This is a genomic window from Micromonospora sp. NPDC005686 (assembly GCF_042871665.1).
GTDB lineage: Bacteria > Actinomycetota > Actinomycetes > Mycobacteriales > Micromonosporaceae > Micromonospora.
This window is the reverse complement of sequence record NZ_JBIAIY010000004.1, coordinates 232070-288481: the sequence shown is the minus strand read 5'-3', so window position 1 is coordinate 288481 and position 56412 is coordinate 232070. Positions and strand designations below refer to the sequence as shown.

52 protein-coding genes and 1 riboswitch (1 of these 53 running past the window's edge) are annotated in these 56412 nt (G+C 73.7%); of the genes, 25 read left to right on the top strand and 27 right to left on the bottom strand.

What is annotated here, in order from left to right; genetic code table 11:
- Together ACFYON_RS11785 and ACFYON_RS11780 are read left to right on the top strand one after the other, a co-directional pair.
- Positions 1-213 carry the end of a DinB family protein gene (locus ACFYON_RS11785; RefSeq protein ID WP_354868594.1) on the top strand. Its footprint begins 375 nt before the window's first position, so the window shows 213 of its 588 coding nt (coding positions 376-588); the start codon falls outside the window, past its left edge; it ends in the stop codon at positions 211-213.
- A gap of 61 nt (positions 214-274) precedes the next feature.
- Positions 275-1243, top strand: a complete 969-nt coding sequence (locus ACFYON_RS11780) for a Gfo/Idh/MocA family oxidoreductase (protein ID WP_354868597.1) — start codon at positions 275-277, stop codon at positions 1241-1243.
- A gap of 42 nt (positions 1244-1285) precedes the next feature.
- Here ACFYON_RS11780 and ACFYON_RS11775 read toward each other — a convergent pair whose 3' ends face one another.
- From ACFYON_RS11775 to ACFYON_RS11765, 3 genes are all read right to left on the bottom strand, one after another.
- Positions 1286-2290: an inorganic phosphate transporter gene (locus ACFYON_RS11775; RefSeq protein WP_354868600.1), complete on the bottom strand. Its 1005-nt coding sequence runs from the start codon at positions 2288-2290 to the stop codon at positions 1286-1288.
- Positions 2291-2294: 4 nt separating this feature from the next.
- On the bottom strand, positions 2295-2921 hold the full coding sequence (locus tag ACFYON_RS11770) for a DUF47 domain-containing protein (RefSeq protein ID WP_030504473.1): 627 nt from the start codon (positions 2919-2921) through the stop codon (positions 2295-2297).
- Between the two features lie 150 nt (positions 2922-3071).
- Positions 3072-4022 carry a PPK2 family polyphosphate kinase gene (locus ACFYON_RS11765; RefSeq protein ID WP_354868603.1) on the bottom strand — a complete coding sequence of 317 codons (951 nt, stop codon included), beginning with the start codon at positions 4020-4022 and terminating at the stop codon, positions 3072-3074.
- Between the two features lie 167 nt (positions 4023-4189).
- Between ACFYON_RS11765 and sigJ the strand changes: the two genes are divergently transcribed.
- Positions 4190-5143, top strand: coding sequence for an RNA polymerase sigma factor SigJ (gene sigJ, locus ACFYON_RS11760; protein ID WP_354868605.1), 954 nt, complete (start codon positions 4190-4192; stop codon positions 5141-5143).
- Positions 5144-5149: 6 nt separating this feature from the next.
- Here the strand turns inward: sigJ and ACFYON_RS11755 are convergent, their stop codons facing one another.
- On the bottom strand, positions 5150-5656 hold the full coding sequence (locus ACFYON_RS11755) for a DUF402 domain-containing protein (protein ID WP_354868608.1): 507 nt from the start codon (positions 5654-5656) through the stop codon (positions 5150-5152).
- Between the two features lie 124 nt (positions 5657-5780).
- Here ACFYON_RS11755 and ACFYON_RS11750 point away from each other — a divergent pair, with 124 nt between their 5' ends.
- Positions 5781-7925 carry an ATP-dependent DNA helicase gene (locus ACFYON_RS11750; protein ID WP_354868610.1) on the top strand — a complete coding sequence of 715 codons (2145 nt, stop codon included), beginning with the start codon at positions 5781-5783 and terminating at the stop codon, positions 7923-7925.
- Between the two features lie 52 nt (positions 7926-7977).
- On the opposite strand, the gene ACFYON_RS11745 is transcribed toward ACFYON_RS11750, so the two are convergent.
- Entirely contained in the window at positions 7978-9264 is a 1287-nt protein-coding gene (locus ACFYON_RS11745) for an AI-2E family transporter (protein ID WP_354869160.1), read from the bottom strand.
- A 162-nt stretch (positions 9265-9426) separates the two neighbouring features.
- Here ACFYON_RS11745 and ACFYON_RS11740 point away from each other — a divergent pair, with 162 nt between their 5' ends.
- Positions 9427-9774, top strand: a complete 348-nt coding sequence (locus ACFYON_RS11740) for a co-chaperone GroES (protein WP_354868613.1) — start codon at positions 9427-9429, stop codon at positions 9772-9774.
- Between the two features lie 90 nt (positions 9775-9864).
- Entirely contained in the window at positions 9865-10032 is a 168-nt protein-coding gene (locus ACFYON_RS11735) for a hypothetical protein (RefSeq protein ID WP_167796936.1), read from the top strand.
- Between the two features lie 21 nt (positions 10033-10053).
- Here ACFYON_RS11735 and ACFYON_RS11730 read toward each other — a convergent pair whose 3' ends face one another.
- Positions 10054-11622 carry a PrsW family intramembrane metalloprotease gene (locus ACFYON_RS11730; RefSeq protein ID WP_387189762.1) on the bottom strand — a complete coding sequence of 523 codons (1569 nt, stop codon included), beginning with the start codon at positions 11620-11622 and terminating at the stop codon, positions 10054-10056.
- A 65-nt stretch (positions 11623-11687) separates the two neighbouring features.
- Positions 11688-12926, bottom strand: coding sequence for an FUSC family protein (locus ACFYON_RS11725; RefSeq protein ID WP_354868619.1), 1239 nt, complete (start codon positions 12924-12926; stop codon positions 11688-11690).
- A gap of 68 nt (positions 12927-12994) precedes the next feature.
- Between ACFYON_RS11725 and ACFYON_RS11720 the strand changes: the two genes are divergently transcribed.
- Entirely contained in the window at positions 12995-13630 is a 636-nt protein-coding gene (locus ACFYON_RS11720; RefSeq protein WP_354868622.1) for a metal-dependent phosphohydrolase, read from the top strand.
- Here the strand turns inward: ACFYON_RS11720 and ACFYON_RS11715 are convergent.
- Positions 13556-13888, bottom strand: a complete 333-nt coding sequence (locus ACFYON_RS11715; RefSeq protein ID WP_354868625.1) for a DUF4031 domain-containing protein — start codon at positions 13886-13888, stop codon at positions 13556-13558. The two genes, ACFYON_RS11720 and ACFYON_RS11715, sit on opposite strands and share 75 nt — an antisense overlap.
- Before the next feature lie 33 nt (positions 13889-13921).
- Here ACFYON_RS11715 and ACFYON_RS11710 point away from each other — a divergent pair, with 33 nt between their 5' ends.
- Entirely contained in the window at positions 13922-15322 is a 1401-nt protein-coding gene (locus ACFYON_RS11710) for an FAD-linked oxidase C-terminal domain-containing protein (RefSeq protein ID WP_355094163.1), read from the top strand.
- Between the two features lie 11 nt (positions 15323-15333).
- Here ACFYON_RS11710 and ACFYON_RS11705 read toward each other — a convergent pair whose 3' ends face one another.
- Positions 15334-17151, bottom strand: a complete 1818-nt coding sequence (locus ACFYON_RS11705) for a glycerol-3-phosphate dehydrogenase/oxidase (protein ID WP_355094177.1) — start codon at positions 17149-17151, stop codon at positions 15334-15336.
- Positions 17152-17219: 68 nt separating this feature from the next.
- Here ACFYON_RS11705 and ACFYON_RS11700 point away from each other — a divergent pair, with 68 nt between their 5' ends.
- From ACFYON_RS11700 to ACFYON_RS11685, 4 genes are all read left to right on the top strand, one after another.
- Positions 17220-19619 carry a S8 family serine peptidase gene (locus tag ACFYON_RS11700; RefSeq protein ID WP_357710611.1) on the top strand — a complete coding sequence of 800 codons (2400 nt, stop codon included), beginning with the start codon at positions 17220-17222 and terminating at the stop codon, positions 19617-19619.
- Positions 19620-20325: 706 nt separating this feature from the next.
- Positions 20326-21768 carry a hypothetical protein gene (locus ACFYON_RS11695; RefSeq protein ID WP_354868633.1) on the top strand — a complete coding sequence of 481 codons (1443 nt, stop codon included), beginning with the start codon at positions 20326-20328 and terminating at the stop codon, positions 21766-21768.
- A 133-nt stretch (positions 21769-21901) separates the two neighbouring features.
- Complete coding sequence (locus ACFYON_RS11690) at positions 21902-22828, top strand: GNAT family N-acetyltransferase (protein ID WP_354868636.1); 927 nt, start codon at positions 21902-21904, stop codon at positions 22826-22828.
- A gap of 70 nt (positions 22829-22898) precedes the next feature.
- Positions 22899-23123, top strand: a complete 225-nt coding sequence (locus ACFYON_RS11685; RefSeq protein WP_354868639.1) for a hypothetical protein — start codon at positions 22899-22901, stop codon at positions 23121-23123.
- A 69-nt stretch (positions 23124-23192) separates the two neighbouring features.
- On the opposite strand, the gene groL is transcribed toward ACFYON_RS11685, so the two are convergent.
- The 3 genes from groL to ACFYON_RS11670 form a co-directional block, all read right to left on the bottom strand.
- Positions 23193-24815: a chaperonin GroEL gene (groL, locus tag ACFYON_RS11680; RefSeq protein ID WP_354868642.1), complete on the bottom strand. Its 1623-nt coding sequence runs from the start codon at positions 24813-24815 to the stop codon at positions 23193-23195.
- A 277-nt stretch (positions 24816-25092) separates the two neighbouring features.
- Positions 25093-26328, bottom strand: a complete 1236-nt coding sequence (locus tag ACFYON_RS11675) for a hypothetical protein (protein ID WP_355015069.1) — start codon at positions 26326-26328, stop codon at positions 25093-25095.
- A gap of 113 nt (positions 26329-26441) precedes the next feature.
- Positions 26442-26645, bottom strand: a complete 204-nt coding sequence (locus ACFYON_RS11670; protein WP_039909088.1) for a cold-shock protein — start codon at positions 26643-26645, stop codon at positions 26442-26444.
- A gap of 218 nt (positions 26646-26863) precedes the next feature.
- On the opposite strand from ACFYON_RS11670, the gene ACFYON_RS11665 reads away from it, so the two are divergent.
- A complete protein-coding gene (locus ACFYON_RS11665) occupies positions 26864-27379 on the top strand; it encodes a GNAT family N-acetyltransferase (RefSeq protein ID WP_354868648.1) in 516 nt (171 codons plus the stop codon).
- A 63-nt stretch (positions 27380-27442) separates the two neighbouring features.
- Here the strand turns inward: ACFYON_RS11665 and paaN are convergent, their stop codons facing one another.
- The 3 genes from paaN to ACFYON_RS11650 form a co-directional block, all read right to left on the bottom strand.
- On the bottom strand, positions 27443-29116 hold the full coding sequence (gene paaN, locus ACFYON_RS11660; protein WP_354868650.1) for a phenylacetic acid degradation protein PaaN: 1674 nt from the start codon (positions 29114-29116) through the stop codon (positions 27443-27445).
- Positions 29117-29168: 52 nt separating this feature from the next.
- Positions 29169-30188 carry a GNAT family N-acetyltransferase gene (locus tag ACFYON_RS11655; RefSeq protein WP_354868653.1) on the bottom strand — a complete coding sequence of 340 codons (1020 nt, stop codon included), beginning with the start codon at positions 30186-30188 and terminating at the stop codon, positions 29169-29171.
- A gap of 221 nt (positions 30189-30409) precedes the next feature.
- Positions 30410-31660 carry an MFS transporter gene (locus ACFYON_RS11650; protein ID WP_387189752.1) on the bottom strand — a complete coding sequence of 417 codons (1251 nt, stop codon included), beginning with the start codon at positions 31658-31660 and terminating at the stop codon, positions 30410-30412.
- A gap of 15 nt (positions 31661-31675) precedes the next feature.
- On the opposite strand from ACFYON_RS11650, the gene ACFYON_RS11645 reads away from it, so the two are divergent.
- Positions 31676-32794, top strand: a complete 1119-nt coding sequence (locus ACFYON_RS11645; RefSeq protein WP_387188129.1) for a LacI family DNA-binding transcriptional regulator — start codon at positions 31676-31678, stop codon at positions 32792-32794.
- Here the strand turns inward: ACFYON_RS11645 and thrC are convergent.
- Positions 32748-34037 (bottom strand): threonine synthase, encoded by a 1290-nt coding sequence (gene thrC, locus ACFYON_RS11640; protein WP_387188127.1) that lies wholly within the window; start codon positions 34035-34037, stop codon positions 32748-32750. The two genes, ACFYON_RS11645 and thrC, sit on opposite strands and share 47 nt — an antisense overlap.
- Positions 34038-34049: 12 nt before the next feature.
- Positions 34050-34182, bottom strand: a riboswitch (SAM riboswitch).
- 130 nt (positions 34183-34312) lie between these two features.
- Complete coding sequence (locus tag ACFYON_RS11635) at positions 34313-34453, bottom strand: hypothetical protein (protein WP_387188125.1); 141 nt, start codon at positions 34451-34453, stop codon at positions 34313-34315.
- A 35-nt stretch (positions 34454-34488) separates the two neighbouring features.
- On the opposite strand from ACFYON_RS11635, the gene ACFYON_RS11630 reads away from it, so the two are divergent.
- Together ACFYON_RS11630 and ACFYON_RS11625 are read left to right on the top strand one after the other, a co-directional pair.
- Positions 34489-34875: a winged helix-turn-helix domain-containing protein gene (locus ACFYON_RS11630; protein WP_387189747.1), complete on the top strand. Its 387-nt coding sequence runs from the start codon at positions 34489-34491 to the stop codon at positions 34873-34875.
- 7 nt (positions 34876-34882) lie between these two features.
- Positions 34883-35563: a DUF4232 domain-containing protein gene (locus tag ACFYON_RS11625; protein ID WP_387189745.1), complete on the top strand. Its 681-nt coding sequence runs from the start codon at positions 34883-34885 to the stop codon at positions 35561-35563.
- A gap of 56 nt (positions 35564-35619) precedes the next feature.
- Here ACFYON_RS11625 and ACFYON_RS11620 read toward each other — a convergent pair whose 3' ends face one another.
- The 3 genes from ACFYON_RS11620 to ACFYON_RS11610 all read right to left on the bottom strand — a co-directional run bounded on the left by ACFYON_RS11620 (position 35620) and on the right by ACFYON_RS11610 (position 40000).
- Positions 35620-36069, bottom strand: coding sequence for a DoxX family protein (locus ACFYON_RS11620; protein WP_354868672.1), 450 nt, complete (start codon positions 36067-36069; stop codon positions 35620-35622).
- 149 nt (positions 36070-36218) lie between these two features.
- Positions 36219-37136: an ABC transporter permease subunit gene (locus tag ACFYON_RS11615; RefSeq protein ID WP_387189742.1), complete on the bottom strand. Its 918-nt coding sequence runs from the start codon at positions 37134-37136 to the stop codon at positions 36219-36221.
- Complete coding sequence (locus ACFYON_RS11610) at positions 37136-40000, bottom strand: alpha/beta fold hydrolase (RefSeq protein ID WP_355015071.1); 2865 nt, start codon at positions 39998-40000, stop codon at positions 37136-37138. The genes ACFYON_RS11615 and ACFYON_RS11610 overlap by 1 nt, the downstream gene beginning before the upstream one ends.
- A gap of 374 nt (positions 40001-40374) precedes the next feature.
- Between ACFYON_RS11610 and ACFYON_RS11605 the strand changes: the two genes are divergently transcribed.
- The 7 genes from ACFYON_RS11605 to ACFYON_RS11575 are packed head-to-tail and all read left to right on the top strand — an operon-like array spanning position 40375 to position 48886.
- Positions 40375-41535 (top strand): hypothetical protein, encoded by a 1161-nt coding sequence (locus tag ACFYON_RS11605; protein ID WP_354868681.1) that lies wholly within the window; start codon positions 40375-40377, stop codon positions 41533-41535.
- Positions 41522-44422: a nitrate- and nitrite sensing domain-containing protein gene (locus ACFYON_RS11600; protein WP_355015072.1), complete on the top strand. Its 2901-nt coding sequence runs from the start codon at positions 41522-41524 to the stop codon at positions 44420-44422. The genes ACFYON_RS11605 and ACFYON_RS11600 overlap by 14 nt, the downstream gene beginning before the upstream one ends.
- The gene (locus ACFYON_RS11595) at positions 44419-44883 is read left to right on the top strand and encodes a roadblock/LC7 domain-containing protein (protein WP_354868687.1); all 465 of its coding nucleotides are present in this window, start codon (positions 44419-44421) and stop codon (positions 44881-44883) included. Before ACFYON_RS11600 ends, ACFYON_RS11595 begins: the two co-directional genes overlap by 4 nt.
- Complete coding sequence (locus ACFYON_RS11590) at positions 44880-45329, top strand: DUF742 domain-containing protein (protein ID WP_354868689.1); 450 nt, start codon at positions 44880-44882, stop codon at positions 45327-45329. Before ACFYON_RS11595 ends, ACFYON_RS11590 begins: the two co-directional genes overlap by 4 nt.
- Positions 45307-46068: an ATP/GTP-binding protein gene (locus ACFYON_RS11585; RefSeq protein WP_354868690.1), complete on the top strand. Its 762-nt coding sequence runs from the start codon at positions 45307-45309 to the stop codon at positions 46066-46068. The genes ACFYON_RS11590 and ACFYON_RS11585 overlap by 23 nt, the downstream gene beginning before the upstream one ends.
- Before the next feature lie 45 nt (positions 46069-46113).
- Entirely contained in the window at positions 46114-46620 is a 507-nt protein-coding gene (locus tag ACFYON_RS11580) for a hypothetical protein (RefSeq protein ID WP_355015073.1), read from the top strand.
- Positions 46621-46645: 25 nt separating this feature from the next.
- The gene (locus ACFYON_RS11575) at positions 46646-48886 is read left to right on the top strand and encodes an AAA family ATPase (protein WP_355015074.1); all 2241 of its coding nucleotides are present in this window, start codon (positions 46646-46648) and stop codon (positions 48884-48886) included.
- 27 nt (positions 48887-48913) lie between these two features.
- Here ACFYON_RS11575 and ACFYON_RS11570 read toward each other — a convergent pair whose 3' ends face one another.
- The 3 genes from ACFYON_RS11570 to ACFYON_RS11560 form a co-directional block, all read right to left on the bottom strand.
- Positions 48914-49948, bottom strand: coding sequence for an SRPBCC family protein (locus ACFYON_RS11570; protein ID WP_355015075.1), 1035 nt, complete (start codon positions 49946-49948; stop codon positions 48914-48916).
- 3 nt (positions 49949-49951) lie between these two features.
- A complete protein-coding gene (locus ACFYON_RS11565) occupies positions 49952-50398 on the bottom strand; it encodes a hypothetical protein (protein WP_355015076.1) in 447 nt (148 codons plus the stop codon).
- A 139-nt stretch (positions 50399-50537) separates the two neighbouring features.
- The gene (locus tag ACFYON_RS11560) at positions 50538-51047 is read right to left on the bottom strand and encodes a GNAT family N-acetyltransferase (protein ID WP_354868700.1); all 510 of its coding nucleotides are present in this window, start codon (positions 51045-51047) and stop codon (positions 50538-50540) included.
- Between the two features lie 308 nt (positions 51048-51355).
- Between ACFYON_RS11560 and ACFYON_RS11555 the strand changes: the two genes are divergently transcribed.
- Positions 51356-51568, top strand: coding sequence for a hypothetical protein (locus ACFYON_RS11555; RefSeq protein WP_013288875.1), 213 nt, complete (start codon positions 51356-51358; stop codon positions 51566-51568).
- Between the two features lie 6 nt (positions 51569-51574).
- Here the strand turns inward: ACFYON_RS11555 and ACFYON_RS11550 are convergent, their stop codons facing one another.
- The 4 genes from ACFYON_RS11550 to ACFYON_RS11535 form a co-directional block, all read right to left on the bottom strand.
- Positions 51575-52108, bottom strand: coding sequence for a DUF3263 domain-containing protein (locus ACFYON_RS11550; RefSeq protein ID WP_355015077.1), 534 nt, complete (start codon positions 52106-52108; stop codon positions 51575-51577).
- A gap of 139 nt (positions 52109-52247) precedes the next feature.
- Positions 52248-53261, bottom strand: a complete 1014-nt coding sequence (locus ACFYON_RS11545) for an ABC transporter permease subunit (protein WP_355015078.1) — start codon at positions 53259-53261, stop codon at positions 52248-52250.
- The gene (locus ACFYON_RS11540; RefSeq protein WP_354868707.1) at positions 53258-54256 is read right to left on the bottom strand and encodes an ATP-binding cassette domain-containing protein; all 999 of its coding nucleotides are present in this window, start codon (positions 54254-54256) and stop codon (positions 53258-53260) included. The genes ACFYON_RS11545 and ACFYON_RS11540 overlap by 4 nt, the downstream gene beginning before the upstream one ends.
- Before the next feature lie 96 nt (positions 54257-54352).
- The gene (locus ACFYON_RS11535) at positions 54353-55138 is read right to left on the bottom strand and encodes a DeoR/GlpR family DNA-binding transcription regulator (RefSeq protein ID WP_354868709.1); all 786 of its coding nucleotides are present in this window, start codon (positions 55136-55138) and stop codon (positions 54353-54355) included.
- Positions 55139-55335: 197 nt separating this feature from the next.
- Here ACFYON_RS11535 and ACFYON_RS11530 point away from each other — a divergent pair, with 197 nt between their 5' ends.
- Positions 55336-56265: a sugar isomerase gene (locus tag ACFYON_RS11530; RefSeq protein ID WP_354868711.1), complete on the top strand. Its 930-nt coding sequence runs from the start codon at positions 55336-55338 to the stop codon at positions 56263-56265.
- Positions 56266-56412: the final 147 nt, after the last annotated feature.

The following is a 56412-nucleotide window of genomic DNA, read 5'->3' as shown; positions in this document are numbered from 1 at the left end:
CGCCCCGACGTCAAGTTGTTGAACGTCATGGTCCACGTACTGGCCGAGACCGGCCGGCACGCGGGGCACGCCGACATCCTGCGCGAGCAGCTCGACGGCTCGACCGGGGCATGGGCGAAGTACGCGCATCTGGAACCCGACCAGCCGACCCTGACCGCGCGGCGGGCGATGATCGAACTGGCTGCCCGGGCCGCCGCCGACGCCCGCGGCTGAGCCGTCCCGACGGGTGGATCACCCTGCCGGCGGCGGAGCTGCAGGGGATAGCGTGCCGGGCATGACGCGTTGGGGAATCCTGGCCACCGGAAACATCGCCACCCGTTTCGCCGAGGATCTGCGGCTGGTGCCGGACGCCGACCTGGTGGCGGTCGGCTCGCGTACCCGGGAGAGCGCCGAGCTGTTCGCGCAGCGGTACGACGTGCCGCGGGCGTACGCCTCATGGGCGGAACTGGCCGCGGACCCGGACCTGGACGTGATCTACGTGGCCACCCCGCACGCCGCGCACCACGAGGCGGCGCTGGCGTGCCTGGCCGGCGGCAAGGCCGTGCTGGTGGAGAAGCCGTGCACGCTGGACCTGCCGACCACCACCGAGCTGGTGGAGACGGCCCGCGCCCGGGGTCTGTTCCTCATGGAGGCCATGTGGATGCGGACGAACCCGCTGATCCTGCGCGTGCTGGAGCTGATCCGGGACGGCGCGATCGGCGAGGTGACGCACGTACGGGCGGACTTCGGCGTGGCCGGCCCGTTCCCGCCGGAGCACCGGATGCGGGCCCGTACGCTCGGCGGCGGCGCGCTGCTCGACCTCGGCGTCTACCCGCTGAGCCTGGCCCACCTGGTGCTCGGCGTGCCGCAGCACGTGCAGGCGTGGGCCAAGCTGACCCCGGAGGCGGTGGACGAGAACACCGGCATGGTGCTCGGCTGGGACTCCGGCGCGGTGGCGACGCTCAGCTGCGGCATGGTCGGCGCGACAGCGATCACCGCGTCGATCACCGGTACGACCGGCCGGATCGACCTGCCCGAGCTGTTCTTCCGGCCCGCCCACGCGGTGCTGCACCGGGCCGGCGCCGACCCGGAGACCATCCCGGCGGACCTGACCGGCGGCGGCTACCAGTACGAGGCGATCGAGGTGCAGCGCTGCCTGGCGGCCGGGCTGACCGAGAGCCCGCTGGTGCCACACGCCGTCACCCTTGAGGTGATGGGCCTGATCGACGACATCAAGGCCCGGATCGGCGTCTCCTACGCGTGAGGGGTCCCCGCCACTGCGGGGAACCCCTCGGCGTCAGGTCGCTCAGAACAAGGGCCGGACCAGCAGGTACGTGAAACAGGCGATGGCGGCGGCGGCCGGGAACGTGATGATCCAGCCGATCACGATGTTGCCGGCCACGTTCCACCGCACCGCGGAGAGCCGTTTCGTCGAGCCCACACCCATGATCGCCGAGGTGATCGTGTGCGTGGTGGAGATCGGCGCCTTCAGCACCAGCGCGTTGAAGTAGAGCACCGCGCTGGCCACGGTCTCGGCCGCGAAGCCCTCCGCCGGGCCGAGGTCGATGATCTTCCGCCCGAGCGTCCGGATGATCCGCCAGCCGCCCGCGTACGTGCCGGCCGCCAGCATCGCGGCGGAGGTCCAGAAGACCCAGCCCGGGATGTGCGTCTTGCTCTCCTGGAAACCGCCGGTGTAGAGCGCGAGCACGATGATGCCCATGGTCTTCGCGGCGTCCTGCATGCCGTGACCGACCGACATGGCGGCGGCGGACGCGGTCTGCGCCCACCGGAAGCCACGGCTGAGCTTGCCCGGCTGGCCCTTCCGGAACAGCCACATGATCGCCAGCATCACCAGGAAGCCGAGGATCAGGCCGACCACCGGCGAGAGCACCATCGGGACGAGGACCTTCTCGATGATGGTGCCCCACTGGACGATGCCGTCGGCGGCGAACAGGGTCGCGCCGACCAGGCCGCCGAAGAGGGCGTGCGAGGACGAGGACGGCAGGCCGAAGTACCAGGTGATCAGGTTCCAGATGATCGCGCCGAGCACGCCGGCGAAGACCACGCCGAGGCTCTCCACCCCGGTCGGCAACGTCACCAGCCCGTCGCCGACCGTCTTGGCCACCCCGGCGCCGAAGTGCGCGCCGACGAAGTTGCCGACGGCGGCCAGCGCGAGCGCGATCCGGGGGGTCAGCGCCCGGGTCGAGATGCTGGTGGCGATCGCGTTGGCCGCGTCATGGAAGCCGTTCGTGTAGTCGAACGCCATGGCGACCGCGATCACCGCCAGCACGGCGATGAGTTCGGGTGTCACTGGATCAGGACTCCTTGACCGCGATGGTCTCGACGGTGTTGGCCACGTGCTCGAAGGCGTCGCAGGCGGCCTCCAGCTCGTCGGCCACCTCCTTCATCTTCAGCACCGTGAGCGCGTCGTACTCACCGGAGAAGAGGCGGACCAGCAGCATCCGGTACGCCTGGTCGCCGTCGTTCTCGAGCCGGTTGCACTCGATCCAGTAGTCCTCGAGATCCTTCATCGACTTCAGCCGGGGCATCGCCTCGGCGGTGAGCTTGGCCTGCAGGTCGAGCACGTTCACCAGCTCGTGCAGCTCGCGCGGAAGCGACGGGAGCTTGGTCAGGCCGTACAGGTAGAGCAGGTTGCCGACCGCCTCCAGGTGGTCCATCACGTCGTCGAGCAGCGAGCCGAGCCGGTAGATGTCCTCCCGGTCGAACGGCGTGATGAAGGTGGAGTTGATCTTCTTGTACAGCTCGTGGGTGATCTGGTCGCTGTCGTGCTCGATGTCGGTCAGCCGCTCGCTGATCGACTGCACGTCGGCGCCGGGCAGGCCCAGCTCGTTGAGCAGGTCGGTCCCCTTCACCAGGTTCTGTGCGGCCCTGGTGAAGAGCTCGTAGAAAGCGCCCTCGGTGGGACGGAAGGAAAACTTCACAGCACGGACCTCGTCGTGTCGGTGGAAGGGTGGCCGTCGCCCTCCGGGGCGTCTGCATTGCGCATGCTAGGGACCGCGTCGAACCGAGTCTCGATCGGCCCACCCCCGGTCAGACCCGATTCACCGGTCGTTCACCTTCCGTTCACCTGATCACCCGCCGAGCTGGTTCCGTAGCCGGTCACGCTCCCGTTCGACGTCGAAATCGGCAGGCGGATACCCCAGATCCAACCCTTCGAACGTCTCCCGCAACAGGTGGGCGACCGCCCAGTCGCGGTACCACTTGCGGTCCGCCGGCACCACGAACCACGGCGCGGCCTCCGTGCCGCAACGCTCCATGGCCTCGGCGTACGCGGCCTGGTATTCGCCCCAGAGGGCCCGGGTGTCCAGGTCGCTCGCGTTGTACTTCCAGAACTTCGTCGGGTCGGTCAGCCGCTCCATCAGCCGCTCGCCCTGCTCGGCGTACGAGATGTGCAGCATGACCTTCACCACTGTGACCGCCTGCTCGGTCAGTTCCCGCTCGAAATCGTTGATGATCTCGTACCGGGATCGCCAGGTCGCCTCGTCGACCAGACCCTCGACCCGCGCGATGAGCACGTCCTCGTAGTGCGAGCGGTTGAACACCCCCACGTATCCGGGCGGCGGCAGCGCCCGGCGGACCCGCCACAGGAAGTCGTGCCGCAACTCCTCCTCGGTCGGCGGCCCGAACGAGCGGATGTGCAGCCCCAGCGGGTTCATCGCGCCCGCCACCCGCTTGACGGTGCCGTCCTTGCCGCCGCAGTCCATGGCCTGGAGCACCAGCAGCACCCGGCGCGGCCGGTTCCCCTCCAGTCCCGCGTCCGCCTGAGCCGGCGCGCTGGTGGCGCTCCCCGGCCCGGCGGCGCCCTGCGCCGAGGCGTAGAGCATCTCCTGCTGCCGCCCCAGTTCCGCGCCGACCAGTTCGACCTGAGCCCTCGCCCACTCCTTGCGCGCGGCCCCGCGACCGGCCGCCGCCGGCAACCCCGGCGTCGACCGGGGGTCGATCGCCGCCAGGTTCACCGGCCCCGGTGCCACCCGCAGCAACTCCCGCATGCGCCCGCCCTCGGGCCCCACCACCTCACTCATCCCCCGATCCTCGCCCCCTCGGCCCGTTCCCGCCCGCCCGCGCCCGTCGATCTTGCGGTTGCGGACCCTGTCGCGCCCGGAAAGTAACTTTTGTCGGGGCAGCAAATGCAAGATCGACGAGCGTGGGCGGGGCACCGTCGCGGGCGGAAGGGCGGGAGAATGGGCGGGTGGACGCACGTACGGGGGAGTTCGAGGCGGAACGAGGGCGTCTCCTGGCAATCGCGCAGCGGATGCTCGGCAGCCGCAGCGAGGCCGAGGACGCGGTGCAGGAGACCTGGCTGCGCTTCTCCGGGGCGTTGAGCGACCCGGAGCAACGCGCCCGCGTACGCGATCTGCGGGGCTGGCTCGTCACCACCTGCTCCCGGATCTGCCTGGACGTGCTGCGCTCCGCCCGGGTGCGCCGGGAGGCGTACCCCGGTCAGTGGCTCCCCGAGCCGGTGGTGACCGCGGCCCCCGCGGCGGACGGGTTCGCGCCCGACCCCGCCGAGCGGGCGGTGCGGGCCGACCAGCTCGGCACCGCCCTGCTGGTGGTGCTGGAACGGCTGACGCCGGAGCAGCGGGTGGCGTTCGTGCTGCACGACGTGTTCACGGTGCCGTTCGCCGACGTGGCGGACGTGCTCGCGGTGACCCCGGAGGCGGCGCGCCAGCTCGCGTCCCGGGCCCGCCGGGCGGTGCAGGGGCCGGACGCGCCCCGGCACACCGCCGACCTGGCCGAACAGCGGCGGGTGCTCAACGCGTTCGTCGCGGCGGTGGAGTCGGGCGAGCTGGAGCAGTTGGTGCGGGTGCTCGCCCCGGACGCGGTGGCGATCGGCGACTCCGGCGGCCACTTCCCGGCGGCCCGCCGGCCGGTGGTCGGCGCGGAGGCGGCCGGACGCCTGATCCTCGGCCTGGTCACCCAGGCCCGAACGCGGGGCGCGTTGCGGATCCGGCCAGTGGTGGTCGACGGCACGCTGGGCTGGCAGTCGGAGGTCCCCTACCGGGACGGACGGACCATCCGGACGGTCACTTCGTTCGCCGTCCACGAGGGGCGGATCACCGGTGTTTTCAACCAGCTCAACCCGGACAAGGTCGGCGAGCTGCCGCCGCTGGGGCCGGACGCCGTCTGGCCGCCGCGCTGGTGAGCCGGCTCAGACCACCAGAGCCAGCCACTTCCGGTACGACGCGGCGAACGGCTCGGTCCCGTCGCCGAGCGCGCCGAGCAGCCAGCGGGCCGCGGCTTCGGCCTCGGTCACCACGTCGTCCGGGTAGCCCCAGCGGGCCCGGTGCTCGGCGAACTCGTCCTCGTCGCGCAACTCGACCCGGCCGGTCTCGCGGCGGCGCACGACGTCCAGGTCGAGGTCGATCAGGTGGACCGTGTCCTCGCCCTCCCAGCGGGCCGGGGTGGCGATGTCGCAGTAGACCTCGCTGGTGCGCGGCGGCGGGTTGAACATGCCCGTCCACCAGCCGTGATGTGGCACCAGCAGGACGAACGGGATCTGCTCGACCGAGGGGCGGCCGTGGTAGACGGACTCGGTGCCGGCGGGCACGCCGAGCCAGACGCCGAGGTCGTCCTCGGCGAGCCGGCGGGCCGGGTAGTCGCGGTGCGCGCTGCCGTCGTACTTGCGGTAGATCACGCGGACCACGTCGCTCGGCATGCCTGGCACCCTAACCGATTCCGGCCACGCCACGCGATCGGGAAGTAACCGGACGCCACCCACCGTCCCGCCACGCCGCCGGAGCGGCCGGACCCCGGTCGGTGCCGGCGGGTACGGTCGCACGGTGACCCCGTCCCGCACCGCCACCGGCCCGGCCGTCCCGAGGAAGCGCCGGAGCAACCGACCCGGTGCCGGGGAGCTGCTGACCGCCGCGGTGGGCGCGGTTCCGGGCGGCGCGGCCCGGCCGGGCCAGGAGCAGATGGCCGAGGCGATCGAGCGCAGCATCACCTCCGGTGAGCACCTGCTGGTGCAGGCCGGCACCGGCACCGGCAAGTCCCTGGCCTACCTCGCTCCGGCGCTGACCGTGGACGGGCCGGTGGTGGTCTCCACCGCCACGCTGGCGTTGCAGTCCCAGCTCGTCGAGCACGACCTCCCGAGGCTGGCCGACGCGGTCGAGCCGGTGCTGGGCCGCCGTCCCACCTTCGCCGTGCTGAAGGGCCGCCACCACTACCTGTGCCTGGCCCGGCTGGACAGCTCGGTCGAGGACGAGCCGGACGACGCGCTGTTCGACGCGCCACGTCCCGGCAACGGCGGCACCAAGTGGCTCGGCGAGGCGGGCCGGCTGGGCAAGCAGGTGCAGCGGCTGCGCGACTGGGCCGAGGAGACGGCCACCGGTGACCGGGACGAGCTGGACCCGGGCGTGGACGACCAGGTGTGGCGCAGCGTCTCCATGCCGGCCCGGGAGTGCGTCGGGGCGAGCCGCTGCCCGTTCGGGCAGGAGTGCTTCGCCGAGGCGTCCCGCGCCCGGGCCCGGGAGGCCGACATCGTGGTCACCAACCACAGCCTCCTCGCCGTCGACATGCTCGCCGGGCGGCACATCGTGCCGCCGCACAAGCTGCTGGTGGTGGACGAGGCGCACGAGCTGGCCGACCGGGTCTCGTCGGCCGCACAGGCCGAGCTGGTGCCGGAGCTGATCGACAGGTCCACCCGGCGGGCCCGGCCGCTGCTGCGCCCCGACGTGGCCGAGCGGCTCACCGAGGCCGGTGACGCGCTCGCCGTGGGGCTGGCCGAGGCGCCGGCCGGGCGCCTCACCGCCGGTCTGCCGCCCGCGCTGCGCGAGGCGTGCACGCTGCTTGACTCGGCGACCCGGGCCGCGCTGGAAGCGATCGGCGACGTGAAGGCCGACGACCCCGATCCGGTACGCAAGCAGCAGGCCAAAGCGGTGCTGGACGAGCTGTCCACCACCGCCCAGCGGCTGCTGGAGGAGGCCGACCACGACGTCGCCTGGGTCGAGAAGCCGGACAACGGCAGCCGCCGGGCGCTCGTGGTGGCGCCGCTGTCGGTGGCGGGCACGCTCGCCACCCACCTGTACGACGAGCGCACTGTGGTCGCCACCTCGGCGACGCTGGCGCTGGGCGGGCGCTTCGACACGGTGGCCCGGGCGCTGGGGCTGGACGCGCCACCGCCCGCACCGCCGTCCCCGGCCGCCGCCGCGATCGCCACCGCTGCCGCCGCCGGCCGCGCCTCAGGCACGCCGCCGGTGGCCGCCACCGAGGGCAGCCGGGCATCGATCGGCACCGTACCGGCGACCGAGGGGCCGGGCTGGAGCTCGCTGGACGTCGGCTCGCCGTTCGACTACGCCCGGCAGGGCATCCTGTACGTGGCAGCGCACCTGCCCCGGCCCAGCGTCTCCGGGCTGCCCGGACCGGCAGGTGAGGAGCTGCTGGCGCTGGTCGAGGCGCTCGGTGGTCGTACCCTCGGGCTCTTCTCGTCGCGACGGGCCGCGCAGCAGGCGGCGGAGCTGGTCCGCGCGCGGACCGACCTGCCGGTGCTGCTCCAGGGCGAGGAGGCACTGCCGCTGCTGGTGCGCCGGTTCCGCGAGGTGCGGGAGAGCTGCCTGTTCGGGGTGATGTCGCTCTGGCAGGGGGTGGACGTGCCGGGCGACGCGTGTCAGCTCGTGGTGATCGACAGGTTGCCGTTCCCCCGCCCGGACGAGCCGCTGGCGGCGGCGCGGGCGGCGGCGGTGGACGCCGGTGGCGGCTCCGGTTTCGCGGCGGTGAGCGTGCCGATCGCGGCGGTCCGGCTGGCCCAGGGTGTCGGCCGGCTGATCCGGGCCACCGGCGACCGGGGCGTGGTGGCGGTGCTCGACTCGCGGCTGGAGACGGCCCGCGGGTATGGCCCGTTCCTGCGCCGCTCCCTGCCGCCGTTCTGGTACACCACCCGGCCGGAGGTGGCCCGGGGCGCGCTGGAACGGCTCGCCAAGAGCTGACGCCCGCGCCTCCCCGGGCGGGGTGACGCGGGCGTCGGCGAGTAGTGCCTGGTCAGGGCGCCTGGGAGGCGACCACCACCGCGTCCGGCGGGGTGTCCGGCACGGTACGCGCGGCGAGCCGCCGCACCGCGGTGTTCATCACGGCGATCAGCGGCACCGCGACCAGCGCGCCGGCGATGCCGGCGAGCACCACGCCGGCGGCGATACCGATGATCACGGCGAGCGGGTGGATGGCCACCGCCCGGCCCATGATCAACGGCTGGAGCACGTGGCCCTCGACCTGCTGCACGCCGACCACCGCGCCGAGGATGATCAGCGCGGTCACCGGGCCGCTGTCGACGAGCGCCACCAGCACCGCCACCACGCCGGACAGGAACGCTCCGACGATCGGGATGAACGCGCCCAGGAAGACCAGCGCGGCCAGCGGGAACGCGAACGGGATGTCGAACAGCACCAGGAAGATGCCGATGCCGACGGCGTCGATGAAGGCGACGAGAACGGTGGCTCGCACGTACGCGCCGAGTGTCGCCCAGGACGCGCGACCGGCGTCGTCGACCTTCCAGCGGGCGGCCACCGGCAGCAGCCGGACCAGGAACCGCCAGATGTTGTTGCCGTCGCGCAGGAAGAAGAACGTGGCGAACAGGACCAGGACGGCGCCGGTGAGCACCTCGGCGAGCGTGGCGGCGGTGCTGAGCGCACCGCTGGTGAACCGCTCGGTGTTGCCGTTGATCCAGTTCTGCGCCTCGTTGATGTAGCGGTCGAGCTGGCTGTCGGACAGGTGCAGCGGCCCGGTCTTGAACCAGTCCTGGATCTGCCGGACGCCCTCGGAGGACTTCTGGCTCAGCTCCGGCACGCCCTTGATGAACTCGTTGACCACGAGCGTGAGCGTGCCGACCACCCCGGCCAGGCCGCCGACCAGCACCACGGCGGTCGCCAGCGAGCGGGGCAGCCGGGCCCTGAGCAGCCAGCCGACCGCCGGTGCGAGCAGGGCGGAGAGCAGCAGCGCGACGGTCAGCGGGATGATCACGATGCTGATCGTGCCGATTATCCTGATCAGGGCCCAGGTGACGATGCCGATCACGATCAGCCGCCAGCACCACGCGGCGGAGATGCGCAGCGCGTGCGGCACCTCGATGTCGTCCCGGCTGACCGTCGAGGAGTGCATCGCCGCCGGCGGCTCGACGCCCACCACGGTCGCCTCCGGCGAGGCGGCCGGCCCCGGCGAGGCGGGCGAGGCCACGCCCCCGTCCACCGGCTCCGCGGCGGCTGCTCGCCGGGTCCGGGCCGCCTCCCGGCCCGACTCGTACGCACGGCGGAGCCGTCCGCGCATCCGCTCCATGCGGCTCAAGCGCACCTCCGGCAAAATCAGGCCCACCGGGTCGCAGGGGGCACAGGACACGTCCGTACGCCCACCCTAGGGCGACTCGGCCACACATTGCCCGCCCGGCACTCTCACCAACCACGCCGGAATCGACGGACGGCCACGCGGTAGCGTCTTCGCGTGACCGCCGACCAGAGTCTCGACGCCGGGCTGCCCATCCGCCTGCTGCACGACCGCGTGCTGGTGCGTACCGAGGGCGCTGAGGGAGAACGCCGCTCCACCGCGGGCATCGTGATCCCCGCGACGGCCGCCGTGGGCAAGCGGCTGGCCTGGGCCACAGCGGTCGGCGTCGGGCCGAACGTCCGCGCGATCGTGTCCGGCGACCGGGTGCTGTTCGACCCGGACGACCGCTCCGAGGTCGAGTTGCACGGGCGGGCGTACGTGCTGCTGCGCGAGCGGGACGTGCACGCCGTGGCGGCCGAGCGGGTGGAGAGCGCCGCCGCCGGTTCCACCGGTCTCTACCTGTAGCCCTTCCTCCCTCCGACGGCGCCTCCCGCCGTTTGCGGCGCTGCCCGGCGGGAAGCCCAGGCACCTCAGCGCGCCCTGGGGAGGGACACCATGCCGGTAGTGATCAAGAAGATCCTCGCCTGGGGATTCCTCGCGTTCCTGATCTACTTCATGGCGTTCCGGCCGGACGGGGCGGCGCAGGTGTTCAAGGGCATCGGGGCCGCGCTGATGGCCATCGCCCAGGGGCTCGGCGACTTCCTGACCGGCCTGATGAGCTGACCGGCCCCTCGGCGACCGTCGTCAGCGTCCCCAGGGCGAGCCCGGACCGTGGCCCGCGCCCGGCCAGCCGCCCTGGCCGTGGCCGCTCGGGCCGTAACCGCCACCCGGGCCGTAACCGCCACCCGGGCCGTAACCACCACCCGGGCCGGGCCAGCCGGTCGGGCCGTAGCCGCCCGGCGGGAAGGCGGGCGGCGGGGCCAGCACCACCGGGATCGGCACCACCGGGTCGTCCGGCGCCTCGACCGGACGCTGCGAACCGTCCGGGAACCGCAGGTGATAGCGCTGACCGTCCCACACCCCGACCGGCGCCTGCGGGTCACGACCGACGAAGAACGACCGGTACGCGGTGATCGCGTCCAGCAGCTCCCGTTCCTCCCGTGCCGTCCGCTCCCGCTCGGCGGGCTTGCGGTCGAGTCCTCGGCGCATCCCGTCGCGCAGCAGCGCCAGCCGGGTCGCGGCGAACTGGTAACCGCGCATCGCGCGTACCCCGCCGTCACCGGCGACCCGCCGCGCCCAGGTACGCGCCGCGTGCCGCCGGCCCAGGCTGCCCAGCGCCGCCACCTCGGGCGGGGTGAGCCAGCCCGCGCGTACGTAGTCCGGCAGGGTGCGTTCGGTGAGCCGCCCCTCCCAGGCACGCAGCCAGACCGCCAGCCCGACCATCGCGAAGAAGATCGGCACCATCACGCCGATGTAGCCGTAGAGCACGATCACGGTCTCCCCGGTGGCCTGGGCCAGCGAGGGCAGCAGGTTCCAGGTGCCGTGCAGGATCATCGCCAGCAGCAGCCCGGCGAGCGGCGCGAGCACCCGTACCCGCCGGTCGGCGGTACGCGCGGCGACGCCCAGCCCGACACCGGTCATCGACGTGAACAGCGGGTGGGCGAAGCCGAACAGCAGGATCCGGACGATGAAGATCGCGATGACCTGCTGCGTGCCGGTGGCCGGTCCGTACTGCTCCACGCCGGTGCGGTAGCCGTACCCGCCCAGGTAGAGGATGTTCTCCACCATGGCGAAGCCGACCGCGGAGAGCCCGCAGTAGACCAGGCCGTCGGTGATCCCGGAGAACTCCCGGCGCCGGAAGATCAGCACCAGGAGCGGGCCGGCCGCTTTGGTCAGCTCCTCGATGAACGGCGCGACCAGCACCGCGGTCAGCGCGGCGGGCAGCCCCCAGTCGTCGAACAGCCCCGCGGCCGCCGTGTTCACCAGCAGCGAGATCGCGGTGGAGACGAAGGCGCCCCAGGCGAAACAGAAGATCAGGTACTTCAGCGGCTCCGGCTCGTACCGGTCGAGCCAGAGGAAGCAGGAGACCAGCACCGGCACCGGCAGGATCGCCGCGATCACGCCCACCAGCAGCGCCTCGGCACCCAGGCTCTCGCCGAGGGTGAACACCATGAACAACGCGCCGGCCGCGATCAGCAGCACCACACCGGCCAGCGCGAGGAAGCGCCGCCAGCCCAGCCGGCGCAGCGGCATCCGGGGCGTCGGCGCCCCCGGCGGCGGGGCGGCGGGAGCGGACGGCGGCAGGGCTCCGCCGGATGGGGTGTCGGCCATGCGGTCAGCGTAGTCACCCGCGACCCACTGGTCCGGGCTCATCGCGACGGCTGCGCTCCGGACAGGTCACGAGCGCCGGCGTCGAGCCCCGGTCCGCGGCGATGGGGTCAGCCGACTGGAGGGGCTGTGGGTGGGTGGGCGGCGGGTTCGGCCTGTCGGTTCTCGCCGAACGACTGCCGGACCAGCCGGTTCGCCTCCTCCTGCTCGATACCGGACGCCACCAGCAGGTCGCTCGCGGTAGTGCGCACCTGGGCGATCACCACGCTGCCGGAGAAGCCCACCCCGTCGGCGTACGCCCGGCCGGCCTCGCTCACCGCGCGCAGCGACCGTTCCCGCGCGTGTTCCGGCTCCTGCCCGGCGGCGAACTCCTGCCGGAGCAGGCGTACCGACTCGGCCAGGTGGCCGATCGCGTCCGGCATCGGCCCGGGGACCGGTTCGGCGTCCTCGATCATCGTGACCGCGCGGCGGATCAGCGTGCCGCTGTTGCGCATGGCCCGGTCGATCGGGTCGGCCGCCTCGGCGTAGTGGGTCAGCTCGCCGCGCCGGTGCCACCGGGCCGGTGAGAGCGTGCTCGTCTCCTTGGCGCCCTCGATCGCCTCGGCGAGCGCGGCCAGTTCCCCCTTGTTCTCGCGCAGCCGGAACAGGGCCCGCTGTGCCGCGTCCCGATCCCGGTTGCGCAGCGCCTCGGCGCCCGCGTCGAGCTGGTCGGCGAGCAGGTCCAGCGCCGGCCGGGCGGCCCGGTTGATCACCCGCAGCGGGTTGAGCGGCAACAGGACGGCGGTGACCAGCAGCGCGATGCCGCCGCCGAGGAACGCGTCGACGAAGCGGGGGAACTCAAGGTCTTCCATGGACGGGCTGAGCGTCACGATCAGCACCGCGGTCGCCGCGGCCTGGATCACGATGGACACGCTCGCGCCGGCGAAGATGCTCAGCAGAATCGCCGAGGTCACCACGAGCGCGAGCTGCCACGCCCCGGTGCCGACGAAGTAGATCAGCACGTCCCCGACGAGCACGCCGACGGCCACGCCGACGATCAGCTCGACCGTACGCCGGAACCGCTGGCCCACCGAGGCGGCGAGCGTGCCCACCGCCGAGATCGGCGCGAAAACCGGCTGCGGGTTCTTCAGCAGCCGGTGCGCGACCAGGTACGCCAGGCCGGCGGCGAGCCCGGCCTGCACCGCCAGGCCGAACGTGGTGCGGACCCGGTGCAGCCGGTCGTGCAGGGTGGCCTTGCCCCGGCGCCGCAGCTCCTCCACGGCGGAGGCGATCCGCTGCCCGTCGCGGTCGGCCGACTCTGCACGCAGGTTGCCGCGACGAAGGAACGGCAGACGTCGGTCCCGGGGCATGGCGGGTACTACCCGCGACGAACCCGCTGAATCCCCGGTCCGCCGCCCGGTGCGGCAGACTGCACCCGATGGACGACCTGACGGCGCGGTGGCGGGACACGGCACGGGCGGCGGGCGCGACCCGTCCGGCGGCGGTCGACCGGGCCGGCGTCCGGCTGCTGGCGGCCTGGCGGGAGCCGCACCGGCGCTACCACGACGAGGCGCACCTGCGCGCGGTGCTCGACGTGGTCGACGCGTACGCCGGTCGGGCCCGCGACCCCGACCTGGTCCGCCTGGCGGCGTGGTGTCACGACGCGGTCTACGACCCGCGCGCGGCGGGCGACGCCAACGAGCGGGCCAGCGCCGACCTGGCCGCCGAGCTGCTCGCCGCCGCCGGCCTCCCGGCCGCGACGGTGACCGGGGTTCGCCGCCTGGTGCTGCTCACCGCCGGTCACGTGGTCGGGCCGGACGACCCGGACGGCGCGCTGCTCTGCGACGCGGACCTGGCGGTGCTCGCCGCCCCGGCGGAGCGCTACGACAGGTACGCCGCCGCGATCCGCGCGGAGTACGCACACGTGCCCGAGCCGGACTTCCGCGCCGGCCGGGCCGCCGTGCTGCGGCACCTGCTCGCCCTGCCGGCGCTCTACCGGCTACCCGAGCCGCACGCCCGTTGGGAGGTCCGGGCCCGGGCCAACCTGTCCCGGGAGCTGGCCGCGCTCACCTGAGACGCGGTGCTTCGGGCGGCGCAGGCCGGCGTCCCGCAGCAGCCGGACGATCTCCCGTGACGGCACGACCGTGGCGCCCAGCCAGACCGCCGCCCGGAACCGCTCGGCGGGCAGGTCGTAGTGGTCGCGGTCGAAGCCGCGCCGGGGCGCGCCGAGCAGCTCGGCGAACGCGTGCAGCTCGGCGTACGAGACGTCGCTGATCAGGTGCGACCAGAGCCGGCCACGCCAGGGCACGGTGGGCGGGTCCAGGTAGAGCACGGCAACAGACGGTACGCCGGTAGCCTTCCCGGCATGGCCGCCCATCCCCTCCTCGACGACCTGCGGGCCGCGCTCGGCGACGCCGCCGTGCTGACCGATCCGGATCTGCTGGCCGGGCACGAGCGCGACGAGGCCGACCTGTGCGACTCGGGTACCCCGCTGGCGGTGGTGCGTCCCCGCAGCACGGACGAGGTGGTGGCGGTGGTCCGGGCGGCCGGCCGGCACGGCGTGCCGGTGGTGCCGCAGGGTGCGCGGACCGGACTCGCCGGCGCGGCCAACGCGATGGCCGGTGCGCTGGTGGTGAGCACCACGGCGATGGACGAGGTCCGGGAGATCGATCCGGTCGGCCGGATCGCCGTGGCGCAGCCGGGCGTGGTGAACGCGGCGCTGGCCCGCGCGGTACGGGAGCACGGCCTCTGGTATCCGCCGGATCCCGGCTCGTGGGAGTCGTCCACCATCGGTGGCAACGTGGCCACCAACGCCGGCGGCATGTGCTGCGTGAAGTACGGCGTGACCAGCGAGTACGTGCTGGGCCTGGAGGTGGTGCTCGCCTCCGGCGAGGTGCTGCGCACCGGGCGGCGTACCGCGAAGGGCGTCGCCGGGTACGACCTGACCCGCCTGTTCGTCGGCTCGGAGGGCACGCTCGGTGTGATCACCGAGGTGACTGTGGCGTTGCGTCCCGCCCCGGAGGAGTCGCTGACGCTGGTCGCGGTCTTCCCCACGGTGGCGACGGCCGGTGGCGCGGTCGCCGGGATCGCCGAGCGAGGGCTCACCCCGAGCCTGCTGGAACTGCTGGACCGCACCCACCTGCTGGCGATCGAGGCGTACCGGCCGATGGGTCTGCGCACGGACGCCGAGGCGCTGCTGCTCGCGGCGGTGGACACCGGCCCTCGGGCGGCCGACGACCTGGCCCGGCTGGCCGAGGTGTGCACCGCCGCGGGCGCCGACGAGGTCTACGCGGCCACCGACGCGACCGAGGCCGCCGCTCTGCTCCAGGCTCGGCGGCTGGCCCACCCGGCGATGGAGCGGTTCGCGGCGCAGACGTTTCCGGGTGGCAACGGCGGCCTGGTCATCGATGACGTGGCGGTGCCGCGCGGCCGGCTCGCGGAGCTACTCGACGGGGTGGCCCGGATCGCCGAGGCGTGTCAGGTGCCGATCGGTGTGGTCGGCCACGCGGGCGACGGCAACATGCACCCGAACATCGTGGTCGACCGGGCGGATCCGGCGAGCCTGGCCCGCGGGCGGCGGGCCTTCGACGAGATCATGCGGCTGGGGCTGGAGCTGGGCGGCACCTGCACCGGGGAACACGGCGTCGGGCTGCTCAAGCGGGACTGGCTGGCCCAGGAGATCGGCCCGGTGGGCGTACGCGTGCACCAGGCGATCAAGGCGGCGTTGGACCCGGCCGGGCTGTTCAACCCCGGCAAGATGTTCTAGTCGGGGATCCCCTACCTGGGGGAGGCCGGAAGTTCGACGCCCGTGCCGTCGGTGCCCCGGTCGGCCGCGAACCCGCGTACGTCGGGGGCGCCGAGGCGAGCCGCGTCGGCAGCGATGTCGTCCGGCATGAGCTGCGACTCCCGCTCGGCCAGCACCCGCGCCCGGTAGTGGGCGACCTCCCGGTCCCGGGTCGCCGCGTCCCAGCCGAGCACCGCGCCCATCAGCTCCGCGGCGTGCTCCGCCGACTCCAGGCCGCGGTGGCTGGTCTCGATCGAGATCCGGGTACGCCGGGTCAGCACGTCCTCCAGGTGCAGCGCGCCCTCGGCGCGAGCGGCGTACGTCACCTCGGCGGCCAGGTATTCGGGTGCGCCGGCCAGCGGCGAACCGAGCAGCGGATCGGCGTCGACCAGGGCGAGCAGGTCGAGGGTGAGCGTGCCGTAGCGCTCCAGCAGGTGCTCGACCACCCCGACCGCCACCCCGTGCCGGCGGGCCAGGTCGGCCCGGTCCCGCCACATGGCCGCGTACCCGTCGGCGCCGAGCAGCGGCAGGTCGGCGGTACGCGAGGGGCGGGCCCGGCCGAGCCGGTGCATCGCCCGGTCGACCACGTCGGAGGCCATCACCCGGTAGGTGGTGTACTTGCCGCCCGCTACCAGCAGCAGGCCGAGCATCGGCTCCACCACCGCGTGCTCACGTGACAGCTTGGAGGTGGAGTCCGCCTCGCCGGCGAGCAGCGGGCGCAGCCCGGCGTAGACACCCTCGATGTCGGCGGTGGTGAGCGGCCGGTCCAGCACGGTGTTGACCTGCGACAGCAGGTAGTCGATGTCGCTCGCGGTGGCGGCCGGGTGGGACCTGTCGAGTTGCCAGTCCGTGTCGGTGGTGCCGATGATCCAGTGCCCGCCCCACGGGATCACGAACAGCACGCTCTTCGTGGTACGCAGGATCAGGCCGGTCTCGCCGACGATCGCCGAGCGGGGCACCACCAGGTGCACCCCCTTGGAGGCGCGGACCCGCAGCTTCGGGCGCAGCCCGACGTCGTTGAGCATCCGCGACATGTCGTCGCTCCACACGCCGGTGGCGGCGATCACGGTGCGGGCGCGTACCTCGAACTCGGCGTCCGGCGAGCCGCCGGGCGCCTCCAGGTCGCGGACCCGCACGCCGGTGACCTCCCGGGCCTGGCGGATCAGGCCGACCGCGCGGGCGCTCGTCACCACCGTCGCGCCGAGGCTCGCCGCGGTGCGCGCCAGCGTCACCACCAGGCGGGCGTCGTCGACCTGACCGTCGTAGTAGCGGATCGCGCCGGCCAGCTTGTCCGGGCGCAGGCTGGGGAAGATCCGGCGGGCGCCCTCACGGGTCAGGTGCCGGTGCAGCGGCATCCCCCGCCCGCCGCCGAACACCCCGGCGAACGCGTCGTACGCGGCCACGCCGAGCCCGTAGTACGAGCGGCGGAAGAACCGCCGGGGCAGGTCGGCCGCGCCGCCCTCGGCGGGGAGTGGCACCAGGATCGGCACCGGCCGGACCAGGTGCGGGGCGAGCCGGGTGGCGAGCAGGCCGCGCTCGGTCAGCGCCTCGTGGACCAGGTGGAACTCCAGCTGCTCCAGATAGCGCAGGCCGCCGTGGATCAGCTTGCTGGACCGGCTGGACGTGCCGGCCGCGTAGTCGCGCGCCTCCACGAGGGCGACCTTCAGCCCTCGGGACGCGGCGTCGAGCGCGGCGCCCGCTCCGGTCACGCCACCACCGATGACCAGCACGTCGAACCGCTCGGCCCGGAGCCGGCGCAGGTCGTCGGCGCGGCGCTCGGCGGACAGCCGGCCGGCCGTGGATCGGGACACACTCGGATCACGCACCAGTCAACGGTAACCGTCTCGGGCACGCGGTGACACGGCCCGGCCGTACCGTGATGACCATGCTGACCGGTCCGCCGCTTCTCCCCGTACCGCCGCCGCCACCGCGCGAGAACGGGCCGTGGCCGGTCGTCGCGGCGGTGGCGACCGGGGTGTGGATCGTGCTGCTCACCGTGCCGGGCCAGATCATCGGCTGGCTGGCCGACCAGGTGGCGCTGGTGGTCGGCGCGGACCGGCCGGTGGTGGCCTGGCCGGTGGTCGCGGTGGCTACCGTGCTGCTGGCCGGCGCCCCGGCGCTGGCGCTGGCGCTCGCGCCGCGTTCCCCCGCGCTGCGGGCGACCGGCCGGGCCTGGACCGCCGCCGTGGTGGCGCTCGGGGCGACCACGCTGCTGCGGGCGGTCCCGCCGGTGCACCACGAGGCGTACCTGGCCGCGCTCGCGGTGACCGTCGCGGTGCTCGCGTTCGTCGCCGCCCGCCTCGGCCGCGTCCGGCCACCGGTCGTCGTGGACGCGGTCCCGGAGGGCCGGTTCGGGCCGGTGTCGCTGCTCGCGATCTCCGCCGGGCTGGCCGTGCTGCTGCCCTGGGCGTGGGTGGGCGCGCTGGGCGGGACGCTGGAGACGCTGCTCGCCGGCCTGGTCGCCGCCGCGCTGGGCGCGCTCGCCGGGACGCTGCTCGGCACCGGTTTCTGGGCCGCGTTCGGGCCCGGCCCGGCCCGGCTGGTGCTGGTCGGCGGCCTGGTCGCGGGCGTCGCGCTGACCCCGCTCGCGGCCGGCGCCGGGCAGTCGGGCGTGCAGTTGCCGGCGCTGGTCCTGCTGCCGCCGCTCGGTTTCGTGCTGGCCGCGCTGGAGGCGGCGGCCCGCAACGCGGGCCGGCCGGCCGGGCCCGCGCCGGTGCGCTGGCTGGTCGGGCTCGCCCTGGTGGGGCCGCTCGCCTTCACCGACCCGGAGGAGATCAGCCTCCTGCTGTCCACGGTCCGCGACCTGCCGTTCTGGGTCGCGGTGGGCACCGGCGTGGCGTTCGCCGTCGCGGTCCTGCTGGCCGTCGGGTACGGCGTCCTGCTCGCCCGGTCCCGCGCCCGCGCGCCCCGGCGCGGTCCGGCCGCGCTGGCCGTCGCCGCGCTGCTCGCCGCCGTCGCCGTGGTGTACGTGGTCCCCGGCCAGCCCGGGCTGCACGGCGAGCGGCTGCTCGTGGTGCTGCGCGAGCAGGCCGGCCTGACCGGCCTGCCGGCCGGGACGCCGGGCCGGGCCGGGCGGGACGCCCGGGCGGGCGAGGTCTACCGGCGGCTGGTGGCCACCGCCGACCGCACGCAGGGCGACCTGCGCCGCACGCTGACCCGGATGGGGTTGAATCCGACGCCGTACTACCTGGTCAACGCCATCGAGACGGACGGCGGGCCGGCGGTGCGCGCCTGGCTGTCCAGCCGTCCCGAGGTGGCCCGGGTACTGGTCAGCCAGCGGCTGCGCCCGCTGCCCGCGCTCGCCCCACCGGCGCGCGGCGACGTGCCGGCCCCGGCCGGTCCGGCCTGGAACATCTCGCTGATCGGCGCGGACCGCGTCTGGTCGGACCTCGGGGTCACCGGGTCGGGCGTGGTGGTGGGCAGCTCCGACTCCGGTGTCGACGGCCGGCACCCGGCCCTCGCGGGCGGCTTCCGGGGCGGCGACGACTCCTGGTACGACCCCTGGGAGGGCCGCCGAGCCCCGGGCGACCGGGGTGGCCACGGCACCCACACGCTCGGCAGCGCGGTCGGCCGGGACGGGATCGGCGTGGCGCCGGGCGCGAGCTGGGTCGGCTGCGTCAACCTGGACCGCAACATGGGCAGCCCGGCCCGCTACCTCGACTGCCTCCAGTTCATGCTGGCCCCGTTCCCGGCGGGCGGGAACCCGCTCACCGAAGGCCGTCCCTCCCGCGCTCCGGACGTGCTCACCAACTCGTGGGGCTGCCCGCCGGTGGAGGGCTGCGACCCGGGGGCACTGCGACCGGCGACCGCCGCCCTGACCGCGGCCGGCATCCTGGTGGTCGCCGCCGCCGGCAACACCGGCCCCTCGTGCGGCTCCATCGTCGACCCGCCCGCGCCCTACCCGGACGTGCTGACCGTCGGGGCGGTGGACCGGCAGCGCCGCGTGACCGACTTCTCCAGCCGCGGCCCGGCCCCGGACGGTGGGGCCAAGCCGGACCTGGTCGCCCCGGGCGCCGATGTGGTCTCGGCGATGCCGGGTGGCGGGTACGCCGCACTGAGCGGCACCTCAATGGCGACCCCGCAGGTGGCGGGCGTGGTGGCGCTGATGTGGTCGGCGAACCCGGCGCTGATCGGGGACCTGGAGCGGACCCGGGCGATCCTGCGCGACACCGCCCGGCCGGTTCCGTCGCCCACCGACGCGTGCGGCGGACCGGGCGAGGTCTCCGGCGCCGGGCTGGTCGACGCGTACGCGGCGGTGCGCGCGGCCCGCGCCGGGTGAGCACACGTCGTCACCGCGGCAGCACTCTTGACAGTGGACGGCGCCCCGCTGATCATGTGGGCACTCCAGCACCCGGCCGTCGGCAGATCGGACCGGTGGCTGACATCGACGACAACGGGGGAAACATGCGGCGGTTCCAGCGACGACGATCCGGGCCAGGCACCGTGAGCGGGAACTGCCCAGCCGGCTCGGTCCGGCTCTGACGGCGGACGCCGCCGCGAAGCACCCGGGTACCCGCAGCCGCCGCACGCCCGGCGACCGGGTCGAGGGCACCGGCCGGCACCACTAGTCAGCCGACGCGCTGCGCGGCCGGCTGACGCCTGTGGATTCGCGGCGTTCGACGCCTGGCACCGGGCGGAACAACAGGTGCGATCTGAAGCAACCGATCGGGGGACGGTGCTGTGTCTTCGCGCGTCCCTCGCCGGTACGGAGACGAGCAAGGACTGAGCGAATGACCGAGGGACACCTACCGACCCCACCGCACCCGGCCGCCCCGCACGGTCCGGCTGCCCATCCGCCGCCGCCCGGCGCGTACCCGCACCCGGGTGCGTACCCGCCACCTGGCGCGTATCCGGCACCCGGTGCCCATCCCCCGCCGGGGGCCTACCCGCCTCCGCCTCTGGGTCCGGGTCCGGGTCCGGGTCCGGGTGGACCGTACGGGCCGCCGCCGGGTCGGCCGCCGGGCCAGTACGGCCCACCGCCGGCCATGCCCGGCCCGTACGGCCCCGGCGGGTATGGTCCGCCCGGCCAGTACCGTCCCGGGCCGCCACCGCGCAAGAAGTCGAAGCGCTGGATCTGGATCACGCTTTCCTCGCTCATGGCGGTCGTGCTGCTCTGCGTCGGCGGCGCGTTCGCCCTGCGCAGTTGGGGCCACCAGCAGACCGAAAAGCGCATCGCCGCCCGCGAGGAGAGGGACAACCCGGTCAAGCGGGAGCTGGTCGACAGCCTGCTGGCCGAGCACACCCGGGCGCTGAAGGACCGGGATCTCAAGGCTTTCCTGGCGCCCTTCGACCCGGCCGACAAGAAACTGATCGCCGACCAGACCCGGGTGTTCCACAACCTCACCAAGATTCCGTTCAGCGAGGCGACGTTCGCCAACAGGAGCCTGGGTGAGGTCAAGCCACTCGGCGCGGGCTTCACCTTCGACCTGATGCTGGGGTTCCTCCACCGGATCGGTGAGTACGACCGTGCGCCGGTCGAACGGAGGTACTTCTGGAAGGTCGTTCAGGACGTGAAGGACGGCCCGCTCAAGGTCACCGCGATCGACAAGATTCCGGCGCGATTCAAGGCGACGGATGACGACTTCTACCCCACCCCCTGGGACAAGTGGGACACCGTCCACGTCGAGAAGACCGAGCACACGGTGCTGATCGTCGACGGATCACTGCGCGCCGAGGCCCGGCGTCACGCACCGGCTGTCGAAGCCGCGGCGGTGAAGAACATGGACGCCTGGAAGGCCGCCGGAGTGGAGGGTGAGATCCCGTCGGGATTCGTCGTCTCGCTCGTGAAGGGCCGGAAGGAACTGGGGTCGTTGTGGCGTATCGAAGATGAGCCACCCACGGAGGCCGGCGTCTCCATCGGCATGCGCACCGCCGAGTACGACGCGAAGCTGGAACGGCTCGACGGCCCGCTCATCGCCGGCAGCCGGGTGGTGATCGACCTGAAGACCTCGTACTTCACGAGCGCGCATCCCGACGGCCCGCCGATCATCTTCCGGCACGAGCTCGCCCATTCGATGGTGGCAACCCTCGTCGCCGTCGACAAGGAGAACCCGCACCGATCCGAGCGGTCCATGTGGACGGTCGAGGGGTTCGCCGAGTACATGGCCTACTCCCCCAAGCCGTGGACGACGAACCACAGCATCCCGGAGGGAAGGCGACAGCTACGCGCGGATCGCGGCGAGGTGTCGTTGCCCAGCAACGGGGTCTGGGATGCGTCGTCCCCGGGCCGGTTGAACTACCACTACCTGCTGGGTCACGCGGCAATGGACTACATCGCCGGGAAGTACGGTGAGCAGAAACTCTTCCAGTTCGTCGTCGGGAACTACCGGGGCAAGTCGGTCGAGACCCTGACCCAGGAGCTGTTCGGCGTCTCGTACAAGGAGTTCGAGCGGCAGTGGGCCGCCCACGTCACCGGCAGGTTGCGCTGAGCGTGAGTCGTGGTGGCCGGCTGGTCACGCCGGCCACCACGGCTCGCCGGCGGCGTCAGTCGAGCCGGCAGATGACCGCGTCACACCAGGTCCGGCACCCGCCGCCCGGCTGCGGGCGCTACCGTCGGCAGCCATGAACGTGGAGATCACCGAGCTGCCGCCCGAGCCGTCGCCGGCCGTCGTCGACCTCTGCCGGCACGCGCTCGACCTGCCCGAGGACGCGGCCGAGGCCCCGGACATCCTGGAGACGCTCACCCGGCGCGCGGCGGCGCACCGGCCGGTCGTGGTGCTCGGCGCGGTACGCGGCGGCGCGCTGGTGGGCGTACTCGTCGGATCGCTGTCGGCGGCCGATCCGCGCGTCGGCCACGTCGACCTGGTCGCGGTCGCGCCACAGGAACGCCGCCAGGGCGTCGGCCAGGCGTTGCTGGACGAGGCGGAACGGCGGCTGGGCGTGCTCGGGGCGGCCGAGGTGCTGCTCGCCGGGAGCCCGCCGCACTACGCCTGGCCGGGCATCGACGTGCGCTACACGCCGGCGGTCTGCGCGGCGCAGCGGCTGGGCTACCGGCAGGACCGTACCGCGTGGAACATGACCGCCGGCCTGGCCGAGGGATCGGCGGCGCTGCGCTCCACCGAGGCCGCCGAGCAGCGGCTGGCCGGGCGCGGCGTGACGGTACGCCGTGCCACCCCGGACGACCTGCCGGCGCTGGCCGCGTTCGCCAGGTCCACGTTCGGCGGCGCCTGGGACGGCGAGCTGGCCGGTTCGGTCGGGCGGCCGGATGCGGGCGCGCACCTCGCCGAGCGCGACGGCGAGATCCTCGGGTTCGCCGCGTACGGGTCGGCCCGGCCGAGCTGGTTCGGACCGATGGGCACCGCACCGGAGTCGGAGGGCTCCGGGATCGGCGGCGTGCTGTTGCGCCGCTGCCTGCGTGACCAGGCGGCGGCCGGGGTCGGCGCGGCGCAGATCGGCTGGGTGGGACCGGTGCCGTTCTACTCGAACGCGGCCGGGGCCCGGATCGAGCGGGTGTTCTTCCTCTACCGGAAAGCCATCAACGGCGCATAGACGCCAATAGCGCCATTCGGCCTCCTTCATCATCGACCGGGTTCTACGGTCGGGGCAGAGGAGGCGGCGCATGACCACGAATGACGAACGGGCCGAGGAACCGGCCGACGAGCGTCCCGGCCAGCTCCCGTTCGACCGGCTCGACATCGGCGACGCCGAGCAGCTCGCCGAGCTGGCCGGCGCGGACCGGCAACCGGTGGAGGAGCCACGGCAGCCGGTGGACGAGCCGAGGCGGCTGCCGCCGCCGTACGACCGGGCGCACAAGCGCCGCAACCAGCGCCGGCTGCCCACCTGACGCGTACGCGGAAAGGGGGCGGACCGCTGACGCGGCCCGCCCCCTTCGGCGTACTGGGTGGAGCTGGACTCAGAAGTCCATCTCCCCGCCACCCGGGCCCGCCGGGGCGGCCGGGTTCTTCTCCGGCTTGTCCGCCACGACGGCCTCGGTGGTGAGGAACAGCGCGGCGATCGAGGCGGCGTTCTGCAGCGCGGAACGGGTCACCTTGGCCGGGTCGATGATGCCCGCGGCCAGCAGGTCCACGTACTCGCCGGTCGCGGCGTTGAGGCCGTGACCCGGGTCGAGGTTGCGGACCCGCTCGACGACGACGCCACCCTCCATGCCGGCGTTGACGGCGATCTGCCGCAGCGGGGCGTCCAGCGCGATCTTGACGATCTGCGCGCCGGTCGCCTCGTCGCCGGCCAGGTCCAGCTTGTCGAAGGCGGTCTTGCCGGCCTGCACCAGCGCGACGCCACCACCCGGGACGATGCCCTCCTCGACGGCGGCCTTCGCGTTGCGGACGGCGTCCTCGATGCGGTGCTTGCGCTCCTTCAGCTCGACCTCGGTGGCCGCGCCGACCTTGATCACCGCAACACCGCCGGCCAGCTTGGCCAGACGCTCCTGCAGCTTCTCCCGGTCGTAGTCGGAGTCGCTCTTGTCGATCTCGGCCCGGATCTGGTTCACCCGGCCCTGGATCTGGTCGGCGTCGCCGGCACCGTCGACGATGGTGGTCTCGTCCTTGGTCACCACGACCTTGCGGGCGCGGCCCAGCATCTCCAGGCCGGTCGCGTCCAGCTTGAGGCCGACCTCCTCGCTGATGACCTGGCCACCGGTGAGGATGGCGATGTCGGTCAGCATGGCCTTGCGGCGGTCACCGAAGCCCGGCGCCTTGACGGCGACCGACTTGAAGGTGCCACGGACCTTGTTGACCACCAGGGTGGCCAGGGCCTCGCCCTCCAGGTCCTCGGCGATGATCAGCAGCGGCTTGCCCGACTGCATGACCTTCTCCAGGATCGGGAGCAGGTCCTTCACCGACGCGATCTTGCTGTTGACGATCAGGATGTACGGGTCGTCGAAGACGGCCTCCATACGCTCCGGGTCGGTCATGAAGTAGGCGGAGATGTAGCCCTTGTCGAAGCGCATGCCCTCGGTGAGCTCGAGCTCCAGGCCGAAGGTGTTGCTCTCCTCGACGGTGATGACACCTTCCTTGCCCACCTTGTCCATCGCCTCGGCGATGATCTCGCCGACGCTGGGGTCGGCGGCGGAGATGGAGGCGGTGGAGGCGATCTGCTCCTTGGTCTCCACGTCCTTGGCGAGCTTGAGCAGCTCCTCCGAGACGCTGGCCACGGCCGCCTCGATGCCCCGCTTCAGGGCCATCGGGTTGGCGCCGGCGGCCACGTTGCGCAGACCCTCACGAACCAGGGCCTGGGCCAGGACGGTCGCCGTCGTCGTGCCGTCACCGGCGACGTCGTCGGTCTTCTTCGCGACCTCCTTGACCAGCTCGGCGCCGATCTTCTCGTACGGGTCCTCGAGCTCGATCTCCTTGGCGATGCTCACACCATCGTTGGTGATGGTGGGGGCACCCCACTTCTTCTCGAGCACGACGTTGCGGCCCTTGGGGCCGAGGGTCACCTTTACGGCGTCGGCGAGCTGGTTCATGCCCCGCTCGAGGCCGCGGCGTGCCTCTTCGTCGAACGCGATCATCTTGGCCATACGGCGTTGCCCTCCTGGACACTCACGGGCCACCCGGGATGCCCGGATGGGCCGTCTGGTGTACGCACCTTGGGGACGTCGCCACCTGGCGACGACGACGTCTCTCCTCGGTCGGGCCGGACAGCCCGCGACGACCGGCCTCGTACCGCTCCGGCGTCCCTTCGGACACCGGCGCGACCGTGGCCCTACCGCCCCGACCTTCTGGCACTCACCGTACGCGAGTGCCAATGACTTGTTTAGCACTCTCCCTAGCCGAGTGCAAGCACGACAGCCCCGCTCAGCCGAGTTCCGCCGCCAGTTGGGCCGCGTTCACCGGGCCTTCCTGAGCCCGCTGTTCGGCGTACGTGACGACCAGTCCGACCTGCTGCGCCAGGTACGCCGGAGCAGCCAGCAGGGCACCGGACACGGCGAGCGTCACGGCGCCGATCGCGGTGCCCACGGCACCCATCGGCTCGACGCCGAACACCGTCACGCTGATGCTGCGCAGCACGGCGTCCAGCACAACGGTGGCCACCAGCACCGCTCCGATCACCAGCACGACCCGGCCCAGCACCATGCCGAACCGGTTGTGGAACATCCGCCACGCCCGTCCGATCGGATCCACCCGCTCGAACAGGTAGACCGGGCCGAACAGGGCCAGCGCGAACGTGAGGTAGATGCCGGGCAGCAGGCAGAAGCAGGTGCCGATCGTGACAAGCAGCGAGTCGACGATGGTCCAGCCCCAGAGGCCGAGCGCGCGGCGCAGCCCGTAGCGGAGCGCCGCCGACAACCCGGCCGGTTGGCCGGCCGCCTGCCGGGCGACCACCCAGGCGCCCGCGGCCCAGCCCAGCGCCTGGAGCGCGCCGAACGCCAGAGCGGCGAACAACGTCGCACCGTAGAAGGCGGAGAGCTGGCCCCAGAATCCGGTCGGCAGCGCCTGTGCGCCGCCCGCGCCGGTCGTCAGCTCCACGTCGGGCGGGAGGACGAGCGAGATGATACTGATCACCGCCGCCGGGAGTACCTGGCAGAGGAGCACGATCGGCAGCAGTTGCCGCCAGCCACGCCGCAGCGCGGCGGCGCAGCGGGCGAACCACGGACCGATGCCCGCATGCGGCGGGTTGACCAGCGGGTCCTGCGGGTCGACGCCGGAAGGCCAACCGGCGTACGCCCCGGGACCGGCCGGCGCCGGGTACGCCGCCCCGGGCATCGGATATGCGGGGCCGCCCCAGCCCGGCGGCACGTTCCAGCCCTGCGAGGGAGGGCCGCCCGGGGCGGTCCACCCGGGCTGGCCGGGCTGACCGGGTAGGTTCGGGGCGGCGGGCTGCGGCGGCTGGTACCCGGGCTGCGGCGGGACGGCCGGGGTGTGGCCGGTGTGACCGGCCCACGGGTCGGCGGGCGGGGTCCGGCCGGAGTCGGGCGCGGACCCTCCAGCGGCGTCCGACGACACCGGACCTGCAGGCGGGGGCGCGGTCGGGTCGGCCGGAGGGCCGGACGGCGTCGGTTCGGCGGGATCCGGCGGAGGCAGATCGGACAAGGGCCCTCCTCAGCGGCTACGGCTGGAACGGCTCCCGATCTTCCACTGTGCGCGCTCGCTCCACAGCCCTCCGATCGGCGGACCCGGCTGCGGAACCGCCCGGCGGGCGGACGTCAGGCGATGACGCGGACGTGCTCGGCCTGCGGACCCTTCTGCCCCTGCGCGATCTCGAACTCGACCCGCTGGCCGTCGTCGAGCGCCTTGTAGCCGTCCATCTCGATCGCGGAGAAGTGGACGAAGACGTCCTGCCCGCCGTCGACGGCGATGAAGCCGTAGCCCTTTTCGGCGTTGAACCACTTCACGGTGCCCTGTGCCACGGTGCACTTCCTCACTCTGCGCGGCGTTCCAAGACCCGGAAGCCGGCGGACCGGCACCGGTGGCGCACCGGGCTCAGCGATCGGTAACGCTGAATTCGGTGACCGAAATCGCACGCTACACGAGGCGTGACGACGGCGCACGACCACAAATCGGGCATATTCCGGGCCGTACCCGGGCCTGTCGCACACCCGCGGGGGCCGTCCGGTATGCATGCGGCATGACCAGCGCGACCACCACGACCACCGTCCGCCGGGTCCGGCCGGAGGACGCCGCCCGGATGCGGGCGCTCCGGCTGGAGATGCTGGCCGACTCCCCGCTGGCGTTCCTGGAGACCGTGGCCGAGGCCGCGGCGCGGCCGCACACCGAGTTCGCGGCCCGGATCGCGGCCGTCTCGCGGGGCGACCACATCGCGCAGTTCGTGGCCGACCCGGGCGGTCGCCTGGTCGGCCACGCGGGCGGCACCGCCGCACCGGACGAGCCGGGCCTGACGCTCGTCTACGCGGTCTACGTGACGCCGGCCCGGCGGGGCAGCGGCCTGCTCGCGGCGCTGGTCGACGAGGTGGCCGCCTGGTCGCGCGCCTGCGGGCGGCCCGAGCTGATGATGGAGGTGGTGGCCGGCAACGACCGCGCCTACCGGGCCTATCAGAAGCTGGGCTTCGTGGACACCGGGGTACGCGTGCCGCACCCCCGGATCACCGGCCTGCACGAGCTCCAGATGCGCCGCCCGGCCTGACCCGGCGCGGCGTCGACAAGGGGCCCCTCCCCTACCGGAGGCGTCGAGAAGGGGCCCCTCCGGTCAGGCGTGCCGGCGGCTCTGCACGATGCGGAACCGGTTGGCCACGTACGCGCCGTCGGTCAGCGCCGAGTTGGCCGCCGCGTTCGCGCCCGAGCCGTGGAAGTCGGAGAACGCCGCCGACTGGTTGACGAACACCCCACCGGTCAGGTTGCAGGACAGGTGCACTCCGGCGTCGATCGCCGCCGCCTCGGCCGCGTCCAGCACCGCCTCGTCGGTCGAGTAGACGCCGGCGGTCAGCGCGCCCTTCTCCCCCACCGTCTCGCGCATGATGCGCAGGCTGTGCTCGGTCGAGTCGGTGGCGATGGCGAACGAGATCGGGCCGAACCACTCCCGCGAGTAGATCGCAGTGTCGGCGGCGTCCAGCTTCACCACCGTCGGCGTACGCACCACAGCGCCCGGGAAGGACGGGTGCCCGACGGTGCGCGACTCCAGCACCGGCTCGCCGACCTTGGTGACCTCCTCCAGCCGCTCCAGCACGCCGTCGTTGACGATCGCGCCGGTCAGCTCGACGCCCCGGGCCGGGTCGGCGGTCAGCTTGGCGACCGCGCCGGCGATCCCGGCGGCCACCTCGTCGAAGCTCTTGTGCCCCTGGTCGGTCTCGATGCCGTCGCGCGGGATCAGCAGGTTCTGCGAGGTGGTGCACATCTGGCCGCTGTAGAGCGTGAGCGTGAAGCCCAGGTTGCGGCACAGCCCGGCAAAGTCGTCGGTGGAGTCGATCACCACCGTGTTCAGGCCGGCCTTCTCGGTGTAGACGGCGGCCTGCCGGGCGTTCGCCTCCAGCCAGTCGCCGTACTCGGTGGAGCCGGTGAAGTCGACGATCTTCACGGCCGGGTGCAGGGCGAGCGTGGTGGCGAGCTTCTCGCCGTCCGTCTCGGGGGCGAGTTGCACCAGGTTCGGGTCGAACCCGGCCTCGGCGAGCACCTGACGGGCGTACTTCACGGTGATCGCCAGCGGCAGCACCGCGCGCGGGTGCGGCTTCACCACCACCGGGTTGCCGGTGGCGAGCGAGGCGAACAGGCCGGGGTACGAGTTCCAGGTCGGGAACGTGTTGCAGCCGATGACCAGCGCGACACCGCGCGGCACGACGTGGAACGTCTTCGTCATCCGCAGCGGGTCACCCTTGCCGGCGGCCTTCTCCCACCCGGCGGTCCCCGGGTGACGGGTCATCTCCGCGTACGCGTAGGCGACCGCCTCCAGGGCCCGGTCCAGCGCGTGCGCGCCACCGGCCTGGAACGCCATCACGAACGCCTGGCCGCTGGTGAACTGCACCGCGTTGGCCAGCTCGAAGATGTTCTTGTGCAGCCGGTCCAGGATCTCCAGGCAGACGCCGGCCCGGGCCTGCGGGCCCGCGTCGCGCCAGGCGGGCAGCGCGGTGCCGGCGGCGGACACCAGCTGGTCGGCGCTCGCGTGGGGGTAGCGCACGTCCAGCGCCAGCCCGAACGGGCTGACCTCGGTGGCCACCGTGGTGCCGTCACCGGCCTGGTCGAGCGGGAAGTCCCCGCCCAGGTACGCCTCGAAGGCGGCCTTGCCGTCGGCGGCGGCGGTCTCGCCGTACACGCGAGGGCTGGGCGACTCGGGGTAGGCCGACCAGTACCCGCGCTCCGCGATGGCGGTCAGCGCCCGGTCGAGGGTCTCGCGGTGCCTGTCGTACAGGGGGTGCGGGGTCTCCGTCATGCCCGCCATCATGCAACAGAAAGGCACCAGATCAGTAGGGGCGTGTCACAACTCAGATCGTCAACTGCCAGTCGACGGAACCGGCGGCCGGGCGGAATCCGAGCTGGTCGTTGATCGCGACCATGTGCGTGTTCGCCAGCGCGTTCCACGTGTCGACGGTCCGCAGGGCCGGCTCGTGGGCCAGCGTGTGCACCAGGTTCTCGGCCTTGCAGAGCAGGCCCAGCCGGTGGCCACGGTGGCCGGGGTCGACCAGGGTGATCTCCTGCCAGGCGTGCCCGGTGCTGCTGGCCTCCAGGGTGAGTTGGGTCACGCCGACCAACCGGCCGGACGCCTCATGCACCGCCCCGGTGTTGTAGCGCCGTACGCCCCGGACGTCCAGCGCCCGCTCCGCGTCCCGCAACCGCGCCCCGTCCCGCTGCTCCGGTTCCCACTCCAGCTCGCCCATCGGGGCGTCGAGCAGCAGCCGGCCCTGGAGGTAGGCGACATCCGCGACGTACTCCTCGGGGGTGTGGTCGCCCCAGCGCACCGTCCGGTAGCCGGTGGCGGCGGCACGGGCCCCGCTCACCAGCGCGGCCAGCCGGTCGCGGTCGAGCGCGGTGACGTCGAGCCGGCGGCGCATGTCGGCCAGGGCCGGCTTCGCGCCCGCCGCGACGGCGAACGCCGCGCCCGGGAACACCCGTTCCTCCTCGCCCGGCAACGCCGCGCCGGTGGAGCCGACGAGGCGCTTGCCGCCGTGTTCGCGGAACAGGCGCACCCCGTGCTCGTGCAGCACGCGGCCGATGCCCCGCCGCCGGTACGTCGGGTCCACGACCAGCTCGACGCTGGCGTTCTCGGTGTTCTCGAGCGTGTGCAGGTACAGCCGGAGCCAGCCGACCGGGGTCCCGTCGAGCCGGGCCACCAGCCAACGCGCGTCGATGCCGGGCATCGGGTGCCGCAGCAGCGAATCGAAGCGCCGCCGACAGGGCGGCGGCAGATCCGGCTCGTCGACGGCCTGCGCCGCGACCTCGATCCGGTACGCCGCGTCGAGCGCCGGCAGGTCGGTGGGGTCCAGCGGTGTCACGGTCAGGGCCATGGCGTCGAGCGTGCACCGGACACAGCGAAGGGGCCAGCGGTTTCCGCCGGCCCCTTCGGACGTTGGTCGGGAGGGACGTCCACACAACGCCTCCGGCGTTGGGTCGCGAGAACTTGAAAATTCTCCGGCGGATGCCCTCCCGCACGAAGCATCTTGCGCCGTCCGGTTCCTGTCGTCAAGTCCCGCTCGGTGGATTTCTCGCACTCACCGCACATCGCCGGTTACCCACCGATCTTGTCCGATCCCCCGTCCGGGCGAGCCGCGACTGACCGAACACCCGAGGGGAGGGCGCGTAGTCCGGCCCACAGCAGGAGGGCACCGCCCCCGATCAGCACCGGTTCGACCACGAAGCCGGCGGCCAGTCCACGCTGGTCCGCCAGGCTACCGAGCAGGTAGGGCGACGCGGCGGCGAGCACGCCGAGGATCAACTGCGTACGGGCGTTGGCCCGGTCCTCCTGCCCCTCGGCGGTGCCGAGGGTGAGCGCGAGCGCGAGCGGGTAGAGGTTGGCGATCCCCAGCCCGGACAGGAACAGCGCGCCGATGGCGAGGGCCGGCCGGTCGGTCACCCAGAACAGCACGACACCGACGAACGTCGTCGCCAGGGAGACGTACAGGAGGGTGACGCTGCGGCCCGGGCGTCGGGTGACCCGTGCGCCGATCAGGCGCCCGACCAGGATGCCGAGGAGGTTGCTGCTCAGCGCCGTGCCGGCGGCGGCTGCGGACAATCCGATGTCCAGGAGCAGTTGCGGTCCGAAGTACACCAGGCAGAACTCGACTGCCGAACTCACCGCGGTCAGCACGGCGAACAGCCAGCAGGCCACCGGCAACCGTCCGGCTCCGCCGACGGCCCGGCGCCCGGTCGCCGGCGGCAGAGGTTGACGCCGGTAGCCCAGGTAGAGCGCTACCAGGACGACCGCCGGCAGCGCGAAGGTGACACGCCAGCCCAACGCCAGGGCCACCGCCCCGCCGAGGACCAGCGGGGCGAGGACCGCCGAGGCGCCGGCGCCGACGTTGGCCTCGGTCAGCGCCCGGTCCCGCCGGTTTCCGTGCCGGTCGGACAGGATTGCCTGGACCACCGCGAGCAGCATCGTGCCCGCCGTGCCGAAGACACCGGCACCGATCAGGGTGGCCGGCACCCCGCCACCGAGGGTGAACGCCGCCGCGCCGACGGCGGTGGCCACTGCCGACCCCCACAGCAGCGCGCCGCGTGCGAGGTGGCGCGCGGCCCATCCGAATGCGGCACCGGCAAGCGCCGCGCCGCCGGACCAGAACACCTGATACAGCCCGAGCACCGAGTAGGAGAAGCCCAACTCGGCGCGCAACAGCGTCACTGCCGGGGCGAAGGCGTACAGCCAGAAGGTGAAGCAGGCCAGGACCGCGTAGGACAGCACGGTCGGCGCGTCCCGGACGAACGTGTCCGGCGCGGTGGCGCGGACAGGTGCCGGTCGCCGCCGATCTGTGTATCGATACACAGCTACAGTGTGGACATGAACCGCGCCGCCGACAACCCCAAACGGCGGCCCACGATGGGCGAGGTGGCCCGGGCCGCCGGCGTCTCGCCGATGACGGTGTCCTATACCTACTCACGACCCGAGCGGGTTTCCGCCGCGACCGCCGCGAGGGTCCGCGCCGCGGCGGGCAGGTTGGGCTATCCAGGGCCGCATCCGGCCGCCCGCTCCCTGCGGCGCGGCCGAGCGGGCACGGTCGGTGTGGTGCTCGGCGAACGGTTGACCTACGCCTTCGAGGACCCCCAGGCCGCGCGCTTTCTCGCCGGCGTCGCCGATGTGTGCGCCGCCGAGGGTGTCGGACTCGCCCTGGTGCCGATCACCGGCGCCCGCACCGACCTCCGGCGGGTCGCGGAAGCCGCCGTGGACGGCTACGTGGTCTGGACCACCAGCGACGACGATCCGGTCCTCGACGCCGTGGCCGGTACCGGCCTGCCCGCCGTGATCCATGCCGGCCCGGAGGGACGGGGAATGCCGGTGGTCGGCATCGACGACCGCGCCGCGGCGGTCGCGATCGGCCGGGTCGCCTTCGCGCGGGCCCGCCGCCCACTCGTGCTCGGCTTTCCACTCGATCGCGGACGCGTCCGCCAACTGCTCACCGGCAACGACAAGACAGAGGCGCGGTTCCCGGTGACCCGCCGCCGGTGGCAGGGCTTCCGCGACGCCTGGACGGAGGCCGGGCGTCCACCGGACCAGCTACGGCTGGCCGTCTGCCCGATCAACCACGGCGCCGAGGGCGAGGCCTTCGTCGGTCAACTGCTGGCCAGCGGCGATCCGCCGGACGCGATCGCCGCGATGAGTGACGAACTCGCCCTCGGCGCGCTGCGCGCCGCCGCCACCGCCGGTCGACGCGTGCCCGAAGATCTCGCGGTGACCGGCTGGGACGACAGCGACGCCGCCGCTCCCAGCGGGCTGACCACCCTGGCACAGTCCCTGCGCGAGCAGGGCGCCTACTGCGCCCGGGTGGCGCTCGGCCTCCCGGTCACGACTCCGACGCGGCGGGAGTGGCATGTCGTGGTGCGCGCCACCAGCCGACCCGCCGAGTGGACGGACCTCAGGACAGCAGGCCCGCCTCGCGGGCCGCGCGCAGGGACGGCTTGATGCGGTGCGTCGGGCCGACCTGGGTGGCTACCGCGTCGATCGTCTTCAGCCCTTCCCCGGTGTTGAACACCACCGTCTCGACGGCCGGGTCGAGCCGGCCCGACTCCACCAGCTTGCGCAGCACCGCGACGGTCACCCCGCCCGCGGTCTCGGCGAACACACCCGTGGTACGGGCGAGCAACCGGATGCCGGCCCGGATCTCGTCGTCGTCGGCGTACTCCATCCACCCACCGGTACGCCGCACCGCCTCCAGCGCGTACAGGCCGGCCGCCGGGTCGCCGATGTTCAGCGACTTGGCGATGCCGGTGGGCTTGACCGGCGTGATCGTGTCGGTGTCGCCGTGCAGCGCGGTGGCGATCGGGTTGCAGCCGGCCGACTGCGCGCCGAACACCTTCCAGCCACTGGCCGGCGCCTCGACCAGCCCGATCTCGACCAGCTCGGTGAACGCCTTGTCGATCTTGGTGAGCAGCTCACCGCTGGCCATCGGAATGACCACCTGGGCCGGGATCCGCCAGCCGAGCTGCTCGGCCACCTCGTAGCCGAGCGTCTTGGAGCCCTCGGCGTAGTAGGGCCGCACGTTCACGTTGACGAACGCGGTGTCCTCGAACTCGTCGGTCTCCACCAGCTCGCCGCAGAGCCGGTTCACGTCGTCGTACGAGCCGTCGATGGCGACCAGGTCGCCGCCGTAGACGGCGGTCGTGACGACCTTGCCCTGCTCCAGGTCGCCGGGGATGAAGACGATCGACGGCACGCCCGCCCGCGCCGCGTGCGCGGCGACGGAGTTGGCGAGGTTGCCGGTGGAGGCGCAGGCGTAGCGGGTGAAGCCGAGCGCCCCGGCCGCGGTGAGCGCCACCGAGACGACCCGGTCCTTGAACGAGTGGGTCGGGTTCGCGCTGTCGTCCTTGACCCAGAGCGGCGCGGTGAGCCCCAACTCGGCCGCGAGGTGCGGGGCGGCCACCAGCGGGGTCAGACCCGGGTCGAGCGTGACCCGGGTGGCCGGGTCCTGACCGGCCGGCAGCAGCGCCGCGTACCGCCAGATGTTGTCCGGACCGGCCTCGATCTGCTCGCGGGTGACGGCGGCCAGGGCGGCGCTGTCGTAGTCGACCTCCAGCGGCCCGAAGCACTCGTAACAGGCGTGCTGCGCGGCGAGCGGGTAGCGCGCCGAACAGGCACGGCAGACCAGGGCGCGAGCCGGGCTGAGGGTGGTGTCGATGCCGGTGGCGACGGGAAGCGTCGACGTCATGTCGAGGATTTCCTCTCATCTTTCCCCGCATCGCCGGGTGCGGCGGGGACGGAATTGGCACCTGCCCGCCGTCGCTCGTCGTCGAGCGTGCGGGTGGTTGCCGGGGCGTCGTCGGGCCGTATCCCTCAGCCCCTCTGGATGAGGTATTCAGTTGTGCCGCCGAGTCTATGCGCTGCTCACGGCCGTGCCACCTCGGGATCCCACGCTGTGGGCCGCTCAGCGCCCGACCACCGCGACCGGGTCCGCCACCGCGGGCGGCTCGGGCGCCGTCGTGGTCACCGCTGCCGAGCGAGGACGGCGGCGACCAGCACCGCGTACGCGAGCTGGGGAGCGATCGCGGCGAGGTCGGCGGCGGCCGGCGCGTGCTGGCGCCCGGTGAGGTCGGCGACGGCGCTGGCGGCGAGCATGGCGAGCATGCCCGCGACGGCGGCCGACCAGGGCGACGAGCGAGATGCCGAGCAGCGCCGGGCGCGGGGCGGACGCCGTCGCGCGCCCAGCGGACGAACTGGGTGACCAGCGGCACGGTGGCCGCGAACAGCGCGATCTGCTGCGGTGCGGCGTGGCCGAGGGCGAGGTTCATCAGCGTGTTGAACCCGGCGAAGCCGAGGGCGCCGAGGAGCACCACCTCGACGCCGCGCCGCTGGGTGGCCAGGGCGGTGACCCCCTCGCGGGCCAGCAGCAGGGCGAGCAGCACCTCAAGGTGCTGCGCGAGGCCGGCCTGACCCGCACCCGGGTCGCCGGCACCACCCGCTACGTGCGGCTGCGCCGCGAGGAAATGGACCGCATCTACCCGGGCCTGCTCGATGCGGTCCTCGCCGAGCGCGGCGAAGTGGCATGATCGCCGGATGCGGAGACCGGCGCGCCTGATCGGCGCCCTCACCGGCGTGACGCTGATGGCCGCCTGCGCCCCGACGCAGGGGCCCGCGGACGGGAGGCTGCCCGACCCGCCGCCCACGGGCATCGACCCGCTGACCACGGTTCCGCCGCGGCCGGGCGCGCCCACGGCCGACCACACGCCCGCCGCCACCTGCTCCCCGGAGGGCATCGCGATCACCGAGAGCGGGGTGAGCGCCGCGATGGGCCTGCGCGCGATGGGCCTGGAACTGGTCAACTGCGGCGACCGGCCGTACGAGCTGCGCGGCTATCCGGCGGTCACGCTCCGGGACGCCGACGGCGACCCGATCAAGGTGCGGATCATCCCGGGCGCCAAGCCGATCACCTCCGGCTTCGATCACCCGCCCACCCGGATCGCGCTGGCCCCCGGCGAGCGGGCCGGCGCGGCGCTGATCTGGCGGAACCTGGTCACCGACGCGACAGTGGTGGCCACCAACGGCACCGAACTCGACGTCGCCCCGGTGACCGGCAGGCCCGCGTACCCGGTAGCCCTGGACGGGCCGATCGACCTCGGCAACACCGGCCGGCTGGGCGTCAGCGCGTGGAAGCGCCAGAAGCCCGGCCCGGCCACCGGCACGCCCACGCCGGCCGCCCCACCGCCGCCCACGACCCCGCCGGTCAACCCGCTGTAGAACCAGGGTCCGGTACGGGCGCTGCCGTACCGGACCCCCGGCTCGCCGGTGACGGCTCAGGCCGGGACGGAGGCCGTCGGAACCGCGGTGGGCTCGGCGGTGGTGGCGCGACGCCGGGCCAGCAACGCGTCGAGCGCCCAGTTCCCGGGGCCGAGCACTGCCACGAGCAGGAACGACCAGCAGAAGATCGCGGCCAGCTCGCCGCCGTTCTGCATCGGCATCAGGTGGTCCGGCTGGTGCACCACGAAGTACGCGTACGCCATCGAGCCGGAGGCGAGCAGCGCCGCCGGCCGGGTGAACAGGCCGACGAGCACCAGCGCGCCGCACACGAGCTGGATCAGCGCCGCCCACCAGCCGGGCCACGTGGCGAACGGAACGGCCGCGCCGGAGCCCTGGTTGCCGCCGAAGACGCCGAATATCGACGCGGCGCCGTGGCATAGGAACAGCACCCCCACCACCATGCGGAACAGGGACAGGGCCGGGCCGCTGAGCTGGGACGGAATCATGTGGGACCTCCTGGGACGGGTATCTGACAAACCCCAGGATGACGATCACACACATCCATGTGTATCGATTTCTTTGCAGGCGGGACAATTGCTTGGGAACGCTCCCATGATATGGGCGGCAGCGCTCCAGGGATACCCCGCCGGTCACCTCAGCTCGTGACGTCCTTGCGGGTGAAACGCCAGAAGGCCAGGCCCCAGAACAACGTGGCGTAGACGACCGCCGAGAACGCGCCCTTGACCACGTCGTCGGTCTGCATCGGCGTCGACAGCAGGCCCAGCCACGCGCTGCTGTAGTGGGTCGGCAGCAGGTTGCGCAGCCCGCCCAGCGCGGTGATCTGGTCCAGGATGCTGGACAGGATCCACAGCAGCACCGCCCCGCCGACCGCGCCGAGCGCGGCATCGGTGGTCACCGACAGCAGGAACGCCAGCCCGGCCACCACCAGCAGCACCACCGCGAGATAGCCGAGCACCCCGAGCAGCCGCAGCAACCCGTCGGCCGGCGCCAGCTCGGCCGAGACCTGGCTGCTCAGCGGCTTCCAGCCGTACCGCAGGGTGCCGGCCAGCAGCGCGGTGCCGGCGAGCAACAGCAGGGCCAGCCCGGAGTACGCGAGCGCCACGACCAGCTTCACCGCGAGCAACCGGGCCCGGGGCACCGGCACGGCCAGCAGGTAGCGCAGGCTGCCCCAGCTCGCCTCGCTCGCCACCGTGTCACCGCAGAACAGCGCCACCACCACGACCAGCAGGAACGACGCGGACACCAGGATCGAGAACAGGGTGAAGTTGAGCCCGCCCGAGGTGGCCAGGTCGGCCAGGCTGGAGAACTCGCCGCGCCCGCCGCCGTCGTCGTCCCCGGCGTCGAACTGGAACGCCACCAGGATGATCAGCGGCAGCAGCACCATGAACCCCAGCGCGAGCTGGGTACGCCGGCGCGACGCCTGCCGCCGGAACTCCGCGCCGAACGGGAGCGTGGCCGAGGGTCGGTAACCGGCCGCCGCGCCGCCCGCGCCCAGCGCCGGCGTGCCGGACGTGCCGCCGCCAGGCGACGATGCCACAGACGAACCCGCCATCACCGGTCCCCGCTTCCCCGAGAGTTCTCGCCCACCAGGGCGAGGAACGCGTCCTCCAGGCGGCGCCGGGGCACCACCCGGTCCACCCCGATACCGGCGCGGACCAGTTCGGCCACCACCTCGCTGCGGGCGGTGCCGTTCGTGTCGACCACCAGCCCGCCGTCGTCGTCGGGCAGCACCCGTACGCCGTCGAGCCGGTCGAGCACCGTACGCGCCGCGTCCGGGTCGCTCACCTCGAACAGCACGCTCGGCGACTCGCCGACGATCTCCTCCACCGGGCCGGACGCCACGATCCGCCCCTTGTTCACCACCACCGCGTGCGTGCAGGTCTGCTCCACCTCGGCCAGCAGGTGGCTGGAGACCAGCACCGCCCGTCCGCCGGTGGCGTAGCGCTGGAGCACCCGGCGCATCTCGGCGATCTGCGGCGGGTCCAGCCCGTCCGTCGGCTCGTCCAGCACCAGCAGCTCGGGCAGGCCGAGCATCGCCTGGGCGATGGCCAGCCGCTGCCGCATGCCGTGGCTGTACTTCTTCGTCCGCCGGTGCACCGAGTCGCCCAGGCCGGCGATCTCCAGCGCCTCGTCGAAGTGCGCGTCCTCCCACGGCCGCCCGGTGGCCCGCCAGTACGCCTTGAGGTTGTCCAGGCCGGACAGGTGCGGCAGGAAGCCCGGCCCCTCGACCAGCGCCCCGATCCGGGACAGCACCGGCGAGCCCGGCACCAGCCGGTGACCGAAGACGTAGATCTCCCCGGCGGTGGGCTGGGTCAGCCCCATCAGCACCCGCAGCGTGGTGGTCTTGCCCGCGCCGTTCGGCCCGAGCAGGCCGACCACCTGGCCGGGGTGCACCTCGAAGTCCACATCCGAGACCGCGACGAAGCCGTCCGCGTACTCCTTGCGCAGGTTGCGTACGGCGAGCGGGACGCCCGCGTACTCCGGGTGCACGGAGTCGTCCTGGCGACGGTGCCGGCGGCGGGTGAGCAGCACGACCACGACGAGCCCGAGCACGATCGCGGCGACCAGCCCGGCCAGCGCCCAGCGCCACACGGTGGCCGTGGTGGGGATCGGCGTGGCGTCGACTGTGGGCAGCGTCAGCGGCCCGTCGGCGAGCGCCACCGTGTGCACCGCCGGCTCGGCCGGGGAGGCGTACGCCTGGTCCGACGTCGCCACCACGAGCCGCAGCCGGTGCCCGGCCTCGACCCGCCGGACGATCCCCGGCAGCGTGACGGTGACCGGCGTGGCCGCGTCGACGGTGGCCGGCAGGCCGGTCAGGCGCACCGGCGCGACCAGGCCGGACGGCAGCGTGGCCGCGCCCTGCGGGTCGACGTCGTAGAGCTTCACGAACAGCACCGCCTCGCCGGTCGCGGAGGCGGCCCTGATCCGCACGGTGGGCGCGCCCACCACGTCGACCGGCGCGTCCAGCGGCGCCGACTCGAACCGGGCGTGCTGGCCGGGGATGTCACCGGCGACGCCGTCCAGCAGCGAGCCGAGCGCGCCCGCGAACGGCACCGAGGAGATCGCCGCCGGGTTGCCGTTCGGCGGTACGGCGACCGGCTGGGGCGGGCCGGCGAGCGTCACCTCGCGGCGGTCCTGCCCGGCCAGCCCCGGATAGTCGGCGGTACGGAAGCCGGTCGCCACCAGGCCCCGGTCCAGCGCGTCGAACCCGGCGATCCGGGAGAACGTGAACGTGTCGCCGGGCGCTGCCCCGTCCCCCTTGACGTAGTGGTCGAGCCACTGCGCGGTCAGGAACTTCACCCGGTCCGAGTCGGAGGTGGGGCCGGAGCCGCCGTCGTGGCCGCCGGTGAACCAGGCGACCCGCACCGGCGTGCCGGCGGCGGCGATGCCCCGGGCGTTGGCGTCGGCCTCGGCCAGCGGGAACAGCGTGTCCGCCTCGCCCTGCACCAGCAGCGTCGGCGACTTGATCCGATTCAGCACGCCGGCCGGCGACGACCGGCGCAGCAGCTCGACCGCCGCCGCGTCGGCCCGGCCGGTGGTGGCGATGCGCAGGTACGCGGCGCAGACGTCGGCCGCGAAGCGCCCGCACGCCGGGTCGGCGGCGCCACCCGGCGCGCGACCGGAACCGGTGCCCGGTCCGGCGCCCGGCTGCGGGCTCGGCGGGCCGGCCGACTCGGGAGCGCCCTCCGGCGCGGCGGCGGTGGCGCCGGAGAGCCCGGCCGGGCCGGAGCCAGCGTTCCCGCCGCCGCCGAAGAAGATGCCGGCCCAGCCCTTCTTGAACACACCGTCGGTGGGCTGCCGGCCGCTGCTCTCCGGCAGGAAGGCGCGGGGCAGGTCGTTCCAGGTGATCATCGGGACGATCGCGTCGATCCGCTGGTCCTGCGCGGCCAGCAGCAGGGCGAGGCCGCCGCCGTACGAGCCGCCGACCACACCGACCCGGGGGTCGCCGGCCGCGTCGAGGCGGATGTCCGGACGCTCGGCCAGCCGGTCGAGCAGCCGCTGCGCGTCCCGCACCTCGTAGTCGGGGCTGTCCAGGTGGATCTGGCCGCCGCTGCGCCCGAAGCCGCGGGCGGTCCAGGTGAGCACCGCGTACCCACGGGCGACCAGGTCCTCGGCGTCGGAGCGGACCGAATCCTTGGTGCCACCGAAGCCGTGCGCCAGCAGCACCGCCGGTACCCGCTTCGACGCCGACGCGTCCGCCGGCAGGTAGAGCGTCGTGTCCAGATCGACCGGCTCGTCGCCGGAGGGCCCGGAACGCACCGTCACCAACGTCGACTCGGTCCGGAAGTCCGCGCCCCGCGGCCGGGCCGTCCAGACCAGCGCGGCGGCGACGAGAACGACCACCACCACTGCGGCGACGGTGCGGCGCGGATGGCCGGCCAGGGCGCGCCGGAGCCGCGCGGCGGTTGATCTCATGCGCCACACGGTACGGGCCGGTGGCTGAGCATTCGCTGAGATCCGCCGTACGTCTGTCCGGTTGCACCGTTCGTCGCGCGGCGTCCCTCATCCGCCAAAGGTCCAGAGCATCCCAGCGAGACGTATTCGGATCATGTGAATTCACATCTACCGACGCAAACCATCGCCGATGTCATTTCTCGGCAACACGATCGCACGCTACGTGCCTTTCGCCCTGACACAGGGTCACCCGGAGTGGACTGACGTTAAGCCGACTCATCGGCCGAGGTCACACCCGCGTCCGGTTCGACTAATTTTCCGGTCCGGTGCACGGGACTGCGTACGGCGACCTCCCGGCGCACCGACCGCCCCGCCGTCGCCGGAGGAGACACACCATGACAGTCCCCGCGTCGCGGGTCCGTCGGCGGCCCGCCGTACCGGGCCGTACGCTCGCCCTGGTGCTGGCACTGGCGCTGCTGGCCCCGCTCGGGCTGATCTTCATCCAGGCCGAGCGCGACTACGCCGACGACCACGAGCTGGCCAGCCGGGAACGGCTCGGCGTCCGCTACCTGCGCGCCCTCGGGCCGATCACCGACACCCTGGTGGAGGCCCAGGCCATCGCCGTCGCCGAGGGCACCGTGTCCCGCGCCTCGCTCGCCGCCGCCATCGAGGGCGTCGCTGAGGTGGACAACGCCGTCGGCGACGAGTTGCGCACCCACGAACGCTGGGCCGGGCTGCGGGCCAAGCTGGAGTCGCTGCCCGATCGCGGGATCGGTAACCCCGAGGCGGCGTACCGGGCCTACGGCGAGGCGTCCGACCTGCTGCTGGCCCTCTACGGCAAGGTGCGGGAGAGTTCCGGCCTGGTCCGTGACCCCCGCGCCGACTCGTTCTTCCTCCAGGACGGCATCGGCGGCGACCTGCCCACCGCGACGGTGCTGGCCGGACGGCTCGTCGACCTGGGCCGGCTGGCCGCCAAGCGTCCCGCCGACGAACGCGTGCGGACGGGCGCGGAGCTGGCCGAGCTGCGGGTCGCCGCGCTCGGTCCCGCCACCGACCTGGTCGCCGACCTGCGCTCGGCGGTGGACAACTCGGAGAGCACCGACCTGGGCGCCAACGTGCTCACCCCGCTGGACACCTACCAGCGTTCGCTGGAGACGTTCTCGGTCTACTCGGCGCCCGGCGCCAGCCGGTCCGCGCCCGGCACCGACCAGCTCACCCGCGCCGGGCTCAACGCGCAGAACGCCGCCAAGCAGCTCCGTACGGTCATCCTCGACCAGCTCGACGCGCTGCTGCGGGACCGGCTCGACGCCCTCGAACGGGACCGGCTGCTGGGCCGGATCGCCGCCGGAGCGGCGCTGTTGCTCATCGCCGGGATCGTCGCGCTGCAGGTGGCCGCGCTACGCCGGGCCCGCGCGGCCGCGACACGCCGGGAGCCGGCCGAGGCCGCGCCGGCGGTCCACCCGCCGCTCACCGCACCCGAGACCGACCGCCAGCCGGTCGCGGTGGGGCGCGGCATCGACACCGACGGGTGGAGGCCGTTCGATGCTGCTCGGTAGTCTGCGGATCCGGGGCAAGCTCGCCCTGCTGGTGATCATCCCGCTGCTCAGCATGGTCGGGCTGGCCGTACCCGTGGTCATCGACCGGGTGTCCGCCGCCCGGCAGGCCGCCGACACCGCCGAGACCGTCCGCATCGCCAGCCGGGTCGGCAGCCTGGTCCAGGATCTCCAGCAGGAACGCCTGCTCTCGATCGGGCTGCTGCTGCGGCGGGTGAGCCGTACCGAGCTGATCCAGAAGTCGGCCACCGTCGACGACCGGGTCGCCGACCTGCGCGCCGAGCCGCTGCCGGCGCCGGTCCGGGAGAGCCTCGACCAGATACGCCGGCTGGAGGACGTCCGGAACGCCACGCTCGGCGGCCGGGCCACGCCGCAGCAGATCCTGACCGTTTTCGGCGAGGTCGACACCGCCCTGATCGACGCGCTGCGGCTGCCCTTCAAGGTGAACACCGACACCGCGGCCGGACGGCAGGTGCTCGCCCTGGACTCGCTGCTGCGCGTCGACGAGGCCCTGAGCTCGTGCACCACCCAGATCGTGCTGGTCAAGGCGACGGGCGACCCGCTGGTGGCCCGGTCGTTCGTGGCCTGCATGGCGGGGCTCAACGTCGACAACCGGCGGTTCCGCAAGCTGATCACGCCCGAGCAGCTCAAGGTGGCCGAGCTGGACGACGCGGCGGTGGCCGCCCGGACCAGCCCGACGTTCCTGGTGGACAGCCTCCGCGACCCGGACGCGGCGATCGCGCCGGTGCCACTGGACGTGCTGTTCCCCTCGGCTCGCTCGATGATCACGCTGGGCCAGTTCGTGGAGAAGAAGGTCGTCGCGGACGTCATCGCCGAGACCCGCGCCCGGGAACGGGAGGCGCTGACCGCGGCCTGGCTGGTCAGCCTCGCGGCGGCGGCGATCCTGCTCGTCGTGGTGCTGCTGAGCATGACGGTGGCGCGTACGGTGGCCCGGCCGCTGAGCCGGCTCACCCGTTCCGCCGAGCGGGTCGCCCGGGTCACCGAGGCCGAGCTGACCCGGGTCGCCGACGACGAGTCCGAGACCGTCCCCCCGGTACGCCTCGACCCGGTGGAGGTCAGCGCCCGGGACGAGATCGGCGACCTGGCCCGCGCGTTCGACAGGGTGCAGCACACCGCCGCCCGGCTGGTCGAGCGACAGGTCGCCGGCCGGCGCAACGTGGCGCAGATGTTCGGCCACGTCGGCCGGCGTACGCAGAACCTCGTCGGCCGCCAGATCGCGCTCATCGACCGGCTGGAACGGCAGGAGACCGACCCGGGCCGCCTGGAGCACCTCTACCGGCTGGACCACATCTCCAGCCGGTTGCGCCGCAACGCGGGCAGCCTGGTTGTGCTCTCCGGCGCCACCGGCTCGGACGGCCACGTGGCGCCGGTCCCGCTGGCCGACGTGGTCCGGCTCGCGCTCGGCGAGATCGAGGACTACACCCGCGTCGACGTGGAGGTCGCGCCCGGTGTGGCGGCGGCCCCCGCGATCGTCGGCGACCTGGTGCTGACGCTAGCCGAGCTGATGGAGAACGCCACCTCGTTCTCGCCGCCGCACACCCGCGTGGTGGTGACCGGTGAGCTGACCGACGGCGGAGCCCGGCTGGTCGTGGTCGACCACGGCATCGGTCTCACCGAGGACCGGATGGTCGAGGAGAACGCCCGGTTCACCAGGCGGGAACGCCTCGACCTCGCCCCGACCGAGGTGCTCGGCCTGTTCGTGGTCGGCCGGTTGGCCCGCCGGCACGGCTGGCGCGCCCGGCTGAGCCACACCCCCGGTGGTGGCGTCACGGCCGCCCTGGAGATCCCGGCCGCCTCGCTCGTGATCCGCCGCCCCGAGCCGGTCGGCGTCAGCGCCGGCCGGGCCGCCGTGCCCGGCGCCCGCGAGCCGGAGCCGCCGGCCGTCGAGGTCCCGGCCGGCTTCGACGTCGAGTTGCTGAGCCGGGCCACCCGCAGCATGTCCAGCGGTGACCCGTGGAACGCCTTCGGCAACCAGGACGACGAGGCAGAACCGGCCGAGGGGCCGGGGCAGCCCGGCGGCGGTCCGCCGCCGGTCTGGCCGCCGTCGGCCGTACCGCCGGCCGGCCCGGCCGCGCGTGCCGGGCACGTCGCCCCGCCGAACCCGGTCGTCGGCCCGGCCCCGGCCGCTCCCCCGGCCACCGGGCCGGCGACCGGCCCGACCCGGACCCCGCCGGCCGCCCGCCCGGCCCTGGCGCCGTCCGCCGGGCCGACGCTCGCCCCGCCACCTACCGGCCCGGCCCTGGTCCCGCCGCCCACCGGCCCGGCTCTCGCACCGCAGCACGGTCCCGGGCTCACCCCGCAGCACGGTCCCAGGCCCGTACCACAGCACCGTCCCGGGCCCGCGCCACAGCACCGGCCGGCGCCCGCGCCGCCGCCGGGTGGCGCCCGCCCGCCGGCACCGGCCGGGTCACCGCCGGCCATGCCGGCGCCGACCGGGCCGAACCCGGTCGGCCCGCCCGCCGGCCGGCCCGGCACCCGGTCGCCGATCCGGCAGCGGGTACCCGGCGCGAACCTGCCGACCGCCCCGCCCGCCGCGCCGGCCGGTCCGGCCACCGGCGGTCCGCTGATCGGCGTGCCGGCGGATCCGTCGAGCGTCCGGGCCCTGGTCGAGGAGTTCCAGGACGGGGTACGGCGGGCCCAGGGCGACGTCGGCGACACACCCCCGGCGGCGGAACGGCCCCGGCTCAGCCGCCGGGTGCCCGGCGCGAACCTGTCCGTCGCGCCGACGCAGTCCGTGCCCCCCACCAGTTCCGACCCCGGCGATCCCGTCGAGGTCCGCAACCGGATCAGCGAGTTCGAGGCGGGCGTCGCCCGTGCTCTGCGCGAAGTCAGTACCGACCGTCGCTACGAAGAGGACCCATCACGGTGACCAGCCCTTACCTCCACGAGAACGTCGAACAGAGCACCACCGGGGACCTCAGTCCCGAGGCGCGCACCTTCAACTGGCTGCTCGACTCGTTCACCTCCAGCACCGCCGGGGTGATGGAGGCGATCGCGGTCTCCTCGGACGGGCTGCTGATGGCCATGTCCGCGATCAAGGACAGGTCCAACGCGGAACGGCTCGCCGCCGTCGTCTCCGGCATGACCAGCCTCGCCGGGGGCGCCGCGAGCTGGTACGCGCTCGGCGCGCTCAACCGGGTGATCGTCGACATGGCCGAGGGGTACCTGCTCATCAGCGCGATCAGCAGCGGCTCGGTACTCGGCGTCGTCGCCGACCGCACCGCCAACCTGGGCACCGTGGCGTACGAGATGACGCTGTTCGCCGGCCGGGCCGGCGGCGCGCTGAGTCCCCGCCTGATCGCCGAGCTGAAGAACGCCGTACAGCAATGATCCCGGGGGCCGCCGGCGCGGACCCGGAGCCGGAACCCGGCATCCGGATCCGCCCCTTCCTGAGCGCGTCCGCTCCGGTGCCGGAGCCGGACGCGGGCGACGGGGAGCCGACCGGCCCACGCCCCTTCGTGCTGACCTCCGGGCGGGTGGACGGCGACCCGGCGATCGGCCTGGAGACCCAGGTCACCGCTCGCCCGGGCAGCACCTCGTGGGCGGTGACCGCCCGGTTGGCCCCGGAACTGGCGGCGATCGTCGCGATCTGTGCCGAGCCCGTCTCGGTCGCAGAGATCTCCGCCCGGACCCGGATGCACTTCGGGGTGACCCGGGTGCTGGTCGGCGACCTTCGCGCCGCCGGCCATCTCGACGTGCACGTCGCGGACGTCGACGACGCCCTCGATCCCGACATCATCCTGCGAGTGATTGATGGACTTCGTGCGATCTCCTGAATGGCCGGCGGCCGCCACGGGCGGGCCGGCCGCGAACAGCGCCCCGGGCCGCTACGGCGGCCCGGCACCGCTGATCGGCCGGGCCACGCCACCCCCGCACAGCATGCCGCTGCCGTACCTGCCGCCGGGTGCGCCGCCGGCCGAACCGGCCCCGATCGTCAGCCGGGTGCCGGCACCCCGGCCGCCGATCCCGGTAAAGATCCTCATCGCCGGCGGCTTCGGGGTCGGCAAGACCACCACCGTCGGCGCGATCTCCGAGATCGCGCCGCTGACCACCGAGGCGGAGATGACCACCGCCGGCATCGGCATCGACGACCCGGGCGGGGTCGCCGGAAAGACCACCACCACCGTCGCCATGGACTTCGGCTGCGTGACGATCGACCGCAGCCTGAAGCTCTACCTCTTCGGCACGCCCGGCCAGGCGCGCTTCGGCTTCATGTGGGACGACCTGTCCCGGGGCGCGCTCGGCGCGCTCGTGGTGGTGGACAGCGCCCGGCTCGACGACTGCTACCCGGCGATCGACTTCTTCGAACGGTCCGGGCTGCCCTTCGCGGTGGGCGTCAACGCCTTCGACGGCCGGCTGGCCCTGGACCTGCCGTCGATCCGCTGGGCGCTGGCGATCGGCGAGCAGGTGCCGCTGGTCCAGTTCGACGCCCGGGACCGCCTCTCGGTACGGGACGCCCTGCTCGTCGTCCTCGACCGCGCGCTGGACCGGGCGACCCGATCCCGGGCAGGCTGAACCGGTAGCCGTTTCGATCCGTTGTCTGGCGAAGGGGTGGACGCCATGAGAGGTGATCTGGACGAGACACTGGCCCGGATGGCACGGCGCGAGGAGGCGATGCGCCGCCGGGCACCGCTGGCCGGCGAGCCGGCCGGGACGCCCGAGCGGGACGTGCCGGCGGAGGCGGCGGACGAGCCGGGCGAGGGGCGGACGGGGCACGGCGCGTACCGGCTGCGGGGTGGAGACGCGCCGGTGCGGCGTGACCCGGTCGAGGAGGTCGCCGAGGCGGTCCGCCGGGTGGTGGCCGAGCACCCCGGGCTGGCCGTGACGCTGCGCGTGGAACTGGGCGAGCAGGCGTACCCACTGCGGGTCTCCTGGTCCGGCGCGGCGGTGACGGTGGGACCGGCGACACCGCCCGCGCCGCCACCGGCCTGGCCGATGTCGGTGAAGACGGTGCCCGCGCCCGGCCACGACTCGCTGGAGTCCGACCCGGCGGCCCGGCTGGCCGAGATGATCCGGCGCGACCCTTCACTGCTGGACGACCGGGGCCCGCGCCGACCCGGCACCTGATGATCGGGGCGGCTACTGTCGGCGGGTGGCCGAACCCGACCTGACCCTGACCGCGACGCTGCGGCCGGCCGCGCTCGACGCCCGCCGCGGCGTGGTGCGCCTGCACCCCGAGGTCCTCACCGCGCTGGCGCTGCGCCCGGGCGATCCGGTACGCCTGACCGGCCGCCGGGTCACGGCCGGCATCGCCGCCGCCGCCGCCGCGAGCACCAGCGGCGCCCTGCTGCACGCCGACGACCTGCTGCTGGGCAACCTCGGACTGCGGGCCGGCGGCCAGGTCACGGTGAGCCCGCTACCAGCGACCCCGGCACGCCGGCTCACCCTGTCCGGCCCGGCCGCCGTGATCGCCGCGGTCCCGCCGGAGATGCTGCGGCTCGCGCTGCTGGGCAAGGTGGTCACCGCCGGGGACGACGTCTCGCTGCTGCCGCAGGACGTGCTCCCGGACGCCGCCGTGCGCGGCCTGATCGAGGCCGCGCGGCGCAGTCTCGCCAGTTCCGTCGGGTACGCCTGGACGAGCACGCTGCTCACCGTCGTGTCGGCCGAGCCGGCGGTCGGCGCGCTCGTCACCATGGACACGGTGGTGGGCTGGGAACACGGCCCCGCCACCCGGGGCTCCGGCCCCGCGTCCCCGGCCTCCACCGCTCGGGTCTCCGCGCCCTCGGCCACCCCGGCCGGGACGGGACCCGCCGGTGGCCTGCTCGGCCCGGAGGACGCGCCCGACGTGGACGAGCTGCCCGGCCTGCGCGCCCAGGCCGAGGAGCTGACCGAACTGCTGGACCTGGGCTTCCACCACCGCGAGGTGCTGGGCCGCCTCGGCACCACCGTCTCGCTCGGCGTGCTGGTGGAGGGCCCGGCCGGATCGGGCAAATCCGCGCTGGTGCGTGCCGTCGCCGCCCGGGTCGGCGCGGGCGTCCGGCCGCTCTGGGCGCCGGAGCTGGCCACGCTCACCGACGACGCGGCGGCGGGCCGGCTGCGCGAGGCGGCCTCGGCGGTACGCGCCGGTGGCCCCGCCGTGCTGCTGGTCACCGATGTGGAGGCGATCGCCCCGGCCGACGAGCCGGGTCCGCTGGCCACCGTGTTCCGGCAGGTGGCGGCCGAGACGCTGCGCGCCGGCGTGGCGGTGGTGTGCACGACCGGACGCCCCGAGGCGGTGGACCCGGCGCTGCGCGGCCCGGACCTGCTCGCGCTGCGGATCACCGTGCCGCTGCCCGACGCGTCGCTGCGCCGTGAGCAGTTGACGGTGCTGACCCGGGAGGTACCGCTGGCCGGTGACGTCCGGCTGGACGAGGTGGCCGGCCGCACTCCCGGGTTCGTCGCGGCGGACCTGGCGGCGCTGGTCCGCGAGGCCGGGGTACGCGCGGCGCTGCGGCAGAAGACGGCGGAGACGCCGAGCGTGGCGATGGCCGACTTCACCGCCGCGCTGGAGGTGGTCCGGCCGACCACGATGTCCGCCTCCACGTTGGAGCTGGCGTCGGTGACGCTCGACGACGTGGGCGGGCTGCACGAGGTCAAGCAGACGCTCACCGAGTCGGTGCTCTGGCCGCTCACCTACCCGGACACGTTCGCCCGGCTGGGCGTGACGCCGCCGCGCGGCGTGCTGCTCTACGGCCCGCCAGGCTGCGGCAAGACCTATCTGGTGACCGCGCTGGCCGGCTCCGGGCGGGCGAACGTGCTGTCGGTGAAGGGCGCGGAGCTGCTCTCGAAGTGGGTGGGTGAGAGCGAGCGGGCGGTCCGGGAGCTGTTCCGCCGTGCCCGGCAGGCCGCGCCCACGCTCGTCTTCCTGGACGAGGTGGACGCGCTGGCCCCGGTACGCGGGCAGGCCACCGACGGCGGTACGACCGACCGGGTGGTGGCGGCACTGCTGACCGAACTGGACGGGGTGGAGGCACTGCGCAACGTGGTGGTGGTCGGCGCGACCAACCGCCCCGAGCTGGTCGACCCGGCGTTGCTGCGTCCGGGCCGGCTGGAACGCCTGGTCTACGTGCCCCCGCCGGACGGTCCGGCCCGTGCGGAGATCCTGCGTGCGTCCGCGCGGGACGTCCCGCTCGCGCCGGACGTGGACCTCGACGCCCTCGGCGCCGAGCTGGACGGCTTCTCCGCGGCCGACTGCGCCGCGCTGATCCGGGAGGCGGCGCTCGCCGCCATGCGCGAGTCGTTGCACGCGAGCACCGTGACCGCCGCGCACGTCGAGGCGGCCCGGGCCCGCGTCCGGCCCTCCCTGGACCCGGTGCAGCTCGCGCGCCTGGAGTCGTACGCCGCCGGCCGGTAGCGACCGGCCGGCTCGCCGAGCGGCCGGTCAGCTCTCGCCGCGGCGGCGCGCGGCCGGGCGGCGGGGCGGCTCCGGGACACGGCGGCGGCGTCCGGGTTCCCGGCGCCCGCGTGCCGGCCGGTCGCGGGAACGCTCCGCCGCCGACCGGACCGGCTGGCCGGCGTACTCGTCGTCGCCGAAGTCGTTGCCCGCGTCGTAGGCGGCGTACTCGTCGTCGGCCGGCCCGGCGTCGCCTCGCTCCTCCCGGAGCGCGGTCGCGTGGTCCCTGCCCACCCGGGAGTCCTCGATCTCACCGCGCCAGCACTCGACCGCGTCCGGGTCGAGCACGGTCCGGGTCATCACGTGCCGGACGAAGTGCCTCAGCTCCAGCCGGACCCGGCGGCCCTGGGCCCGCCACAGGTTGGCGGTGTGCTCGACGAGGCCGCGCGGGTGGTACTCCAGCACGACCAGGATCCGGGTCAGCTCCGGGGCGACCTCGTGGAAGCTGACGGTGCCGTCGACCGAGCCCTTCTCTCCGGTGGACCGCCAGTGGACGAGCCGGTCCGGGATCTGCCGGACGATGGTGGACTGCCGGCTCCGGTGCGACCAGAGCATCCGCGCCGTCCAGGTCATCCTCTCGTCGGCGTCGCAGTCGGCCCGCTCGACCTGCGGCAGGGAACTCGGGAAGTCGCCGAACGTCGTCCACTGGTCGTACGCGACCCGGACCGGGACGCCGACCTCGATGGCCTCGACCATGTTCGTGACCCTGGCCGTACGGCCGCCCTCCCGGCCTCCCCTGCGCACGCCGAGCGCCGTCATCAGCTTCTCCTTACCGCCGGCCAGGCCGGCGTGGAACATCGCCTTGACCGGGGAGGCGCCCTCGGCGAGCCGGTGCGCGCCGGTGGCGGCGGCCACCAGGCCCGGATCGCCGTCGCGCTTCGCGTACTCGCTCAACCGCCCGGTGGCGTCGGTGACCCGGTCGGCGACCACCTGCACGGCCCGCTCACCGAGCGCGGCGGCGAGGTTGCGCAGCTCGGCGCCGATCTGGTCGCGGGCCCGGTCGGCCAGGCTGCTCGTCGCCACGGCTCACCGCCCCCGATCGGCTCGGGCCGGCACCGGCTGGTCGTCCAGCTCCGGCTCCTCATCGGGCGCGGAACGCTCCTTCCCCGGTGCGGCACCTTCGGCGGCCGGCGCGGAACGCTCGCCGGCCGGCCGGTCGGCACCGGTCCTGCGGCGCAACGCGTCGGCGCCCCCGCGCAGTCGTCCGCCGATGGCGTCGATGCCGTTGCCGGCGGCGGCGGTCGCGGCCGCCCGCCCGGCGGCCACCAGCGGCGGGCCCAGCCCACCGAGGTTGCGCAACTGCGGGCTCGCGGCCATCAGGTCCTCGGCGAGCTGCTTCAGGCCCCCGGGGTGCCGGCTGGCCCGCCCGGCGGCGACCGCCGTGGCGAGCGTCAACGCGGTACGCATCTTCTTCCGGCGACCCAGCAGGTAGCCGAACCCGACGGCGAACGCCACCCGTGCTCCGCTTCTCATCCGCTCTCCTTCGCGCTCCCGGGAAGTCGCGGACCCGGAGACGCGGGCTACCCGTCAGACCATCGGAGAAACGTCTCCACACGAGCGCGAGACCGCCCACCGAGGCGGCGTCGAGCAGGAGGAACCCGGATGAGGTGGCTCAGCGGATCGGCAGGGCGGAGTCCAGCGACATCCGGGCGTGCAGCCTTCCGTCTTCGGTACGCAGTTCCGCGCCGCACTTACGCAGCACCGAGATCGCACCCGCGTTGTCCGGCGTGGTGTTCGCGACCACCGTGTGCATCCCGGCCGCGGCGGCGGCGTTCAGCAACTGGCGCAGGGCGGCGACGCCCAGGCCCCGGCCCCGCGCCGACCGGCCGAGCCACATGCCGGTCTCCACGGTTCCCGGCTCGTCCCGGCGGGTCATCCGCACCACGCCGACCACCTCGCCGCCGGAGACGATCGCGTACATGGCCGTGCCGGTGGGGCCGTTCAGCCCGCCGAGGCTGGCGCGGTGGAACTCGCGGAACGCGTCGCGGCGGGCCAGCGACCAGCCCGCCGGGGCGTCCACCGGAGGCATGACGTCATCCGGTTCCGCCTCAGCCGCCGCTACGGAGAGCAACGGTTCCAGGTTCCGTTCGTTCACCGGCTCCAGCCGTACCGCACCCGTCACGTCCGCAGTCTGCCGCCCGCCCGTCCGAGTCGTCCACCGCTTTGGGGAGGGATTGCCGCTACGGCCGACCGCCTCGTCCGGTCGTACCCCCGGGTGTTTCCGCCTCACGCTGCGTTGTCATCCGACCGGTCGTTCCGGGGTGAGCGTGGTCACGGCCGGGGGATCGAACTCGCAGCACACGGCCGAGGCGTCGTCGGTGCGCTTGTGCCGCCGCCGACCCCGATCGCGGCAACCGTGCGTCATCATCTCCGGACCTTCGGTAGCGTCGGGGGTGACGGGGGTCGGTCCCGGTGACAGGGGGGTACGAGATGTTGGAGCGGTTGCACGAGGGTGGCATCCGGGCGGAGCACGCCTACCTCGCCGGATTCGTCAGCATCGGCCTCTCGGTCACGAGCTGGTTCCTCTCCAAGCACATGGAGCGCGCCGGGGTGGCGCGGGCGGACCGCTGGGGCATCTTCATCGGCGAGTGGGCGCCGACGTTCTTCGCCATCGGCAACGGGCTGCGCACGTACGAGAAGTGACGCCTGTCAGCGTCGCCGGCTACGGGCGCGCGACGAACGCAGCCGGCGCAGCCGGCCGATCAGCACCGGCTCGGCGGCGAGCGCGGCCGGGTGGTCGAGCAGGGCGTTGAGCAGCTGGTAGTAGCGGGTCGCGGAGAGCCCGAAGGTGTCCCGGATGGCCTGTTCCTTGGCGCCGGCATGCTTCCACCACTGCGCCTCGAAGGCGAGGATCCGCCGCTCGCGCTCGGTGAGGCCGGCCGGCGCCGCGCCCGCACCGGCCGCAGCGCCCACGTCTGCCGCGTCCGGCCCGGCCTGCTCGACCGGCGCGGCGGACTCGACGGACGATCCGGGCTCGACGGACGATCCGGGCTCGACGGGCGATCCGGGCTCGACCGGTCGTGCGGACTCCGACGGCGCGTCCGGCTTCGGCGGTGCTGTGGACTCGACGGGAGGAGCGGTGCGCGGTGGCGGAACGCTCCCGCCCGCGTGGCGCGTACCCGCTGTGGGCCCCGGCGGGTCGGACCGGTCGACGGCGGCCCGCTGCGAGGCGTCGGCGGACATGGTGCTCCTCTCCGACGGCGGGTGACCGGCGCGCGGAGCGCGCCGGCCGGGGGAGCCCCAGCGTAACCAGGGCCGCCCCCCCCGGCCGCATCGGACGCGGGGTCCGCGCCGCCGGGCGGTGCCGGCGGCGCGGACCAGGTCAGGCGATGTCCCGCCGCCGCATCGTCCAGAACGCGGCCACCACCGCGCCGAGCAGGGCCACGCCGAACACCACAGCCGACTGCTGCCAGGTGACCATGTACGTGGCCGGCTCGCAGGCGCCCTGGGAGAACTGGCAGGTGTCGTAGTCGAACAGCTCCGCCTGCTTCAGGAACCACGACTGGGCGTACGTGGACAGCACGTACCGGTCACCGAACTGGACCCCGAGCACCGCCACCGCGATCCGGATGCCGATCTCACTCACCGCGAAGATGCCCACCGCCGCACCCAGCGCCATCGCGGTGTGCCGGCCGAGCGAGGCCAGCGCGAACCCGAACGCCGCCACGAGGAGCGTCATCGCCAGCGCACGCAGCCCGTCCAGCCCGATCGACTGCCACACTCCGGGGGTCATCTTCGCGGTGCTGCCGCGCTGGCTGGCGATCAGCCAGAACGCCGCCGTCCAGAGGGCGCCGAGCACCACTGTCAGACCGAACACGGTGGCGAGCAGGGCGGCCAGTTTCGTGCCCAGCACGGTCAGCCGTTTCGGCCGCCAGAGCAGCAGGTTCATCATCCCGCCGGTGTTCCACTCGGCGCCCACGAAGGAGGCGCCGACGATGAAGCCGAACAGCGCCACGGAGGCGGCGAACACGGCGATGAAGAGGGGGAACTCGGCCCGGAAGTCGAACTGGTACGGCAGGTTCCACTTCGGGTCGAACATGTCCGGCTGCGGCTGGTAGTCCTTGCCGCAGTTCGGGCCGTACTCCTCCTCGGTCTGCTCGCCGCGGGCCTGAGCAGCCTCACACTCGGTGATCGAACGCTTCCACCGCTCCGTCGCCTGCTGGTACTGGGCCCGGGAGTCGGCCTCCGCCGCCGCCACCACCGTCGGGGAGAGCTTCTCGCTGGAGAAGCTGAACGCGGTCGCGACGGTGGCCAGGCCGAGCACCAGCAGGACCAGCATCAGCCGGGTGACCCGGCGCTTGCCGAGCCGGCGCAGCTCGGTGACGAACAGGCTCATGCGCCCCAACCTCCTGCGGTGACGGTCTGGTCGACCTTCGCGGACTGGTCGACCTGACGGTGCTGACCGGCGATCGGCGCGGTGGCGGTCAGTTCGAGGAAGACGCTCTCCAGGTCGACAGCGACCGGGGTGAGCTCGCTGACGTACAGGCCCTGCTCGGCGAGGAGCCGGCTGACGGTGGCCGGCTTGTCCACGCCGGACAGCATCAGGTGGTCCGGCTCGGCGGCGACGCGGACCCCGGCACGGCTGAGCGCGTCGGCGGCCTGGGGCAGGTCGCTGACCGCCTCCAGGCGTACCCGCACGGCGCCCTGGGAGTGGGCCGCGAGCACCTGGTCGACCGGGCCGAACGCGACCCGGCGGCCGAGCGAGATGATCGTGACCGAGTCGCAGATGAGCTGGATCTCGCCGAGGATGTGGCTGGAGAGCACCACTGTCATCCCGGCCTCGGACAGCTCCCGCATCAGCCCGCGCATCTCCCGGATGCCGCCCGGGTCGAGGCCGTTCGCCGGCTCGTCGAGGATCAGCAGCTTGGGGTTCTTGAGCAGCGCGGAGGCGACCGCCAGCCGCTGCTTCATGCCGAGCGAGTAGGTCTTGACCCGCTCGCCGGCCCGGTCGCGCAGCCCGACCAGCTCCAGCACCTCGTCGACGCGCTGCTTGGGCAGCTCACCGGCCTGAGCGAGCAGGCCCAGGGTGTCGCGGGCGGAGAAGTGCGGGAAGAACTGCGGACTCTCCACGATGGCGCCGACCTGCCCGGCGACCGCCGGAAGCGAGTGCGGCAGCTCCTGGCCGAGAATGGCCATCCGGCCACCGTTCGGCTTGATCAGGCCGAGCAGCGTACGCAGCGTGGTGGTCTTGCCCGAGCCGTTCGGACCGAGGAAGCCGTGCACCTGGCCGGCTTCCACTCGCATGTCGAAGCCGTCGAGCGCGTGGCGGACCCCTCGCTTCCGGCTCCGGTACGTCTTGCGGAGACCTTCGATCTCCAGGACAGCCGACACAGCTGACCTCCCCCGATAAGTAGGCGTCAGCGACACCATACGCGGTATGCATCAGAAGGCAATACCCGGTATGCAGCGTCGGCGTGTCGGGTGAGGTCAGGCGCAGACGACGTGTACGCCGGCGTCGCGGAACGCCGCCACCACCTCCGGGGACGCGCCGGAGTCGGTCACCAGGGTCTCCACGCGGTCCACCGCGCAGATCCGCGCGAACGCGTGCCCGCCGAGCTTCGAGGAATCAGCTATCACCACGACCCGCTTGGCCCGGGCAACCATGAGGCTGTTCATGGCCGCCTCGCCCTCGTGGTGCGCGGCGGCACCCAGCTGCGGGTCGATCGCGTCCACGCCGAGCAGCGCGACGTCGAGCGTGACCTCGCGCAGCAGCGCCCCGCCGAGCGGGCCGACCAGCTCGAACGACTTGGGCCGGACCACGCCGCCGGCCACCACCACCTTCATCCGCGAACGCACCAGCAGTTCGTTGGCGATGTTCAGCGCGTTCGTCACCACGGTGAGCTGGGCGCCCTCGGCGCTGGTGTTGAGATCCGGACGGACCGCCAGCGCCCGGGCCACCTCGGTGCTCGTGGTGCCGCCGTTGAGGCCGACGACGGTGCCCGGCGACACGAGCGCGGCGGCCGCCGCGCCGATCCGCTGCTTCTCGGCCGAGTGCTTAGCGGTCTTGTAGCGCAGCGGCAGGTCGTAGGAGACGCCGTTGGCGACCGCGCCACCCCGGGTACGGGTGATCATCTGCTGCTGGGCGAGCTGGTCGAAGTCACGCCGGATGGTGGCCTGGGAGACATCCAGCCGCTCGGCCGCCTCCTCGACGCTGACCCGGCCGCTGTTGGTCAGCATCTCCAGCAGCGCGTTCCAGCGCGCGTAGCGGTCCACCGCGGGGCCTCCCCAGTTGTGCGTGAACGGTGATCGGTTGCGTGCACACTAGTGCGCGAAAATGGGTCCGCGCAAAACCCTGCGCTGCGCGAACTGGGGGACGGTTGCCACGACCGCAGGGTTTCACGCAGAATGGCGCGCGAAAGGCGGCCGTATCGCGCCGTATTGCGCAAAGTCTCCCCCGGCGAGGAGTTGTCATGGCGTACGTGCACGCGGAGATCGCGAGCCAGCCCGACTGCTGGCGGGAGGCGGCGCGACTCGCCCCGACCGTCGCGGAGCACCTGCCGCGCCCCGGCGAGCGGGTCGCCGTCGTCGGTTGCGGCACGTCGTGGTTCATGGCCATGGCGTACGCCGGGCTGCGCGAGGCCGCCGGCCAGGGCGAGACCGACGCCTTCCAGGCCAGCGAGTTCCCGGCCGGCCGCCACTACGACCGGCTGATCGCGATCACCCGCTCCGGCACCACCACCGAGGTGCTCGACCTGCTCACCGCGCTGCGCGGGCGGATCCCCACCACGGTCCTGGTCGGCGACCCGGACTCGGCCGCCGTCACGCTCGCCGACGCCACAGTCACGCTGCCCTTCGCCGACGAGCGGGCCGTGGTGCAGACCCGCTTCGCCACCACAGCGCTCGCGCTGCTGCGCGCCCACCTCGGCGAGGACCTGGGCCGCCTGGCCGCCGACGCCGAGGTGGCCGTACGCGCCCCGCTGCCGATCGACCCGGCCGGCATCGAGCAGGTCACCTTCCTCGGTCGCGGCTGGACCGTCGGCCTGGCCCAGGAGGCCGCGCTGAAGTGCCGCGAGGCGGCCACGTTCTGGGCCGAGGCGTACCCGGCCATGGACTACCGGCACGGACCGATCTCGGTGGCCGCGCCCGGCCGTCTCGTGTGGGCGCTCGGCGAGATCCCGGACGGCCTGCCGGAGGACGTGGCAGCCACCGGCGCCGCGTTCGTGCACAGCCGCACGCACGGCTGGCGCACGGTGCTGACGAGCTGGTCGGCCGGCCGCAACCCGGTCGACCCGATGGCCGACCTGATCCTGGCCCAGCGGTTCGCGGTAGCGCTCGCCACCAGCCGCGGCCTCGACCCGGACGCGCCCCGCCACCTCACCCGGTCCGTGGTCCTGGCATGAGCGAACGCACCGAGCGCAGCGAGGGCCGTGAGCGCATGCCCAGCCAGCACCGCATGAGCGAACGCACCGAGCGCAGCGAGGGCCGTGAGCGCATGCCCAGCCAGCACCGCATGAGCGAACGCACCGAGCGCAGCGAGGGCCGTGAGC

Excerpts from the sequence above, each read along its gene's own strand:
- ACFYON_RS11780 (WP_354868597.1), top strand. The coding sequence starts at position 275 with ATGACGCGTTGGGGAATCCTGGCCACCGGAAACATCGCCACCCGTTTC.
- ACFYON_RS11765 (WP_354868603.1), bottom strand. The coding sequence starts at position 4,022 with ATGAGTGAGGTGGTGGGGCCCGAGGGCGGGCGCATGCGGGAGTTGCTG.
- ACFYON_RS11755 (WP_354868608.1), bottom strand. The coding sequence starts at position 5,656 with ATGCCGAGCGACGTGGTCCGCGTGATCTACCGCAAGTACGACGGCAGC.
- ACFYON_RS11745 (WP_354869160.1), bottom strand. The coding sequence starts at position 9,264 with ATGGAGCGGATGCGCGGACGGCTCCGCCGTGCGTACGAGTCGGGCCGG.
- ACFYON_RS11735 (WP_167796936.1), top strand. The coding sequence starts at position 9,865 with ATGCCGGTAGTGATCAAGAAGATCCTCGCCTGGGGATTCCTCGCGTTC.
- ACFYON_RS11730 (WP_387189762.1), bottom strand. The coding sequence starts at position 11,622 with ATGAGCCCGGACCAGTGGGTCGCGGGTGACTACGCTGACCGCATGGCC.
- ACFYON_RS11725 (WP_354868619.1), bottom strand. The coding sequence starts at position 12,926 with ATGCCCCGGGACCGACGTCTGCCGTTCCTTCGTCGCGGCAACCTGCGT.
- ACFYON_RS11720 (WP_354868622.1), top strand. The coding sequence starts at position 12,995 with ATGGACGACCTGACGGCGCGGTGGCGGGACACGGCACGGGCGGCGGGC.
- ACFYON_RS11710 (WP_355094163.1), top strand. The coding sequence starts at position 13,922 with ATGGCCGCCCATCCCCTCCTCGACGACCTGCGGGCCGCGCTCGGCGAC.
- ACFYON_RS11700 (WP_357710611.1), top strand. The coding sequence starts at position 17,220 with ATGACCATGCTGACCGGTCCGCCGCTTCTCCCCGTACCGCCGCCGCCA.
- ACFYON_RS11695 (WP_354868633.1), top strand. The coding sequence starts at position 20,326 with ATGCCCGGCCCGTACGGCCCCGGCGGGTATGGTCCGCCCGGCCAGTAC.
- ACFYON_RS11690 (WP_354868636.1), top strand. The coding sequence starts at position 21,902 with ATGAACGTGGAGATCACCGAGCTGCCGCCCGAGCCGTCGCCGGCCGTC.
- ACFYON_RS11685 (WP_354868639.1), top strand. The coding sequence starts at position 22,899 with ATGACCACGAATGACGAACGGGCCGAGGAACCGGCCGACGAGCGTCCC.
- groL (WP_354868642.1), bottom strand. The coding sequence starts at position 24,815 with ATGGCCAAGATGATCGCGTTCGACGAAGAGGCACGCCGCGGCCTCGAG.
- ACFYON_RS11665 (WP_354868648.1), top strand. The coding sequence starts at position 26,864 with ATGACCAGCGCGACCACCACGACCACCGTCCGCCGGGTCCGGCCGGAG.
- paaN (WP_354868650.1), bottom strand. The coding sequence starts at position 29,116 with ATGACGGAGACCCCGCACCCCCTGTACGACAGGCACCGCGAGACCCTC.
- ACFYON_RS11655 (WP_354868653.1), bottom strand. The coding sequence starts at position 30,188 with ATGGCCCTGACCGTGACACCGCTGGACCCCACCGACCTGCCGGCGCTC.
- ACFYON_RS11645 (WP_387188129.1), top strand. The coding sequence starts at position 31,676 with ATGAACCGCGCCGCCGACAACCCCAAACGGCGGCCCACGATGGGCGAG.
- thrC (WP_387188127.1), bottom strand. The coding sequence starts at position 34,037 with ATGACGTCGACGCTTCCCGTCGCCACCGGCATCGACACCACCCTCAGC.
- ACFYON_RS11635 (WP_387188125.1), bottom strand. The coding sequence starts at position 34,453 with ATGCTCGCCATGCTCGCCGCCAGCGCCGTCGCCGACCTCACCGGGCGC.
- ACFYON_RS11630 (WP_387189747.1), top strand. The coding sequence starts at position 34,489 with ATGCCGAGCAGCGCCGGGCGCGGGGCGGACGCCGTCGCGCGCCCAGCG.
- ACFYON_RS11625 (WP_387189745.1), top strand. The coding sequence starts at position 34,883 with ATGCGGAGACCGGCGCGCCTGATCGGCGCCCTCACCGGCGTGACGCTG.
- ACFYON_RS11620 (WP_354868672.1), bottom strand. The coding sequence starts at position 36,069 with ATGATTCCGTCCCAGCTCAGCGGCCCGGCCCTGTCCCTGTTCCGCATG.
- ACFYON_RS11615 (WP_387189742.1), bottom strand. The coding sequence starts at position 37,136 with ATGGCGGGTTCGTCTGTGGCATCGTCGCCTGGCGGCGGCACGTCCGGC.
- ACFYON_RS11610 (WP_355015071.1), bottom strand. The coding sequence starts at position 40,000 with ATGAGATCAACCGCCGCGCGGCTCCGGCGCGCCCTGGCCGGCCATCCG.
- ACFYON_RS11605 (WP_354868681.1), top strand. The coding sequence starts at position 40,375 with ATGACAGTCCCCGCGTCGCGGGTCCGTCGGCGGCCCGCCGTACCGGGC.
- ACFYON_RS11600 (WP_355015072.1), top strand. The coding sequence starts at position 41,522 with ATGCTGCTCGGTAGTCTGCGGATCCGGGGCAAGCTCGCCCTGCTGGTG.
- ACFYON_RS11590 (WP_354868689.1), top strand. The coding sequence starts at position 44,880 with ATGATCCCGGGGGCCGCCGGCGCGGACCCGGAGCCGGAACCCGGCATC.
- ACFYON_RS11585 (WP_354868690.1), top strand. The coding sequence starts at position 45,307 with ATGGACTTCGTGCGATCTCCTGAATGGCCGGCGGCCGCCACGGGCGGG.
- ACFYON_RS11580 (WP_355015073.1), top strand. The coding sequence starts at position 46,114 with ATGAGAGGTGATCTGGACGAGACACTGGCCCGGATGGCACGGCGCGAG.
- ACFYON_RS11565 (WP_355015076.1), bottom strand. The coding sequence starts at position 50,398 with ATGAGAAGCGGAGCACGGGTGGCGTTCGCCGTCGGGTTCGGCTACCTG.
- ACFYON_RS11555 (WP_013288875.1), top strand. The coding sequence starts at position 51,356 with ATGTTGGAGCGGTTGCACGAGGGTGGCATCCGGGCGGAGCACGCCTAC.
- ACFYON_RS11550 (WP_355015077.1), bottom strand. The coding sequence starts at position 52,108 with ATGTCCGCCGACGCCTCGCAGCGGGCCGCCGTCGACCGGTCCGACCCG.
- ACFYON_RS11545 (WP_355015078.1), bottom strand. The coding sequence starts at position 53,261 with ATGAGCCTGTTCGTCACCGAGCTGCGCCGGCTCGGCAAGCGCCGGGTC.
- ACFYON_RS11530 (WP_354868711.1), top strand. The coding sequence starts at position 55,336 with ATGGCGTACGTGCACGCGGAGATCGCGAGCCAGCCCGACTGCTGGCGG.